Origin of the sequence: Nocardia sp. NBC_01503, from assembly GCF_036327755.1 — a bacterium.
Taxonomy (GTDB): domain Bacteria; phylum Actinomycetota; class Actinomycetes; order Mycobacteriales; family Mycobacteriaceae; genus Nocardia.
The window spans coordinates 5,037,566-5,093,793 of the sequence record NZ_CP109596.1 but is presented as its reverse complement, the minus strand read 5'-3'; the positions used below and the strand labels follow the sequence as shown (position 1 = coordinate 5,093,793).

The following is a 56,228-nucleotide window of genomic DNA, read 5'->3' as shown; positions in this document are numbered from 1 at the left end:
AGCGGTTCGACCGGACCGTATCCGTAGCGCCGACTACGCCGCCCACCCCGGGCACCGCCGGACTCGCGGAAATCCCCGTCGCCCGCACCGTTCGCCGCAGCCCCTCCATCTCCCCGCCGCCGAGAGCGGCGACCACGCCGCCCCTCACCCCGTTCACCGTTGTGGCTGTCCGAGGCCGTGTGCTCGGAATCAGCGGAATCACCCGCAGGGGTTGCCGACCTCTTCGACACTGCCGAGCGGCGGCGCACGCCGGACTCTTCGGTGGATTGAGAATCGTCATCCGTCGCAGGCTGTTCGCTCGGGAGAGGGCGGGTGAGGCGGGGTTGGCGGCGTTCCACCCAGAGTTGAGCGTCGGAATCGGTGGCGGATTCGGACCACCGGGAGGGTGAATCCGTGCTCGACTCCGACCATTTGGTGGAGTCGGAGTCCGCGCCCGAATTGGTCCAGCGGGTCGGGGCCGCCTTCGCACCGGAATCGTCCCAGGGGCTGGGGGTATCCCACACGCCGCCTTGGGAGCCGGACCTACCGGAACCGCCGCGCGAGCCGCCGAGCTTGGAAGCCGAACGGCTGCCGCGGGATTCGAGGGCGTCGAGTTGGCGGCGGAGGCGTTCCACCGCTTCGAGGCGGGAGTCCTCGGGCCCCGGCCGGGTGGGCCGGGGCTCGGGGGTGGACCTGTCGGTCATACGGATCAGAAGTCGGCGGGAGCCTCGGCGTCGGCTGCGGTGACATCCGCACCGATGCCGAGCTTCTCCTTGATCTTCTTCTCGATCTCGTCCCGCACATCGGTGTTCTCCAGCAGGAACTTGCGGGCATTCTCCTTGCCCTGGCCGAGCTGGTCGCCCTCGTAGGTGTACCAGGAGCCGGACTTGCGGATGAAGCCCTGCTCGACACCCATATCGATGATCGAGCCCTCCTTGGAGATGCCGACACCGTAGAGAATGTCGAACTCGGCCTGCTTGAACGGCGGGCTGACCTTGTTCTTGACGACCTTCACGCGGGTACGGTTACCGACCGCGTCGGAGCCGTCCTTCAGCGTTTCGATACGGCGCACATCCAGGCGGACCGAGGCGTAGAACTTCAGCGCCTTACCACCGGTGGTGGTTTCGGGAGAGCCGAACATGACACCGATCTTCTCGCGCAGCTGGTTGATGAAGATGGCGGTGGTACCCGAGTTGTTCAGCGCACCCGTCATCTTGCGCAGCGCCTGGCTCATCAGGCGGGCCTGCAGACCGACGTGGCTGTCACCCATTTCGCCTTCGATTTCCGCGCGCGGCACCAGGGCGGCGACGGAGTCGATGACGATGATGTCGATGGCACCGGAACGCACCAGCATGTCGGCGATTTCGAGCGCCTGCTCACCGGTGTCGGGCTGGGAGACCAGCAGCGCGTCGGTGTCGACACCGAGCTTGCGGGCGTACTCCGGATCGAGCGCGTGCTCGGCGTCGATGAAGGCGGCGACACCGCCGAGGGCCTGCGCGTTGGCGACCGCGTGCAGGGCGACGGTGGTCTTACCGGAGGATTCCGGACCGTAGATCTCGACGACGCGGCCGCGCGGCAGACCGCCGATACCGAGCGCGACATCGAGCGAGATGGAGCCGGTCGGGATCACCGAAATGGGCTGGCGCACCTCCTCGCCGAGGCGCATGACCGCGCCCTTGCCGAAGCCCTTCTCGATCTGGGCCAACGCCAGTTCGAGCGCCTTGTCGCGGTCAAAAGGCTGTGGTGCCATCCTTTGGTTCCCCTTTTCGACGGGTTATCTCGTGCTGTGGTTGGCGCTCACGTTAGAGGGAGCCACCGACAAGTTCCGACGCCGAGCTTAAACGAACAGGTGTTCGAGGCAAACACCACACCCGCCGACACGCGGGACGGAAATTTTCCGGACCGCGAACCGACCCGCCGCGGTAATACAGGTCAGCGGACCAGTGTGATCCGCCCGGCATCCATCAGCACCTGCGCCTGTTTGAACAGCCGCAGCGCGGGCGTCACCTCCACATCGGTGATCCCGTCCAGCGCACCCAGCCGCTCGGTGACGAAGCGGTACAGGTGTGCGGTGTCGTGGCAGACCAGCGCGGCCGTCATGGTGGTCGGCCCGGTGGTGGCCGCGACATAGGTGACCTCCGGATAGGTCGCCAGCGCCGCACCGACCGCCGCGAGATCGGCGGGCCGCACCCGCAACCAAATCGCCGCGCGCACAGTGACTCCCATGCGTTCGAGCGCGAAATCCAGATCGAAGTACAGCACCCCGGATTCGAGCAGTTCGGCCATGCGGCGCGCCACCCGCGGCGCACTCCAGCCCGTGGCCGCCGCGAGTTGCGAGTAGGGCGCGCGACCGTCCCGCGCCAGGATGGTCAGCATGGCCTCATCCTCGGGCGTCAGCGCGACGGGCGCGTCCAGTACCGCCGCGTCCCGCACCGGGCGGCCGGGGCCGAGCGCCCGCAGCTGTTCGGCGGTGAGCATTCGGCTGTAGCGCGGCCAGTCCTCGTCCAGCGGGAAATTGTGCATGACCTCGTGCGCGATCAATTCGGTCACCTGCGGCGTGCCTGGAATCAGTTTGAGCAACAAGGCATCTCGCCGCTCCGCGGTGCGCGCGCGGCTCACACACATGACCTCCGAACCGGTGGAGAGCAGTGCGACCCAGCTGAGTTCGGGCAGTCGCGCGAGCGCCTCCGCGAGCCGGAACGCCCCGCTGGGAGTCGAGCGAATGCGCAGAATCCACCGCGCGTGCCCGAGCGGGACCACATTGATCTGCCCGGAGATGTGCAGTATGCCGCGCTGCCGCATCGCACGATAGCGCCGCGCCACCGTCTGCTCCGAAACATCAAGAATGGCAGCGAGTTTCGCGAACGGGATGCGGGCATCCACGACCAGCCCGTGCACGATTCGCTTGTCGAGGTCATCGAGAATGGCGGATTCTCCAGGCAATTCGAGAGCCATAGGGGGAATCTAACGAAAACCTCGCTGCGAGTGTGCGGAAAGCGACGCAGGTCGCACGCTGAACGTCGAAATCGTTCACTCTCCTCGGAGGCTCCCCGTGCGGAAATGGCTCCCCTTGTTCGCCGCGTGCCTAGGCACGCTGATGCTCCTCATAGACGTCACCATCGTCAATGTCGCGCTGCCCGATATGGCCGCAGACCTCGGTGCCGGATTGTCCGGCCTGCAGTGGATCGTGGACGGCTATGCGCTCGCCCTGGCCGCGCTGCTGCTCGTACTCGGCTCACTCGCCGACCGGCTGGGTGCGAAGCCCGTGTACCTTGCCGGTCTCACCCTCTTCGCGATCTCCTCCCTGGTGTGCGGATCGGCCGCGGACACTTCGATTCTCATTGTGGCGCGGGTGTTCCAAGGCATCGGCGGCGCGGCCATGTTCGCGACCACACTCTCGCTACTGCACGCCACCTACACCGGCCGTGATCGCGGAATAGCCTTCGGCGCGTGGGGCGCGGTCGGCGGCGCGGCAGCCGCGCTCGGAGTGGTGCTGGGCGGCGTGCTCACCGATCTGCTGTCGTGGCGCTGGATCTTCCTGGTCAACCTGCCGATCGCCGCGCTCACCATCGCTCTCTCGATAAGCGTTTTCCCTGCCTCGCAACGGCGTTCGGGTCACCGCGTGGATCTACCCGGCATGCTGGCATTCACCGTCGCCGCGACCGGTGTCACCTTCGGCATCATTCGCGGCGGCGAACACGGCTGGGATGACGGCGGGGCGCTGGCTGCCCTATGCCTCGGTCTGGCCGCCGCCGCGCTCTTCGCGGTCATCGAATCCCGCGGTCCCGCACCGATGTTCCCACTGAGTCTGCTGCGCAACCGCACCTTCGCCGCGACACTGCTCGGCGCCTCCGGGCAGACTTTCTCGGCCTTCGCCGCTTCGCCGCTCATTTCCCTGTGGCTGCGGCAGCAGCTGCACATGAGCCCGCTGAGTACCGGGCTGGCATTGCTTCCCATGGCAGCGACCGCCTTCCTGGTAGCCGGTGCGACCGGGCGGTTCCTGCACGACGCGGCCGCGAAGTGGACGATCGGCGCGGGTCTGATCGTGATCGCCGTCGGCGCGGGCCTGCTCACCATGGTCGACACCGGATCCTCCTGGACCGCACTGATTCCCGGTCTCGTGGTGATCGGAGCGGGCGCGGGCGTCAATGCCCCCGCGCTGGTGTCGACGGCCATGGCCGCAGTCCCGGTACAGCAAAGCGGGACCGCGGCCGGAGCGGTGAATACCGCACGCCAACTGGGACTCGCGCTCGGAATCGCCATCCTGGGCACGGTATTCCGCGGGACCGCCGGCGATGGTCGACCAATTCCACTGACGCACTTCGTGGATGGAATCGACACCGCTTTCACGGTCGCCTGCGTGGTCGGTCTGATCTTCGGCGCGGTGTCCTTCGCCCTGTTCCACCGGGCACGGGCACAAGTCGCGCCGATATCCGCGCAACCCGCGCTGGTCGATTGAGCTGAACACGTCCGCTCCGGCCGCACCCGCGCTATCGGCACAGGTGTCAGCCGGAACGGTGGATCGGGGCGCTGCGGTCGGGGCAGGTGGTGCTGGCACCACCGCGAAGAGTGGTGCGGGCAGGCTGCCTCGCGGGGGCGAGATCGCCGAGTATTGGTGAGGCCGAGGCAATTCCGCTTCGGCACTCACCCGCCCCACTGGCCATCGCGGCACTGCCCGCCGCGATGGCCGAGCGGGACAGCGGCTTTCGATGCGCTGGGGCGGAATCCGCGGCCCGATCAGAGTTTTTCAGATGTGCCCCGCCACCGGGCAAGGGGCGCTGGCGACCGGGCCCGCGAGCTTCCGGTCGTGTCGCGCGGGGCTGCGACGGCCCGAACTCCAGGTGCCTGCGGCTCATTCGAGGGGCAGGTCCCAGTCGTCGTCTTCCGGGCCGCGGGTTCCGAAGATGCGGCGCTGGGATTCTTCGATGCGGGTGTCGTTGATGCTGGCTTCGCGGCGGGACATCAGGCCCTCGGGGCTGAATTCCCAGAGTTCATTGCCGTAGCTGCGCCACCACTGTCCGGACTCGTCGTGCCATTCGTATTGGAAGCGGACCGCGATGTAGTTGTCGTGGAAGCTCCAGAGTTGTTTGCGGAGGGCGTAGCCGTTCTCGGTGGACCATTTGCGCTTCAGGAAGTCGACGATCGCGGCGCGGCCGGTCAGGAATTCGTCGCGGTTGCGCCAGACCGAATCCTCGGTGTAGGCCTGCGCCACCTTCTCGGGATCGCGGGTGTTCCAGGCATTTTCGGCGGCGCGGACCTTGAGCTTGGCCGTTTCCAGATCGAAGGGGGGTAGTGGGGGTCGCATGAGAAGCCTTTCAGGGGTTGACCGGTGAGAGTTCGGGGGCGCTCCAGCGCAGTGGGGTCGCGCCGGAGATGTGCACCACCTCGGTGATGGTGAAGTCGATGGCGCATTGTGCGCCGGTGGTGAAGACCGCCTCGTCCCAGGTGATTTCGGCGGTGCCGGTGAGTTGCAGGGTCGCACCGGTACGCCAGTCGGGGATGAGTATTCCGCAGCGCGGGTCGGCGGCGATATTGCCCAGGGTCATGAACATGGAGTTGCCCCGATAGTCCGGCCAGCGCAGGTGGGTCGGGGAAAGCACCTGCAGGAAGCCGGGATTGCCGCCGCGATGGGAGGCGTCGGCATTGCCGTTCGGGTCGGCGGAGGCGACGAAGAAGGCATCCGCCGCCGAAATGGCTTGTCGCTGAGCGGGATCGAGGGATTCGGCCTTGCGCACCGACACCGCGGCAGCCTCCGACCAGGCTTCGATACCGCGGCGGGAGATGTACTTCGGGCAGTTGGAGTACACCTGATCGGCGGCGATGCGGATACCCGTCGCGGTCGGCTCGGCACGGCCGTTGACTCGCATCCGGCGACGCGATTGCGGTTGCAGTGCGATGAGACCGATATGCCCTGGACCACGCAGTGCTTCGGCCAGCGGGTCACCGGGGACCGGGAGCGCGTCCACGGCTATCGAACGGTCGTCGGTCGCCCGCGCGAAACCGGGCGGACCCACCAGTGGACTCGCCCAGAGCGCGCCCGCGGCATCGGCGGCGGCCACCACGACGATCGGCTGTGCGGCCAGGAATTCCGCTGCGGGCGCGGGGATTTCAGGGCGGATCATGCGGCCTACCCGCTGCGCGATATCGGCCTGGCCCAGCCGTTCCTGAACGGCCAGTTCACCGGGGTGATAGGCGATGGTCATGGTGTGCTCCTGTCGGCGGGCCTGTGCTCTCGACCCGATCTACCGAATTTCGCCGCGGTCCCGAATATTCCGGGTCAGAAGAATCCGCAGGTGGGGGCGGCTCCGCTCGGGGCGGGGGCGTTTTCGGCACCGGTGGGCGCGTACACCTCGAGGCGGATCCCGTCCGGGTCCGCGAAGAAGATGCCGCCCGAGGCCGCGCCCTCTCCATGGGCGACCACGCCGTCGTGGGCGAAGGCCACCCGGAGCTCCTGCAGTACCGATTCGACCGCGCGGACCTGGTCGATGGTGTCGACCTGAAAGGAGAGGTGGTGCAGGCCGGGGGTTTTCGCCGAGAATTCGCCGTCGCTCTGCTGCCATAGCGTCACCTGGAGCTTGCCTTCGGCGCCGAGGAAGGCGAAGCGGTGGTCGCCCTCGCCGCCCGCGCCGAGCTGTTCGAAGCCGAGTGCGCGGCGATAGAAGTCGATCGAACGGTCGAGGTCGGTGACATTGAGGCCGATATGGCCGGTGGCGAGCGCGGGTGCGGTCATGAGGAACCCTCCGGAAGATCTAACTGTTGTTTGTTGTTTGACTAGTTAGAAACTAGGGCCATGGCAATTCACTGTCAACCCTCATAATGATTAATACCGGTTAGACAGGAGGCGTTCCGGTGATGACAGACCCCGGGCGGTTACCCTCAGGCGTGCCCGCTCCACGCCCCCACCTCGGTGAACCACTCGCGCTGGACCTGCTCAATACCCGCTGGATCGACGCGGACGGACCGCAGGATCTCCTCGCGGACACCAGAGGACTGCGGCAGTGGCTCGCCGAGAACGACCTCGCGGTCCAGGCGAGCGAGCCGATGTTGCACGCCGTCCGCACGGCTCGCGAGGCGATTCTGCATGCGGTCCGGGGCGAATCCGCCGACGAGTTGAACAAGGTCCTCGAGCACGGCCGGATCCGCCGCACCCTCACCCCCGCGGGGCCCGTCGCCGAACCCGATATCCGGCAGGCCGAATGGCTTCCGGCCTGGCTGGCGGCCGACGATCTGCTGAATCTGCTGGCCGCGGCCCCCGACCGGATCAAACAGTGCGCGCACCCCAACTGCGTGCTCTGGTTCCACGACACCTCGAAGAACGGTGCCCGCCGCTGGCATTCGATGGCGACCTGCGGCAATCGCGCCAAGGCCACCAGGCACTACGCGAAGAAAACCCACCCGGACGAGTAGGTCGTCACCACCGCGTCTTCGGCACATCGAACTCCGAGCACAGCGCCCGCCACACATCGCGCGGATCGATTCCCGCGTCGATGGCCTGCGCCCCCGTCTTTCCGATCCGCGGCAGCACATGATCGGTGAGCAGCGCATCACCGCGCGCGGTACCGAATTCGGTATGCAACAGCTCCTGGAACTCCGTCAATCGCACGGCCGCGAGCCTACGCCACGGCCCAACCCGGCGCGCACCCCTCCACTCTGCGCGAACACTCCCATCCGAGGGTGACCGCGCGATCTCGGCGGAAGCCGCGGCAGCCCGGACGGTGTGGATCCCGGCCAAAAAAACATGCCGGGATGACGGGGTGCGATGACGCGCCGGGGTAGGCGTGGCGGTTGTGCGCTCTATGCGTGGGCGGCGTCGCGGATGTCGTGGCAGATTTGGACCGGGTCGGAGACGACCGCGGCTCCGGCCGCGGCGGACTTGGCGGCGGCGGTGTAGGCCGGATCGTCGAGGATCTGTTTCACCGCGTCGCGCACCGCTTCGGGGGTGAGGGGGCGGACCAGGATCGAGCTGCCTTGGCGGACCGCGCGATTGGCGAGCTCCCACTGATCGCCGCCGCCGGGGATGGTGACGACCGGGACGCCTGCCAGGAGGGATTTGGCGAGCAGACCGTGGCCGCCACCGCCGATAACCACCGCCGACTGACCGAGCAGTTCGTCTTGGCGACCCAAACCGGCCGTGGCCCAGGAGGGTAGCGATGCGGGTGGGGTGTCGAGGGTGGAGACCGCGACTCGGACGCCGGCGCCTTCGAGTCCGGCCAGAACGGTTTCGACCATGTCGGCGATACCGGTGTGCGCGGTCGAGGGGGCGACCATGACCAACGGTTCGTCGCCGGGAGGCAGGTCAAGAATCTGTTCGGTCGGTTCCCAGAGCAGCGGTCCGACCAGATGCGCGTTCTCCGGCCAATCCGGGCGCGGCACCTCGAGCGCGGGCAGGGTGGCGATCAAGCGCGCGTCCGGACCCGGATCCTCTTCCGGCAGACCGATACTCGCGCGCGCCGCAGCACGCTGGGATTCACCGCGCCGAATATCGCGGGCGGTGAACGTGCGCAGCACCGAATCCCGGGCGCGCCCGCGCACACCCTCCCCCGGCGCGAGTCCACTTCCGATGGGCGGCAAGCCCTTCGACGGCAGGTACAGCGGATGCGGGGACAACTCCACCCACGGCAATCCGAGCCGCTCGGCCGCCATGCCGCCACCCGCGGTGAGCACATCCGACACCACCAGCTCGGGCAGCATCGCACTCAACTCGGGCATGATCTCGGTCGAAATGAATGCCGCGCGTTGATGAATGCGCGCGCCCGCGTCGGCGTCGTCGTCGTCGGCGCGCGGTGCCAGCCCCTTCAACCGCCGCACCCCGATGCCCGCATCGCGCGCGGCGTCGAACCAGCGCGGACTGGTGAACAGCACCGGCTCATCCCCGGCCGCCAGCATTCGCAGGCACAGGGCGATCGCCGGAAACGCATGTCCCGGATCAGGCCCGGCCACCACCGCTACTCGCACACGCGTAGCTTCGCACACCGCCCCGCCGAGCCTTGCACCTCGGCCCACCAAAACCGGCGGGTATCGTCCACTCCCCGCCCGGCAGCGGAGCCCTCGCCATCCCGGCGCGGACCCCTCCGTCATCCCGCACGGCCCCGTCATCCCGCACGGCCCCGTCATCCCGCACGGCCCCGTCATCCCGCACGGCCCCGTCATCCCGCACGGCCCCGTCATCCCGCACGGCCCCGTCATCCCGCACGGCCCCGTCATCCCGCACGGCCCCGTCATCCCGGCGCGTTTTGGCCGGGATCCACGAAACCGGATGGACACGGCCGGTGTGGATCCCGGCCAAAAGCATGCCGGGATGACGGGGACGGGGCGGGGAGCTAGCCGAAGTTGTAGAGCTCGAAGGAGAGGGCCCGGGTGGCGGGGAAGCCTTCCTTGGGGCCTGCGGTCATATCGATTACCGCTCGGGCCTGGTCCGCTACCGGGGTGTCGCTGAGGGCGGCGAGGTAGCGGTGGTGGGCGGTGAGGGATTCGACGGCGACTTCGATGGTGTCGGTGACATCGACCGCGTGACTGCCGTCGGCCACGCCGTAGACGGCGGCCCAGCGCGGGGAGTGGGCGGGCAGGTCCAGATCGGTGTGGATCCACTCGTTGCCAGCGTCGGAGACGGCGTCGAGAGCCGCACGGCCTACGGCGCGGTGATCGGCGCTGTTGGCGTAGCCGCGCGCCCAGACATCACCGAAGTTGAAGAGCACCACCATCTCCGGTCGATGGCGGCGGATGGCCCCGGCGATATCGCGGCGCAATGCGAGGGTCTCCTCGATGCGTCCGTCCGGGTAGCCGAGGAATTCGACCTGGCTGACGCCGACGATCTTGGCGCTGGCCCGCTCCTCATCCTCGCGGAGCGGTCCGGCTTCGGCGGGCGGCAGTCCCGCGATACCCGCCTCACCGCTGGTGACCAGGACATAGCGAATGTCCTTGCCCTGTCGTGTCCATCGCGCGACCGCGGCGGCGGCACCGTACTCGATGTCATCGGGGTGCGCGACGATCACGATGCCGCGCTGCCAGTCCTCGGGAAGCTGCTCCATGACTGAATTCAACACCACCCCGAGCCCGCTCCGCATCGGTCACCCGACCTCCGCCGCCGACCCGGTGCACGCGACAGGTGACCCGCCTCTACAGCGCGGCCAGGACTCCGTCGAACGCGGCTTCGGCGGCCCCGAGGAGTTTCAGATCCGCGCCCAGGCGGGACTTTTCGACGCGGACGCCGCCGAGGGCGCGGCTGACCATGCTGCGGCGACGGACCTCTTCGCCGACCTTGGCGACCGTCGCATCGGGGAGGGCGGTGAACAGATCGCCCAGCACCACCAGTTCGGGGCCGAGAATGTTCACCACATTGACCAGGCCCAGGATGAGCCAGTTGAGGTATTCGGCGAGCCGGGTATCGCAATCGCCCCGCAGGGCACGGAGTTCGGCGACGATCGCACCGCGCGGACTGTGTTCGGGGAGGCCGAGGGCGCGGCAGAGCGCCGCCTCGCCGACCTCGGTCTCCCAGCAGCCCTCGTTGCCGCAGTGGCAGGGGCGGCCGCCGGGCCGCACGATCATATGGCCGATCTCGCCGAGGTAGCCCGCCGATCCCCGCAACAGTGCGCCCTGAGCGATCAGGCCGCCGCCGACTCCGACATCCGCGGAGACGAAGACCGCATCGCTCGCTCCCTTGCCCGCACCGCGCACATGCTCCGCGAGCGCACCGAATTCGGCGTCATTGCCGATCACGACCGGTAACTCCAGCACCGCGCCCAGTCGCTGGCCGAGTGCCACCTCGGTCCAGCGCAGGTTCTCCGAGGTGCGCACCAGGCCGTCCGCGCGGCGCACCACCCCGGGCACCGAAACCCCGGCGGAGAGCGGGCGCAGTCCGAGATCGTCGGCGAGCAGGGCCGCGGATTCGGCGACGTGCGTGATCACCTCATCCGGTTCCCGTTGCCGCCCATGCAGATTCCAGCTGTTGCGCCCGAGCACCTGTCCGCCGAATCCGACCAGCGCGATACCGGCGTGCTCGGCGCGCACATCCACCGCCAGCACCACCGCCGCCTGCGGCTGCGGCAGCACCAGCAGTGACGGTCGCCCGGCTCCGCTGGCCAGGCGGGGGACTCGCTCCTCCACCAGGCCGGCCTCGGCCAAGCCGTCGACCAGCATTTTTATGGTGGATCGGTTGAGCCCCAACGCGATGGCGAGTGCCGCCCGGGTGGTGGGGCCTCCGGTATGCAGCATCCGCAGGAGGCTGGACCGGTTGAAGCGGCGCACCTCGTCCGGGCGGGCGACGGTCATGGACTTAGCAATACCATTGCCGCACCGGGTGACCTTCCTGCGGAGTGCGTGTTCGGGTCACCGGCGCGTGTGTTCGGCCAATTCATCGCTGCACCACCGCCGCTCGGCGCCGGGACAGCGCGTCGACGGTCGCCGCGAGCAGCAGCACCAGACCGGTGACGATGGAGACCACGGCCGCCGGTTGCTGGAGCAGGCCGAGACCGTTGGAGACGACCGCCAGGACCGCACCGCCGATGACGGCGTCGGCCACCCGGCCCCTGCCGCCGAACAGCGAGGTGCCGCCGATGACCGCGGCGCCCACCGCGAACAGCAGGGTGTTGAGTCCGCCCGCCTGCGGGTCGACCGAACCGACCTTGGAGGAGTAGACGATCGCGCCGACCGCCGCACAGGAGGAGCAGATGACGAAAACGCTTGCGCGCAACTGGGTTACGTTGATGCCGGCGCGGCGAGCGGCTTCCGCGTTACCGCCGACGGCATATATGTGCCGGCCGTACCGCGTGCGATTGAGTACGAATGTCCCAGCTACCAACAGTGCCAGCACAATTGGCACCACATACGGGATGCCCGAGATGACGATCAGCTTGCTGGGTGACCGATTGACGGTGAGGCACGCGGTCACCACCGCGGCGAAGATGGTGAGCGCCAATACCTTTGCCACCACCAGCGGCGTCGGCTGGGTGACCAGACCACGCCTGCGACGCAAGGCATGCCCGCCCAATGTGACCGCCGCATAACCTCCGGCCGCCACCACGAACAGCACCCAACTGCCCACCGTGGACAGATTCCCGTTCGCCACCTGATCGAGCACATGCGATGAGCTGATGCCCAGCACCCCGCCCTCACCGATGAGCTGCAGAATCACGCCCTGCCACGCCAGGAACAGCGCCAACGTCACCACGAACGACGGCATCCCGATCTTGGCGATCAGGAATCCGGTGATACAACCGATGGCCGCGCCCACACAGACCGCGAGCAGCATCTCCACCCACGGATTGGCCTTGAACCCGATCACGGTGATCAGCACACCCAGCAGTGACATGGCCACACCCGGCCAAATCCGCAGCAGCGCGGCCAATACCGCCGCCAGCACCAATAACCCGTTGAACAGGAAGAACACCGTCGACCCCATCCCGGTCAACAGATTCCCGTCGTGCACGTAGTGCATGGCCAGCACCGCACCCGCCACTCCGGACGCGGTGCCCGCCGACAGGTCGATCTCCCCGATCAACAGCACATAGACGATGCCGATGGCGATGATCGTCTGCCCCGCACCCTGTGCGAGCAGATTGGCGATGTTGTTGAGCGAGAAGAACACATCCGACATCACCGAGAACAACACCACCAGCGCGACCAGCCCCAGTAGCGCGGGGAGGGAACCGATCTCGCCTCCCCTCAATCGGGCGAGATACTCCCCCACCGCTTCTCGGGTGGATCGTGTGGTGGTGTCGATCCCGAAATCGGTGATCGCGGCGGTGTCGGACTGCTCCGAAACCTTGCTCATATCAATGGCTTTCTCGCTCACAACACCGCTGCTTCCGGACGGGCCAGGCCGAGGTCACCCGAGCGCCCGGCGGTGATCAACTCCACCACCTGGCTGTGCGTGACATCGGCGGTGCGCACCTGGGCGACCATGCGGCCCAGGTAGAGCACGGCGATGCGGTCGGCGACCTCGAAGACATCGGCCAGGTTATGGCTGATCAGTACGACGCCGAGGCCCTGTTCGGCCAGGCGGCGCACCAGATCCAGCACCTGCCGGGTCTGTGCCACGCCGAGCGCCGCGGTGGGTTCGTCCAGTAGAACGAGATTGCTGTTCCACAGCACGGCTTTGGCGATGGCGACGGTCTGACGTTGTCCGCCCGAGAGCGAAGCGACCGGTGTGCGAACGGATTTCACCGTTCGCACCCCCAGCGAGGCGAGTGTCGAGCGCGCCGCCTCCTCCATACTCGCCTCGTCCAGCAGCCAGGGCTTACCGCGTTCGCGGCCGAGGAACATATTGGCCACGATATCGAGATTGTCGGCCAGGGCCAGGTCCTGGTAGACGACCTCGATGCCGAGCGCCGCCGCGTCCTTGGGGCCGTGCAGATGCACGGTCTCACCCCGGAATTTCACTTCTCCGGAGTCCGAAGGATGAATTCCGGCAACGCATTTCACCAATGTGGTCTTACCCGCGCCGTTATCGCCGACCAGCGCGGTGACCTCGCCGGCGGGCACGGTCAGATCCACATCGTGCAGTACGTGCACCGGGCCGAAACTCTTGTTCAGACCGGTGATTTGGAGCAGCGGCTCACTCATCACAACACTTTCTGGCTCGCTACAGCACCGTCAGGAGATGCCGAGTTCGGTGCAGGCGGCCTTGAGATCGCCGCCGCAGATATCGGATGCCTTGACGAAGCCCGCGTCGGTCACCTGCTTGACGTCGGCGCGGGTGATCGTCTGCGGGGTCAGCAGTACGGATTTCACGTCACGCTTTCCCTTGGGATCCTGGCTCACGCCCTGCGCCAGCGCATCCGCTGCGGCGGTATCGCCCTTGGCAAGCGCCGCGGCGAGTTTCGCGGCGGATTCGGCCTCGTCCTTGATGGGCTTGAAGACCGTCATGTACTGATCGCCGCGCAGAACGTTCTTCAGGCCGTCGGCGGTGGCGTCCTGGCCGGTCACCGGCACCTTGCCGTTGAGCCCGTTCTTCTTCAGCACGGTGATGACCGCGCCCGCGAGTCCGTCATTGGCGGCGACCACGCCGTCGACCTTGCCGCCGTTGCCGGTGAGGATCTGCTCGAAGGTGCTGCCGCCCTTCTGATTATCCCAACCGTCGATGGCCTGGCTGCGCACCAGCTTCAGCGCGCCCGAATCATAAAGCGGCTGAAGCGCTTTGAGCTGACCCTGATGGAACAGGGTGGCATTGTTATCGGTCGGCGCGCCCTCGATCTCGATGACCTGCGCGGCGGGCTTGTCCTTGAGCGCGGTGATCAGCGCCTGACCCTGGAGTTCACCGACGCGGACATTGTCGAACGAGACGTAGTAGTCCGAGGATCCGCCGAGATTGAGCCGGTCGTAGTCGATGGTCGGAATACCGGCCCTCTTGGCCTTGGCGGCGACCGCGCTGCCGACCTCGCTGTTGATCGAGGCGACGATGAGCACCTTGACGCCCTTGGCGATCATGCCGTCGGCGAGGGTGGTGAACTTCTGGACATCACCCTGCGCGTTCTGCACATCGGCGTCGAATCCCTGTGCGCGCAGGGCCTGTTGGAGCATGGGTTTGTCGAAGGATTCCCAGCGGGCCGAGGTGGCGGTCTCGGGGAGAATGACCCCGACCGTGCCATTGCCGCCGCCACCCGAGGGCGCGGAGGACGATTCGGTGGTGCTGGTGGAGTTGGATCCGCACGCGGTGAACGTCAGCAGACCCGATAGTGCCACCGCGACAGCGATTGTCCCGGACCGCAGGCGGCGGGAGTGCTGGGGTGTCAGCGTGTTCTTCGTCCTCATCAGGGTGACCCTTTCCAGTGGCGGCCACCGGATTGCGGCCGCCCGGGGATATGTTGTGGGCAACAACATATGCCAAGCGGGTCACCCCGAAGGGACATTTCGCCGAAATCAGGGCAGTAGAACAACCTTTCCACCCGGATGGCCCGCAATCACGGACTCATGCGCCGCCCGGCCTCGCCGAGCGGGTAGGTCGCGGCGATGGCGAGGTCCAACTTTCCGGAAGCGACCAAGGGCAGGAGCTCACGCCATGCCGCATTGCGAATCTCGGTGCCGGGATCGGCGCCGGGACCACCACCGAGCACCTGGAAGCCCTCCTGGAAACCGCGCGCGAAGGCGGCGATGGTGGCAATACGCTGCCGGTCCGCGACCAGCGCGAGCGAAACATCCACGGCCTCATCGGATCCGATGGTGTCTATCGCCACGTCCACGCCCGTGCGATATCGATGGGCCCGAAAGCGTGGCCCGAAAATGGCTGTGGGCCATTCGGAATCATCTCCGAATGGCCCACGAGCGAGGTTCCGATACCGCTACAGCTTGCTCATCGGGGACTTGTTCGAACCCGACACCGCCTTGTACACCAGGTACAGGCCGAAAACCACCAAGCTGATCATGAGGATCGGGAACAGCCCTTTGATCAGCGCGCCGATAATGGCGAGCGCGATCCAGACAACCGCGACTATGCCGATGATCTTCCAAAGCATTCCGTGCCTCCCGTAGTTCCCGAACCGCGATCAGCGCGATCCGTTACTTCGATTCTGCGGGTTCGAGGCCAGAAAATCACCAGGTCAGCGCCGATATCGGGGAAAGTTCAGGGTTGTCCCCGAGGGCGCTATCCGGGCAGGATCACCGTCTTGCCACGCGAACGCGCGGTCCGCAGCTTCGATGCGCGGGCGGCGACCTCGGACAATGGGATCGCCGCGTCGATGCGCACCTTCAGCATACCGGCGGCGGCCATGGCGACCAGGGTGGTGAGGAGTTCATTGCTCGACTTGTTCTGGAAGTTCACCCCGAGCACACCCATCGCCGCGAGCGCGTCCTTGTCGAGGCCGCCGACGGTGCTGACGAGAGTGCCGCCGGTATCGAGCAATCGCGCGACGCGCAGTGCGTCGGCGGGCCCGCTCACCAGATCCAGGACGGCGTCCAGACCCTCCGGGTGTGCGGCGCGGACCTGATCGACGGTATCGCCGAGGGCGCGGTCGACGAGCTCGGTCGCACCGAGCTCACCGAGGTAGTCCGCCATATCCGGACCGGCCGTGGCGATTACGCGGAGCCCGCGCCGCGCGGCGAACTGGACGGCGAACTGGCCGACGCCGCCGGTCGCGCCGTTGATCAGGATCGTCCGGTCATCGGCTCCGCAGGCGGCATCGATGGCGTTGTAGGCCGACATTCCGGCGGTCGGCAGCGCGGCGGCGATATCGAACGGCAGGTCCGCCGGGAGGACGACCGCATAGCTCTTCCCGGAGATGACCGCGTACTCGGCGCAGGCGCCGCGCCCGTGGCGCACGCTCATGAACTGCCCGCACACCCGATCGCCCGGGCGGAAACGGACCACATCCGCACCCACCCGCTCGACGACCCCGGCGGCGTCATTGCCGAGAACCAACGGAAACTGATGCGGCACAAAGTCTTTCAATGCCCCATCGACGACTTTCCAGTCGAAGGGGTTGACCGCCGCCGCCTCGACCCGAACCAGCACCTCATCGGGCCCGGGCTCGGGCATCGGCAGCTCGACCAACTCGGGCTCGGCACCGAAATCGGAGATAGTCACCGCGCGCATGCTGTCCATTGGACCAACGCTAGACGGCAACGCCCGCCAGGGGTCGTGAGGGTCGACGCGACGGCGAAGCTCTCGGCCGAATCGCTCAGGGGTTGGCGCGGAAGCGTTCGTCGGCCAATTCGGTGAGCGCCTGCGCCCAGCCGTCCAGGCGGTCGGCGGCATCGCGCAGATTCACCATGGCCCAGCCGAGATCATCGGCGACGGCGGCACTCTCCGGGACGGCCAGCACGCGCGCGGCGGCCGCGACCATACCCTCGAATTCGACGACGCCACCATCGAGGCGCACCGAAACGGCCCGAACATGCTCTGTCAGTGGCGAATTCTGCGGTCCGAGCACGCCCGCCGCCTGCTCCATCGCGACCACATCGGCGGCCAGCGCATGCAGCGCGGCCGCGCCCGAGGAGGCCGTCTCCAACGTATCGCTCAGGTCCTCGACAGGCAGCCGCCCCGACCGCGCGATCTGCGCACCGAGCCCGTGCAGGGCCCGCTCCGCCCGGACCAGCCGGGCAATCGACGCCCGAGCGGCCGACCGCAACGGCGGCAACTTCCGAGGTGTGAACGCCGCCTGCGGCAGCGGCTCCTTCCGCAACTGCAAATACTTCTTCGCCGTGACCGCGGTGCCGGTCACCAGCGCCACGGCACCGCCACCGACCACGATCACCGCCCAGGCGGGGGCCGAAATGAGCACCAGCCCGACAGTTCCCGCAGTGGTCAACCCACCGGCGGTCCCAAGCCGCAAACTCCGCCGCCGAGCCCGTCGCCGCTTGCGCAGCTCCCGCTCCCGCGGATCAGCCCACTTGCGCACGGCAACCAATGCCTGCTCCCCCACCCCTCGCAAGGTGTCCGGCAGCCGCTGCGCCAACTCCTCCGGCCCAACCCCCGTGGGCGCCAACATCTCCCGAGCCACCCGAGCGGCCCGCCCCCGCTTCGCCCGCCCAGCCGAACTCTCGTTCACCCGCGGCGGCTCCTGAGACCCCTTCGCACCGGCAGCGGCCGACCCGGAAGCGGCTGCGCCATAACCATGTTCGAAGCCCGGCTGCGGATCACGCGCCGCCGCACCACCACGCGTCCGCGGATTCGGTCCGGCCTGGGCGGGCGGCACCCACGCCTCCCGCGGAGTCGACGGCCCGAACTGCGGCGAAGTCGCCTCGGAAGGGCTGGAAGCATGTGCACCGTAGCTGTCGTCCTGCCGATGCGGCGGTGTCGATTCACTGGTGGGAGCCGGGCCGAAGGGAGAAGGGAGGCCGGGAATCGGGGCCGTCTGTTCGGGGCGCGAGCGGCGCAGAAAACGGGCAGGGGAGGTCGCGGGGGTGTTTTGCGCCCGCGATCTCCCCATCGTCGTAATGCCTTTCGCTACCGCTGATCTACTGCTGGGCCGCCTGACCCTTGTTGGTGTTGATCTGCGGCGCGGCCGCGGGGTTCGGGACGGCCTGCTGGTTGTTGCCACCGGCGGGCAGCGCGTCACCGCGCATGGAGGCGCGGATCTGCTCGAGGCGGCTGTGCCCGGCCATCTGGACGCTGGCCTGCTGGACCTCCATCATGCGACCCTGCACCGTGTTCTGGGCCAGCTCGGCAGCGCCGAGGGCATTGGCGTAGCGACGCTCGATCTTCTCGCGCACCGCGTCCAGGCTGGGGGTGGTACCGGGGGCGGACAGGGTGGAGTCCATCTGCTGCAGCGAGGCCGAAACCTGCTCCTGCATCTTGGCCTGCTCCAGCTGGGACAGCAGCTTGGTGCGCTCGGCGACCTTCTGCTGCAGCAGCATGGCGTTCTGCTCGACCGCTTTCTTGGCCTGAGCTGCGGCCTGCAACGACTGGTCGTGCAACACCTTCAGATCCTCCACCGCCTGCTCGGCGGTGACCAGCTGCGCGGCGAAAGCCTCAGCGGCGTTGGTGTATTGGATCGCCTTCTCGGTATCGCCCGCACCGGCGGCCTGATCGGCGAGCATGACCGCCTGGCGCGCATTGGCATTGAGCTTCTCGACCTCGTCGAGCTGACGGTTCAGCTTCATCTCCAGCTGACGCTGGTTGCCGATCACCGACGCCGCCTGCTGCGACAGCGCCTGGTGCTGCCGCTGGGCCTCCTCGATGGCCTGCTGGATCTGCACCTTCGGATCCGCATGCTCCTCGATCTTGGAATCGAAGAGGGCCATCATGTACTTCCAGGCCTTCACGAACGGATTAGCCATCGATTGATCCCGCCTCCATCTGACGTGCCGCGCGCCTTCGCGCGACATAGTGCGCGACCGTCACGCACCCGGTTGTCCCTATCCTCCACTGCGCGGCGACGGACCGGAAAACCCGCACCTGCACGGCGCCTCCGGCACGAAGCCTACAGAGAATTTATCCCTTTCGGCTGCCGCGCACCGTAATCACGTGCGGTACGCACAACCATCACTTGGCCGCGACCAGAACCAAGCGATCCGATTTGGGGGCCGGAATGACGATGCGCGGCCCGAAACCGGCATCCCCGGCTCGCGGCACATCGCCGTCCCCGCCCCGCGGCCGTACCCCGGCACCGGCGGCGGCCAGTGGGGGATTCGCCGTGGCCACAGCCTTTTTGGCGGCGGCCCGATCAGCATCGGCCATGGTCGCGCTGACATCGACGAGCACCTGCGCCAGCGGCACGTCCAGGGCCTGGCAGATGGCGGCCAGCAGCTCGCTCGATGCCTCCTTGCGCCCCCGCTCGACCTCCGACAGGTACCCCAGGCTCACTCGCGCCGAGGTCGAGACCTCACGCAGCGTCCGGCTCTGGGCGACGCGAGCGCGCCGCAGACTCTCCCCGATCGCTTCCCGCAGCAGCGTCATCCCGTTCTCCTCACACTCGTCTCGCCGGACCCAGCGTTTGACTGGACAACGTCCGGCGTCGGCCGCGCGTTCCCGGCCACTTCACCCGCCTCGAATACTCCGGACGAGTTCGGCGACCGCGGCGCGGACCGAGCCCACCCTGATCGTCCACCGGTCGCCCGACAGTTTCAACCGGATGACCTCCGTGCCCTCCGCACCGGCGATGCCGAGGAACACCGTTCCGACCTCGCAGCCGTCCTGCGGATCGGGTCCGGCGACACCGGTGAGCCCGATTCCCCAGTCCGCTCCGCAGGTGGTTCTGGCACCTACCGCCAGCTGTTCGGCGGTGCTCGCGGCGACCGGCCCTTCGATGGCGAGGGTGTCCGCGCTCACACCGGCCAAATCATGCTTGAGCTCGGTGGCGTAAACGATCAGTCCACCCCGCAACACCGCGCTGGCGCCCGGAATTCCCGCGATGGTGGCGGCGAGCAGGCCCGCGGTCAGCGATTCCGCGGTCGCGACGGTTTGACCGGCGGACTTCAGGGCGGCGACCAACTCCCCGGCGGGGACGAGGGCGGTCAGTGGATCGGACACAGCTGTCTCGGAAACGGGCGCGGCCGAGTCGAGATCAGGCGGCACGGCTGCCGCCGGGGGAACCGAACCAGAGCCTGGCCGCCTGCACCACGTAATCCAGACCGGTCACCACCGTGAGCACCACGGCGACATACATCAAGGCCATTCCGGCGCTGGCGAATCCGCCGGAAAGCGGGAGCAAAAGCACAGCAATCGCGACCGATTGCACCAGCGTCTTGAGCTTGCCGCCGCGTCCGGCCGGGATCACACCGCGGCGGACCACCGCCAGGCGCAGCAGGGTCACACCGAGTTCGCGGGCCACGATCACGATCGTCATCCACCAGGGCAGATCGCCCAGCATGGACAGACCGATCAGCGCGGCGCCGATCAGCGCCTTGTCCGCGATCGGATCGGCGAGTTTGCCGAAGTCGGTGACCAGGCCGTATTTCCGGGCCAGCTGACCATCGATGCGATCGGTGATGGCGGCGATACCGAACAGTGCCGCCGCACCCCAGCGCCACTGCGGATCATGGCCGTCGGCGGCGAAGAGCGCGGCCAGGAACAGCGGGACGATCGCGATGCGCAGCACCGTCAGCACATTCGCGATATTCATCAACGGCACCGCCGCGGGCTCGACCGCTGCGGGGGCGGCGGGAGCGAATCCGGGTCGCGGCGGGCCCGCATCACCCCAGCGACCTTCCACCTCATCACGCTGCACGGTCACCAGCGCCCCCACCGGCCGTGAAACCGGCCATGGTTTCCGGACCATTCCGGTATGCGGGGAGGCTGGATGTACGACACACCCCAAGCCTATCGGTACCGGGGCCGACTACTGTGCACCCCATGACAACACGGGCACCCCACAGCGGTTCGGTAGACGGTATGACGGCCACGGCGCCGATCATCCGTCGTGCCCGAACCACTGACGTGCCCCGAATCAAACGCCTCATCGACTTCTACGCCGGCAAGATCCTGCTGGAGAAGAACCTGGTGACGCTGTACGAGGCGATTCAGGAATTCTGGGTCGCCGAGCGCGACGGGGAACTCGTCGGCTGCGGGGCGCTGCATGTGCTGTGGGCGGACCTCGGTGAGATTCGCACGGTCGCCGTACACCCGGATATCAAGGGCACCGGGGCCGGGCATCTGCTGGTGCAGCAGTTGATCAGCGTGGCGCGGGAGTTGTCGCTGAGCCGGGTCTTCGTGCTGACCTTCGAGGTCGAGTTCTTCGCCCGGCACGGATTCGTGGAGATCGAGGGCACGCCCGTCACCGCCGAGGTGTACGCCGAGATGTGCCGCTCCTACGACACCGGTGTCGCCGAATTCCTCGACCTGAGCTACGTGAAGCCCAATACCCTCGGCAATACCCGAATGCTGTTGACACTCTGATCCATTCGAACCGTGAGAAAGCGATAACCGTGCCGATCTTCGCCGTCCACTACACCTACTCCGACGCCACCGTCCCCGGCCGCGACGAGATCCGCCCCGTGCACCGGGAGTACCTGGCCGGGCTCGCCACCGAAGGCACCCTGCTGGCCCGCGGACCGTACCCCGACGGCTCCGGCGCGCTGCTGATCTTCGATGCCGCCGATGCCGACACGGTGGGCAAACTGCTGGCCGCCGATCCGTTCCAGGCGGCGAATCTGGTCGACGAGACCCGCGTGGTGGAGTGGCTGCCGACCGACGGGTTCCCGTCCAAGTAGCCCCTCGGCGCTACCGATCGGCGGGTGCGGGTGTTCGCACCCGCCGACCTGTCTCCGCGACCGCGAGGTCCGCGAACATGCGCTCCGGGGCGCGCGCAATCCGTTCATCCGAATGCTGCCGGGTCCGTGACGCTCGTCGGAGATGATCTCCAAATCGCCTGCGGTGCCGTACATTTCGATTCGAGCGGCCAGCAGGGACGCGCAATCTGCGAATCGTCCTCGACGGCTCGGCAATCGCGCGCTGATCAGTCGGAGACGGCCCGCCAGGTATCGGCCACGATCTCGCCGAGGCCGGAATGCCTCGGCGCCCAACCTAGTTCGGCCAACGCCTTGCCCGGATCACCGATCAACAGGGCGGGCTCGGGAGCCGCGGGGCCGTGGACCCGGCGCACCGGACGCCCGGTCACTCGCTCGACCGCTGTCACCACATCGAGAATGCTTGTCCCGCAACCACTCCCGATAATATACCGAGCACTCGCACCGGGGGCCGGACACCGCTCCACGCACGCGACGAACGCCGCCGCCGCATCGCTGACGTGCAGGTAGTCCCGTACGGCGGTCCCGTCCCCATTGATATGCAATACCGACTCCCCCATCGCGGCCGCGAGCACCCGCGGAATCAATCGTGTCGGCTCCGGATCGGCTCCCCCGGCGACATTCATCAACCGCACCACCACGGCACCGACCAACCCCGCCCGCGCCTGCGCGTCGACCGCGAACTCCGCCGCGAGCTTGCTGCTCGCATACGGATGCGGCGGCGCGTCGGGCGTTTCCTCATCCATCGGCTGCCGCGGCGGCGAGCCGTAAATCGCTCCGGTGGAGGCGAATACGATCCGCGAAACACCCGCGGCCGCCATCGCCTGCAAAACCGCCACCGTCCCACCGACATTCACCCGGAAGAACGGCAGCGGCTCCAGCACCGATTCCCTGGCCCGCCCCAGCCCGGCCAGATGACAGACGACGTCCACACCGGACACCGCGGCGCGCAGCCCCTCCGCATCCGCGATATCGGCCACCCGGACCTCACACGCGCCATCGATCAGGTCGCCCGGCGCGGCACCGGGGCGCACCATCGCGATCGGCTCGTGCCCGGCCGTCCGCAGCGCCCGCACCACGGCCCGCCCCACATAGCCCGCCGCCCCGGTAACCAGCACCTGCATATCCACACTCTCCCAATCGATTGTCGGTGGCGGTGACTAGGGTCCCGGCCATGGAAGCCGCCACGGCCGCTGTCGCCGAGATCGTGCGAGACCTGACCCCGGGTGATGACCTCGAGCGCGAGCACATCGACCGGACCCTGCGCTGGCTCGCCGAATCCGATGACATCTTCCGCAGAATCAAACCAGCCACGCCGCCACGGCATCTGGTCAGCTATGTGGTGCTGGTCGATCCGGACGAGCGCGCGGTACTGCTCGGCCTGCACCGCAAGGCGGGGCTGTGGCTGCCGACCGGCGGGCATGTGGATCCCGGGGAGCATCCGCTGGCGACCGCGCGCCGGGAGACGCTCGAGGAGATCGGCATCGAGGCGGACTTCGGCGTGATCGGTACGGATCCGCTGTTCTTGACCATCACCACCACGATCGGGATCGATGGCGGACATGAGGATGTCTCGCTCTGGTACGTCATCCGAGGCGACCGGCACCGCGAATACACCCTCGATCCAGGCGAATTCACCGATCACCGATGGTTCGCACTGAGCGCTGCCGCGCTACCCGCCACCGATCCGCACTTCGAACGCTTCCGCACCAAAATCACCGCGGCCCTGGTGAGCGCCGATCGGTAGGCGGATCAGCGGGGCGAGATCATCGGGGACAGGCCGAGATCGGATAGCTCGGCGGCGGCTCGGGCGGCGTGGTCGCCGCCCGCCAGGATTCGGCTGCGGGCGGACTGGTAGCGACAGCCCGCGCCCTCGAAGGCGTCCGCGGTGGCGAGCACGCGGTCCGGGTCTCGGGCGCGCAGGGCTTCGGCCCGTTCGACCATGACGGCCGCGATGGGGTTGCCCCGCACGATCGTTCGGGCCTCTGAGATGCGATCCGCGGCGTCCGGAAGGCGTTCGAGGGCGAAGGCTTCGGCACGGAGAGCGAGATACCAGTGCAGCCAGATCGACGGCGCGCCCCGCCATAGCTCGGCGGGAGCGGGGATTACCTGTTCGTAAGCCTCGTCGGTGCGGCCCCGGTGCAGCAGCAGAAGGGTTTCGAAGACGGTCCGATAACCGTGGCAGTGACCCGGCGGGGTGCCGAGGCGGTCGAGTACCGCATGCCATTCGGCGCGGGCGGTTTCGTCGTCGCGCAGGCCGTGGATCATCTCGACTCCGGCCGCCGCCGCACTCAGGTCGGGGGCGGTGGGATTGCCGTCGCGCTGCCAGGCTTCCAGGAAGCGGACGCTGCGGGTCAGGACGTCTTCGACATTGCCCGCCAAGGCATCCGCGACCAGGAGTCGGCCGGTGGCGCGGTGGCCGACTTCGGCGAGCATGGGGTGGTCGGCGAGTCGGCGGGCCCAGCGACGAGCGCCGCGCAGGTCTCCTGCGGCCAGACCGGCTTCGGCGGCTTGGCCCAGGGCTTCGATCAGTTCATGGGTGCCGTCGGGTGCGCCGGGGACGGAGCCCAGGAGTGTGATCCGGCGGCGAGCGGTGGCCGCCGCGGCCACGGCATCGCCGATGCTGCGCTGCGCACCTGTGAGCGCGTCGAGGGCGGCGGATTCGGCGAGTTCGTCGCCGGTGCGGTGAGCCAACTCCACCGCTCGCTCAGCGCACCGAACCACCTCGGGGACAACGGCATTGGCTGCGGAATCCGATTCGGCTGCCGCATCACCGACGCCGCCACTGCCGAAGTCATCGCCGAGCAGTGCATCCGGCGCGCCGAAGGGGTTGGTCAGGGCGGCTGATTCGGCCAGGGCTATCGCAGCTTGGGCCGCGGGGTTGTTCGCGGCGAGCAGGCGCGCCTCGGCGATGAGTCCGATCAATTCCTCCCGGGGCGGGAGGTGTTCGAAGGTGGTCCAGAAGCGGTAGGCCGTGGTGGCGGCGGTGGCCAGGTCGGTGGCCGCGGCCGCGGTGTCTCCGGCTCGGCGGGCGGCTTCGGCGGCGGCGCGGTACAGACGGAACATATTGTCGCCGCTGAGTTGGCAGCCCGCGGCGGCGGCCGCCTGGCGCAGCAGGGTCGCCGATTCGCTCGGATCTACCGCGAGGGCGGCGGCTTGCTCATGGCGCCATTGCGATTCGCCGGTCAGGTGGCGGGTAAAGGTCAGGTCGGCGAAGTAGCGGGCGAGATGATAGGCGTCGGTGCGCCGGTCGGGTTGGTCGCAGACCCAGGCCAGGGCCACTCGCAGGTCGTCGGCCACGGCGTCGAATCGGGGTCGCCAATCCGAACCCGCCGGTGCCCGGTTCGACCCGATCGGTGTCGTATCGGGGGTTCGGAGTCGCCGGTCGAGGGGAGTCAGATCGGCGGCTTCGGTCAGGCACCAGACCAGGTGACGGGAGCGGGCGTCGGCGAGTTCGCCAGCGGCGATGAGCTGTTCCATTCCGTACTGGCGGATGGTCTCCAGAGCACGGTATTCGGTGCCGGTGGGGGTGGGGGTCACGACCAAAAGGCTCTGCTCGACCAGGCGGGCCAAGCCGGTGGCGACCACGCCCTTTTCGGCACCGGTCACCTGCGCGGCGGCTGCGGCGCTGAAGGATTTCATGAAGACCGATACGCGCCGGAGCAGGGCGCGATCCTCGGGGTCGAGCAGGGCATGGCTCCAGTCCAGCGCGGCGCGGACCGAACGGTGCCGGTCATCGGCGCGAGCGCCACCGGCGAGCATGCGGAGTTGGTCGGACAGCCCGGCGGTGAGACCGTCCAGGCCGAGAGTGGTCCAGCGGGCGGCGGCCAGTTCGATGGCCAGGGCCACACCGTCCAGGCGTCGCACGAAGTCGGAGACCTGTTCGCGTAGAGCCTGATTCGGGGGCCAGCCACTCGCGGCGGCGCGGTCCATGAACAGTTCCACGGCGTCGGATTCGCCCTCGCCCGCCAGGGACATCGGCGGAACGGTGTAGACGCGTTCGAATGGCACCATGAGCCGGGCGCGGCTGGTGGCCAGCACCGTCACCCCGGGGCAACTGGCGAGTAATCGTTCGATGAAGGGCGCGACGCCATCTCGCACGTGTTCGCAATTGTCGAGCACCAGGAGCGCCCGACGATCGGCGAGCGCGGCGAGCACCGATTCGTCCATGCCCCGCCCGGGTTGTTCGCCGAGTCCCAGTGCGAGAGCGGCGGTTCCGGCGACCACGCAGATATCGGGGCTGGTGATGGGCACCAGGTCGACGAACCACACGCCGTCCGGGAATTGATCCGAGAGCTCCGCGGCGACGGTCGATGCGAGGCGGGTCTTGCCGACTCCGCCGGGGCCGACCGCGGTCACCTGGCGTTGCGACTTCAGCATTTCGGTGAGTTCGGCGCGCTCCTGTGCGCGGCCGATGAACGAGGTCAGCGGGGTGGGCAGCGCCGGTGCGGGCCGCGGCCGGTCCGGTTGGGCGGAACGGGAGGCGTGCTGGGCCAGCGCCCGCCGGTCCGCGACCTCGAGTTTGCGCAGTAGCGAGGAGACATGACTCTCGACCGTGCGTACCGAGATGAACAGTCGCGCACCGATTTCGGCATTGCTGAGGTGTTCTCCCACCAGGGCCAGTACCTCGGATTCGCGGACCGAGATATCGACTGTCGCCACCATGGCTCCATTCTGCCGCACCCCCGGCCGTCTCAAAACTGTTCGGTCGCTTCTACGGAGCGCGGGTACCGAGAGCACTCAGTGGTGGAATCCGTGGTGAGCACGGATGTGGGTCACCCCCGCCGGCGGCGAAGCTGTAAGCACACCGGGTTCGACCGGGAAACGAAATGAAAAACCACAGATCAGGAGCGGCAATGACCACCACCCAGGGCATTCGGACGGTACTGCACCCGGTCTCGGATCTGGCCACCGCCAAGGCTGTCTACACCGCCCTGCTCGGGGTCGAGCCGCAGACCGACTCCCCCTACTACGTCGGCTTCGAGTCCGAAGGCCAGCACATCGGGCTGGTCCCGGCCGACGGCAAGCAGCAGATGACCGCACCGGTCGCCTACTGGCACGTACCGGATATCGAGGCGAAGGTCGCCGAGATGACCGCCGCCGGAGCCAGCGTGCGGGAAGCCGCCAAGAATGTCGGCGGGGGACGCCTGGTCGCCACGCTCACCGATACCGACGGCAATCTCCTCGGACTCATCCAGGATCGCTGACCTCCGCCTGTCCCCCGCCAACTCTCACGAAAAGGACACTCACATGACCGCCACCAAATCCTCCGTCTCCTTCTCCGCCGAAGAGCGGGCCGCGATGAAAGACCATGCCAAGGAATTGAAGACGACCGCGCGCCGCAACCCCCGCAACGCCAAGGCGGACGGTGAGCAGGACGTGCTGGCCAAGATCGCCGAAATGGCGGAATCCGACCGGATTCTGGGCGAGCGGATCCACGCCATCGTGAAGGCCAATGCACCGGAGCTGACCGCCAAACTCTGGTACGGAATGCCCGCCTACGCCCGCGACGGCAAGATCGTGGTGCACTTCCAGTGCGCCGCGAAGTTCAAATCCCGTTATGCCACACTCGGTTTCAGCGATCCGGCGCAGCTGGACGACGGGACCGTGTGGCCGGTGGCGTTCGCACTGACCTCCCTCACCGCCGAGGATGAGGCGCGCATCGGCGAGTTGGTCAAGAAAGCCGCGGGCTGAGCAGCCGCGGGCCGAGTTCTCACCCCCGGCCGATCCCCACGCACAGCGCAGTGCGCTGATCTGCCAGCCTCTTTGTGACCAGCGAGGCCGCGAAATCCCTGACCATCCCGCATCCCTGAGCGATCATCCGGTCATCGCGAGCGGTCGGCCGCACCGCGGCGGCAGCCGCCGATCGACCGTGCGATTCAATGGGCCTATGCTCCCCACCGACCAGCTGGCCCAGGCAGACCGTCGCCCCGCCGTGATCGACACACCCCTCGGCACCGTCGGATTCGCCGTCACGCTCGGCTCGGACGTGCTACCGGCCGCACCGAATACGGTGTGGCGCTTGGCAAACGGGTCACATCTGCATCGGTGGCAGCATCCGGGTGCGACGGTCGATCTGTTGATCGGCAGCATCGAGGTGCCCGCATGGGACGACGGCGCACCGGTTCCGATGTGGGCGGGTATCTGGCAGGTGCAGGCCCGACGCGGTGTGCCGGGAATGGTCATAGCGGCCGAAATGACCGATCTGCCCGCGGATGCGTACGGCGGGCAGGACTCGGGTGAATGCCTCGCGGCGATCAGCGTCGAGAACGAGCACTTCACCGTATCGATCGGCGGACCGGACTCGGAGCTGCTGGCCCTGCAGGCCGCGGATGCCCGGCTGATGCCCTACAGCTGGGCGCACCAGTTGCCCGCCGATGAAGGCGAAGCCTCGGAATACGGTGTGCGATACGCGGATCCGGCCCGAATCGCCTGGCACCTGCCCGGACTGGCCAGCACCGAAGTGGCACGGCTCTGCATCGCGACCGCCTGGTGCCCCCGCGACGACGATCGTCCGGCCGCCTGGTTCGCGGTCGATATCCCCCTGGACACCGCCTACCACCACCTGACCACCGAACGTGCGGTGGAGCACGAGCGGTAGACCTCCGCAGTGAGTCCTCATAATGAATGGATCATGTTTCAGGACAATACTTTTTGGAGAAAGTGGACCAGATTCCACGCAATACCGCGTTGCCGTCCGGTTGTGGGTATGGTGAGCACGGACCACTGATTCCGGGCGATTGCAATGTCGCCCAATCGATTCAGGGCGGCACATCATGGCACAGCCAGTCTTCAGCATTCTCTCCGCGGCCCATCTGGCCGAACCGTATCTGGCGGAGATGATCGATTCGGTCATCGCGCAGACCACCCCGGACTGGGAGTTGATCGTCGTCGACAACGGGATGTCCGACGAAGTGGTGCGGATTGTCGAACGGTACGCCGATGATCCGCGAATCCGTTCGGCGCGCCGCGAGTTCGACGGACTCGGCGGCGGTGTCGATGCGGCGGCGGCGCTCGCGCACGGCCGGTACTACGCGGTGGTACACGGTGACGACATACTCCTGCCCACCTTCTGCGCGCACACCGGTGAACTGCTCGACGCCAATCCCGGCGTCGATGTCATCGGGGTCGAAGCCTTCGGATTCACCGACGATCATGTGCTGGCGCCGATCGGATACCGCGCGCTCGCCGGGGTGACGCAGGAGCCAGGTTTCGAGCACCGGGTGACCCTCGCCGAGGTCGCCGACGGCCACGTCCTCTACTACACGGCAGCCATACGCGCCCAGGCGTGGAAGATGGGCGGCGGCTACAGCTGCGACACACCGCAGGTCGAGGACCTCGCCATGTTCATCCGCATGCTGGCCGCCGACTGCGATATCCGAGTGCTGCCGGAACATCTCGCGGGATACCGGCTGCACGATCAGGCCCCCTCCCCCGCCGATCGGGAGGTCTACGAGGACAGCGTCGAGCGGGTGTACGAGCTGGCCGGAACCCTCTCGAATGCCCCCGAAGTGCAAGCCGCGGTGGACCGCACGCTGCGCAAGGTCAAATTCGAGCACGCCATGCGCCGAGCCCGCGAATCACTGTTGCGCTCGGACACCGCCACCGCCCGCGCCAATGCCCGACTAGCCCTGCGGCAACGCCGCGCGCTCCGCCCCGCCGTCATCTATGCCGGATTGACCATCGCGCCAGGGATATTGCGCCGCATACATCCGGCCAAGCAGCGCATCAGCGCACTCGTGGCCCGGGTGCGGCCTCAGCACTGACCACCGCCGAACTCGGGGCGCTGCGGAACACCGTTCGAAATAAATAGATAGCACCGCCGAGAACGGCGGTGCTACCGTCATGACAACGAACCGATACGGAAACAGGAAGGTGGAGAACATGTTCGGACGGCTGAACCAGCGGCAACGCTTGATCGTCGGTGCCCGTATGCCTCGCACCCTCCTTTCCGTATCGCTCCTCCGCCAGCGCATTCGCAGCGGTCCCTAGGTCTACCTCTAGACCCCACAGGGCCGCCCTGGCGAATACGCCACGGAGCGGCCCTTTTTCATTGCCAGCCAATCCCTCGTAGCCCAATTGGCAGAGGCGGCGTCCTCAGAAGGCGTCAGTTGTGAGTTCGAATCCCACCGAGGGAACCAACACCTACCAACCCCGCGCGCCTCAGTGCCGAGTGAATGTCGATGAGGACATTCGCGCGGGGACCATATGCCCGTAGCTCAGCAGGATAGAGCGCCTGCCTACGAAGCAGGAGGTCGCAGGTTCAATTCCTGCCGGGCATACCAACTGTCGATGAGACGTGGTGTAACGGAAGCATGGCGAGCTCTGACCTCGCCGGTCCAGGTTCGAATCCTGGCGTCTCAGCGCATGTGCCCGTAGCTCAATCGGAGAGAGCGCCTGCCTTCGAAGCAGGAGGTTGAGGGTTCGAATCCTTCCGGGCACACCACTTTTCGATGAGACGTGGTGTAACCGGCAGCACGGCGAACTTTGGTTTCGTCAGTTCAGGTTCGAACCCTGGCGTCTCAGCCCGGAGTACCGCCCTCGGGCTTCCCGCACGATGCCGAGGGCACGAACACAGGTGCGCCACAGGGTAGATCGTGGCGTTTCGGAGACGGGTCGCGGATCAGTGGATCGGACCTCTCAGTTGAGGACAATTTCTCGTCTTGGCACCGTCCACATCGTAGACATCCCCCGGGGTACACAGTTCGCGGCAGATGAGCGCGGAGGGGTCGACGCAAACCCGGATGCGCGGTCCGTTGTTCCCCTATCGTGGTTGGACAGGAATTCGGCATGGGGAGTTCGCTATGACCGCTGTCGGCAATCAGGAACTATGGTGTCCGGTGCAGCGGTCGGTACATCCGATGCTGGCGTCCATCGAGGCGGCAAGTTTGGCTTGGCTCGACGCATACGAGGTGATGGCGGCCGATCTGCGGGCCGAGTTCCGGGCGGGGTCGCCTGGCGCGTTGGGGTCGTATACCTATCCACGAGGGACGCTCGAGGGGACTCGGTTGGCGTCCGATTTCATCACTTGGCTGTTCGCCTTCGACGATCTTTACTGTGACGCGAACCGGATCGGGAGTGATCCGGTCGAGTTCAGCGCGATCATCGGCGAGATGATCGAGGTGCTCGAGGCACCGGGGGCGGCGGTCCCGGAGTTACCGATCGCGAGGGCGCTGCGAGATCTGCACCGACGGGTTCGGGAGATGGGATCGCCTGTCCAGCAACGACGCTGGACAGATGAGACCGAGAAGTATCTGCTGGCGAAGTTATGGGAGGCGGGGCGGCGGCGGGCCAAATCGCTTCCACCACTCGACTCTTACGTGCATATGCGCCGGCTCGGGGGCGCCAATGTCGCGTGTCTCATGCTGACCGATGTGAGTCTGGGATGTGAGGTTTCGGCCGAGGTGATGTGCGGTCGGGAGATGGCCGAGTTGGTCAAGGCCGCAGCGGATCTCGCCGATCTCGACAATGATCTGCTGTCCTACGCGCGGGAGAGCGGGCCGGGTGAGGAGTTTCCGATCAATGGGGTAGCAGCGGCGAGATTGCACGGGGCTCGAGATATCGCGACGGCCGTCGAATCGGTGTTGACGTACCGGGACGCGCGCATGCGGACACTGCTGGAGATGTCGGCGCACTTCGCGGAGTTGGTGGGCAGTCCAGCCGCCGACTTCAGCCGAGGGGTGTGCGATTGGGTAGGTGGGCATATCGAGTGGATTATGAAGTCCGGTCGGTACTCCCGGGCTTCGCTCGATCTTCGACCGACGGTCACCGAGTAGCGGGCGAAGCCGTGACACGCATACGGAGCCGCCGGGGTTGCAGGGTCGCGGAGCGAGCAGGGCGGGTGTCGGTGCCGGGGAGGATTCGCAGGCGTCGGCCGGCGACGATGGACGCGAGGGTCAGCACCAGCTCGGTCATGGCGAATTCCTCTCCGATGCATTTGCGGGCCCCGTCCGCGAAGGCCAGGAAACCTTCGCGGGCAAGAGGTTTCGTGGCCCAGCGGTCGGGTTCGAAGCGATCGGGTTCGGGATAAAGATCCGGGCGATGCTGAATTGTGAAGGCGCTGTAGAGCACCGTGGTGCCGGCGGTCAGCGGATAACCGCCGAGTTCGGTGTCCTCGCTGACGGTGCGGGTTACGAACCAGACCGGCGGGTAGAGGCGCAGGGTCTCGGTGATGACCCGTCTGGTCAAAGGCAGGTTGGGCAGATCTTCGAACCGAGCGGTCCGTCCGCGCAGGACCGGCTCGACCTCGGCGCGCAGCCGCGATGCGATGACGGGATGTTGATCGAGCAGGCTGAGTGCCCAACTCAGCGCGGTACCGGTGGTTTCGGTACCGGCGACGAAGAAGGTGATCACCTGGTCGCCGATTTCGAGATCGGTGAATCCCCGCCCGGCATCGTCGTGCGCCGCGATCAAGGCCGAGAGCAGATCCCCGTGATCGACACCTTCGCTACGACGAGCGGTGATTATCTCGGCCAGCACGGCGCGCAGGCGAGTGATCGACCGTTCGTAGGCGCGATTACCCGGCGTCGGCAACCTCAGTAGCGGCGCCGGGGTCACCGTACGCATCATCAAAGTCCGCACTACATGGTCCAGGTCGACCAGCAATGGAGTAAGAATCGCCTGCGGCACAGTATGACTGAACAGTGTCGCGGCCGTCACCGACGAGGTGAGCGCGTGCATCTGGGCCTTCACGTCGATCACCGCACCGACGCGCCATGATTGGGTGACCTCGCCGATTCGCCGACTCATCACCGCGGCGTAATCGGCGGTCCGACTCGGATGGAACGCGGGCTGCATCAATCGCCGATGCCGCCGGTGCAGCGCATGCGGGCACGTGACCAAGCCATCGCCGAGCAACTCCCGAACCCGTTCGAGCAGTGGCCCGCCCTTGTCGAACACCCGATCGCGCCGCAGCAACTCCTGTGTCAGATTCGGATCACAGACCGCTACCGCGGTCACCGGCCCCAACCCGATCCGCACGAGATTCCCATGCGCCGGAAGAGAACTCAGAAATCCGAGCGGGTCACGCAGCAACGGAATCATATGCCCCAGCAGTGGCATCCGATGCGGAGCGGCGGCGATCGGCGAGGGGAATGTCATGACAACTCCATGGCGGATTCGACGCACCGACGAAGCGGCATGCCACGTCATAGCCATTATCACGGCCGCCGCACCCGCAACCCACCGGTTCGTTCACAAGCGCCGACGACGGTTAGCATCGCGCGGGTGGGAGTAGCGCGGAAGTCCGGCAGGGGCACGGTACGAGGTGGGAGTCCCGGGGATATTCCGGTGGTGTCGCGCCTGTTGGAGCGGGCGCTGGCCGATGATCCATTGACTCGACGGTTATATCCGACGGAGAGCACACGGCGAGCCCGGCGCAGGTTCGAATCCCAGGCATGGCTGGCTTATTCGCTGAGTGATGGGATCGGAGTCGCGGAGAATGGGGCCGGGGTGGTCGCCGGGTGCGCGCTGTGGTTCGGATCGCATCAGAGTGCGAACTGGACCGTGAGTGACGTCGTGCGCAATTGGCGCTTGAACGGCTGGCGTAATGAGCAACCCACCGTGTACTCACAGATGCGGGCGGCGGCGCAGATCGCCGAACACCATTGGCATTTGAATGTGCTCGGCGTACGAGCCGATATGCGCGGTCGCGGATTCGGACGGGATCTCGTCGAGTCCGGGCTGGCACGGTGTCACGCCGATCGACTGCCCGCGCATCTCGAGACCACGGCGGCCGAGAACGTGCCGTTCTACGAGCAACTCGGGTTCGAGGTCACCAGCGTGCTCGATGAGCCGCTGATCGGCCCGCGGACCTGGCTGATGCGGTATCAGCCGTAGTCGCGCGGGGCCGCGACTCAGTAGTCGGGGTCTTCCGAACCTGAATCCGAAGAGTCCGGGGGTGCGCCCTCGCCGCCCCGAATGGTCCAGAGCAAACCGTCGAGTTCGTCAGGCTTGATGAGGACGTCTCGGGCCTTGGACCCCTCGGAGGGGCCGACCACACCGCGGGTCTCCATCAGGTCCATGAGGCGGCCCGCTTTGGCGAAGCCGACGCGGAGTTTGCGCTGCAGCATCGAGGTGGAACCGAATTGGGAGGTGACGACCAATTCGGTGGCCTGGAGCAGCAGATCGAGATCGTCGCCGATATCGGCGTCGATATCCTTCTTCTCGCCGGACTTGGCGGCCGTAATACCTTCCTGGTATTCGGGTTCGGCCTGGGTCTTGGCGAAATCGACGACGGCTTGGATCTCCTCGTCGGAGATGAACGCGCCCTGCAGACGAGTCGGCTTGCTCGCACCCATGGGCAGGAACAGGCCGTCGCCCATACCGATGAGCTTCTCCGCGCCGGGCTGATCGAGGATGACCCGGGAGTCGGTCAACGAGGAGGTGGCGAAGGCCAATCGGGAGGGAACATTCGTCTTGATCAGGCCGGTGACGACATCCACCGACGGGCGCTGGGTGGCCAGCACCAGGTGAATGCCCGCGGCACGGGCCTTCTGGGTGATGCGGACAATGGCGTCCTCCACATCGCGGGGCGCGGTCATCATGAGGTCGGCGAGCTCGTCGACGATGGCGAGGATGTACGGATACGGCCGGTAGACGCGTTCGCTGCCCAGCGGGGTGGTGATCTGCCCGGACTTGACCTTGCGGTTGAAATCGTCGATATGGCGAACCTTGTTGGCCTGCATATCCTGATACCGCTGCTCCATCTCCTCCACCAGCCAGGCCAGCGCGGCGGCGGCCTTCTTCGGCTGGGTGATGATGGGCGTGATCAGATGCGGAATGCCTTCGTAGGGCGTGAGTTCCACCATCTTGGGGTCGATGAGGATCATCCGGACCTCATCGGGCGTGGCACGGTGCAGCAGCGAAATCAGCATCGAGTTTACGAAACTCGACTTACCGGAGCCGGTGGAGCCCGCCACCAGCAGGTGCGGCATCTTCGCCAGATTCGCCGACAGATACTCACCCTCGATGTTCTTACCGAGGCCGATCACCAACGGATGGTGGTCATTTCGGGTCGACGGAGCCTTGAGCACATCGGCCAGTCGCACCAATTCCCGGTCGGCATTGGGTACCTCGATACCCACCGCCGACTTGCCCGGAATAGGCGCGAGCAGTCGCACATTCTCGGTCGCCACCGCGTACGCGATATTGCGGGCCAGCGCGGTGATCTTCTCGACCTTCACACCGGGGCCGAGCTCCACCTCGTAGCGGGTGACGGTCGGACCGCGCACGAAACCCGTCACGGCGGCATCGATTTTGAACTGGACCAGCACCTCGGTGATGGCCTCGATCATGGATTCGTTCGCGGCGCTGCGCTTCTTGGGCGGTTCGCCATCGGTGAGCAGCGACAGCGGCGGCAGGTTGTAATCGCCGTCCACCTCGCGCTCGGTGACGAACTCCAACTGCTGCGGCGGCGGAGGCGGCGGGGTCTGATCGACGACCTTGGGCGGAGCCTTGCGCGGCTTGGCCTTCGGCTTCTCCTCGACCGCGATCTCCTTGGCATCCTGCAACGGCGGCTCACCCATGACCTCGGTGACCGCGTCGGAGCCGCCGAACTCATCGGGCGGATAGTTCTCCGACGGACTGCGGCCGCGACGCCGCGACTTCACGCCCTCGTGGCGCGGGAAGCCGTCCTCGTCATAGTTGGCGGGATCGTAGAGGCCGGGTTCATCGGAGTAGCGCTCGTATTCGTCGCCGCGACTACCGGTGCCGAAGAGCTCACGCAGCGCGTCCGGCACCTCACGCACCGTGGTGCCGGTGAGCAGCAACAGCCCGAAGGCACTGGCCAGCAACAGCAGTGGAACCGCCAACCAGGCGCTCAAACCGTCACGCAGCGGACCGCCCATGACATAGCCGACGAAACCCGCGGCATGCGCGCGACCGTGCGCATCGGTCGGCGCACCCGCCGCCAGATGCCACAAGCCCAAAACCGGTAATCCGGTGAGCAGGCCGCCCAGCACCAGCCGCGGCCGAATCTCCGGATGCGCCTCGGTGCGCATGAGAATCACCGCGATACCGATGGTCACGAACGGCAGTGCCGCCGAAGCCGACCCGGAGATCGCGCGAATCGCGGTATCCACCGCGCGCCCGACCGGCCCGCCCGCGGACAACCACACCGCCGCCGCGATGACGATGCCGAAACCCACCAGCCCCAGCGCGATACCGTCGCGCCGATGTCCGTGCTCGATCTCCCCCGCCCGGCTCAGTGCCCGGGTGCTCGCGCCGAGGCCGCGCGCCAGCATGTTCCAGCCACTGCTCACACCCCGGGTGACCACCGCCAACGGCGCGGTATCGGACCTGCGGCGCGGAGCTGGCCGCCGGGCGGGCGCGGCTCGTTTCTGGCTTCGAACACGACCGGCGCTAGCGGTCCGACCGCCCGCGGCGGTACGCGGAGTACGCGCCCGGGACCGTGCAGGAGTCTGTCCCCGCGTCGATCCCGCTCGCGAACGTGACGTTGCGGCACCGCGGGACTTACCTGGCATGACCCCCAGGCTAGCCGTAAACGCCCCACCCGGACCATCCGCAACACTCGACCCACCCACAACAACCGTGTGGGATAGGCAACGTCAATCGCCGCTTCGGCCCCCGGCCAGCGCCCGCATCCCATGCTCCCGCACCCACAACCGGGAATCGCGAACATGCACTCCGGGCGGGAAGCTACGGCGTGTCGCCGCCCTGAGCGCACGCTCGCGAGGCGCCACTCGCGCGCACAAGGTTGCCGAGACATTGCCTACCACTGCATCACACCACGGGCTTCTGCCGATCACAGAAATTACCGTCCGGCGCGTGATCGTTTCATGATCAGCGGTCCCGTTGCCGCTCGGTCTGGGATCTCAGTCCCAGGTAGCGGGATTTCAGACGCTGCGATCGAGGGCGTACACGGCCTCCACATCGGCGGGTTCACCGGTCGCCTCCAGCCGCACGGCATTTCGGCCGAAGGCGTGAAAGAGCAGTTCGGACGGTTTCCCCGCCAGGACCACGGTGCGGTCGCCTTTTTGATGCGCAATGGTGCGCCGGCCGTCCGGCGTCGCGAGCGCGACGGTAACCGATGATTTGCGATATGCCATGCGCGCCAAGCCTGTCAGCACTTTCCAGAGCTTGTCCTCATCGGAGGCGGCGAGTTCGCGGGGCTCCCAACCGGGTTCGGCACGGCGCACGTCCTCGTGATGGACGTACATTTCGGTGAGGTTCATCAGCGAGTCGACCGGGCGCAGGAACCACGGCGGACCGCCCGCGATCTTGGCGAGCAGCTCCGGGAAGGGGCGGGCGGCCACCTTGTGCTGGACCCGCTCGAGGTAGGGGGCGAAGGGTTTCAGCATGATGCCGGGGGCGGCGTCCGGGCGAGATTCGCGAACTATCAAGTGCGCGGCCAGGTCTCGCACCGTCCACGTACCGCACAGGGTGGGCGCGTCCGGACCGGCGGCGGTCATGGTCCGCACCAGGGCCTGGCGTTCGCGTTGGGCCATACTCATACAGGCAACCCTAACCTGATATGCAACGCGATGCATCATGCCGATGCACAGGTCACAGGCTCCACGCCCGCGCGGCGTGCCCCCAATTCCGGGGGCTTCGGGATCACATGATCGTGTCGGTTCGATAGCGCCTCAATTGCTGCACGGCCCGGCCCGTTAAGCCAACCACCCGGTCTGCCATAAGGTCGCCCCTTGATCATGAACGCGGCAATGAGAGACGACCTCGGGCGCGGCGCCGGGATGCGCCGCCGCCGAGTCGGTTCCGGGTTGGCGTCGGCGAATCCGGGTCGGTAGCTTGATCACTCGATCCATAGGGGAATGGATCCTCCGCATAAGAAGGGCAACACCTTGAAAAAGATCGTCAGTGGCGCCGCCGTGATGGTCGCGGCCGTCGGCTCCCTGCTGGTGGGCACCGCGGCTCCGGCTGGGGCCTATACCGACAACTTCGGCGCGATCGCGCTGTCGCCGTCGACCGGCCGGATCGGCTACTCCTACGACTACTCCGATCGCGATTCCGCGAAGGACGGCGCGATGCAGTCGTGCACCTTCGATGACTGCCGGGTCGTGGCCAGCTTCGCGAACGGTTGCGGAGCGGTTGCCTACTCACGTCGCGCCGGGCTCTACACCTATGGTGCGGCCTACTCGCGCTCCACCGCGCGCACCCAGGCACTGAATCGGAACAGCTCCGACGCCACCATCATTCACTGGAATTGCACCACGGGCTACGAGCTCTAATTCCGTTCAGGGGAGAAAATTCGTTGAAGCACAGCATCTTCCGCGCCACCGCCGCCGTGGCGGTGGCCGCCGCCGCGTTCGGTCTGGTCGCCTGCAGCAGCAGTGAGACCAAGTCGGACAGCCCGGCCACCACCACCAGCGCGGCCGCGGCCGACAACAAGTTCCAGGGCACCACCGACGACACCAAGGAGACCGGAGCGCCGCCGTCCACCACTCCGGTGCCCGATCTGCCCAAGCCGACCGTCGCCGAGCTGAACGACAAGCTCACCAAGGCCTTCGACCCGTCCATCGACGCCAAGACCAAGATCGCCTGGATCGAGAACGCCGGCCAGGATCCGCAACTGGTCGCCAAGCTGGTCGACGCCGCCAAGAAGAACGACGTCAAGGTCGAGATCACCAATGTCCCCGATCCGGTGGACGGCAAGGTCAAGGCCGACGCCAAGGTCACCATCGGCGGCTCCCCCGTGGACAAGGCCACCGTCTCCTTCGTCGCCGACGGCACCGAATGGAAGGTCGACCACGCCTTCGCATGCAGCATCGTCAAGGCCGCCAAGCTCGATTCGGCCGCCTGCCAGGACAATTAGTAGCGGTTCGCGGTTCCGCCCCGACAGCTGGACTGTCGGGGCGGTTTTGTTCGTAGCGCGAGGATTGCCGTAGCCCGGATCGCCGACATGTCCGAATTCAATGTTTAAATGCGCATATTTCAATGTAGGTATGTGAGGCTGGCACGAAAAAGAACCCGGCAGCTCCTGCTACCGGGTTCTCTTACGTTGTGGCGCTTACCTTTTCGGCTCAGACACCCATGACCGTCGGGACGATCATCGGACGGCGGCGGTACTTGTCCGCCACCCACTTGCCGACCACGCGGCGCACGCTCTGCGCAATGCGATGGGTGTCGGTGACACCCTCGCTGGCCAGTCGGCGCAGCTCCGCCTCGACGAGTTCGTGCGCGTCGACGAGCGCGTCCGGATCATCGGAGAAGCCACGACCGGTGACCTCCGGTGCGCTGACCGCCTTTCCGGTGGTGGAGTCGACGGCGACGGTGATGGAGATGAAGCCACCCTCCCCCAGCACCAGACGATCCGACAGCGTCGATTCGCCGACATCGCCGACCGAGAGACCGTCGACATACACCTGACCGACCGGAACCCGTCCGGTGATGGTGGCGATACCGTCGACCAGATCCACCACGACACCGTTCTCGGCGAGCATGACGCGCTCCTCCGGGACACCGGTGGCCACCGCGAGCGCGGCATTGGCGCGCAGATGCCGCCATTCACCGTGCACCGGCATCGCATTGGTGGGCCGCACCGCGTTGTACAGGTACAGCAGCTCACCGGCCGAAGCATGTCCGGAGACATGGACCTTGGCGTTCTGCTGGGTGATGACGGTCGCGCCGATCCGGGTCAGCCCGTTCACGACGGTGAACACGGCGTTCTCATTACCCGGAATCAGCGAGGAGGCCAGCACCACGAGATCGTCGGGGCGGATATTGATCTGCCGGTGATCGCCGCGCGCCATCCGGGACAGCGCCGAGAGCGGCTCACCCTGCGAACCGGTCGAAATCAGCACCAGCTTGTGCACCGGCAGATTCGCCGCCTGATCGATATCGACGACCAGACCGTCCGGCACCTCCAGGTAGCCGAGATCCTGCGCGATCTGCATATTGCGAACCATCGAGCGGCCGACGAAGCAGATGCGGCGGTCATAGCGCTGGGCCACCTCCACCACCTGCTGGATGCGGTGCACGTGAGAGGCGAAGGAGGCCACGATGACTCGGCCCTTGGCCTTGCCGATCACATTGTCCAGCACCGGGCCGATCTCACGCTCGGGCGTGACGAAGCCGGGGACCTCGGCATTGGTGGAGTCCACCAGGAATAGGTCCACACCCTCGTCACCGAGGCGGGAGAAGCCCGCGAGGTCGGTGAGGCGACCGTCCAGGGGCAGCTGATCCAGCTTGATATCGCCGGTGTGCAACACCATTCCGGCGGGCGTGCGCACCGCCACGGCGAGGGCGTCCGGAATCGAGTGGTTGACCGCGAAGTATTCGCAGTCGAACGAACCGTGCTGGGTGCGCTGGCCCTCGGTGACCTCGATCAGCTTGGGCTGCAAGCGGTGTTCACGGCACTTGGCCGCCACCAGCGCGAGGGTGAACTTCGCGCTGATCACCGGAATGTCGCGGCGCAGGCGCAGCAGGAACGGCACCGCACCGATGTGATCCTCATGCCCGTGCGTGAGGATGACGGCCTCGACATCCTCGATGCGGTCCTCGATGGGGCCGAAATCGGGCAGGATCAGGTCGACGCCGGGCTGCTGGTCCTCGGGGAACAGCACACCGCAGTCGATGATGAGCAACTTGCCGTTGTACTCGAAAACGGTCATGTTGCGGCCGATTTCGCCGATGCCGCCGAGCGCGAATACGCGTAGGCCGCCCTTGGCGAGCTTCGGCGGCGGGTTCAGCTTCTGCCGCTCGACCCGCGGCTGCGCGGTGGTCTCGGAGCGGTCGTTGCGGCCGCCACCCTGACGCGAACGCCCGCCGGGCTTGCGATTGCGCTCACCCTGGCGCGAACGCGGGGCGGACTCGTCCTGCCGGGCCCGAGCGGGCGCGGCGGATTCGGTCTGCACCGGTGCGGTCTCGGCCTTGGCCGGTGCGGCCTCGGCGGCGCCATTGCGCGCACCGCGCGCAGTGCCATTGCGGCCCCGCGCGCGAGTCTCCTGCGGCGCGGCGCTTTCGGCGGCACGCACCGCCGGAGCGGCACTCGGCTCGGCGGCCTTGGGCGCGGCCTTCGGCTGTGCGGCAACGGTTTCCGGCACCGGGGCCGGGGCTCCCGCCGCGCGGGAGGCGGTACGACGCGGGCGACGTCCCTCGGGGCTGCTCATGCAAGCACCCCCGCGGCTCGCAGATCAACCGCGAGTTCCGCGAGCTGCTCGCTGGTGGGCATGATTTGTGGCAAACGTGGCTCCCCTGTTTCGACCCCGAGCAGCCGCAGGGCGCCCTTGGTCATGGCGACGCCGCCCAATCGGGACATGGCCCGGTTGAGCGGAATCATGCTGACATTGATTTCACGAGCCCGCCGCACGTCACCGGCCGCATAAGCGGTGGCGAGCGCGCGCAGACGATCGGGCACCAGATGCCCGATGACGCTGATGAATCCGGTGGCACCGACGGACAACCAGGGCAGGTTGAGGCCGTCGTCGCCGGAGTAGAAGGACAGGCCGGTCTCGGCGATCAGCTCAGCGCCCGCGTTCAGGTCGCCCTTGGCGTCCTTCACCGCGACGATGCGCGGGTGCTCGGCGAGCCGTCGAATGGTGTCCGATGCGATGGCCACGACCGAGCGCGGCGGAATGTCGTACAGCGTCACGGGCAGATCGGTGCTGTCCGCGACGGCGGTGAAGTGCGCGATCAGCCCGTCCTGGGTGGGACGCGAGTAGTACGGGGTGACGACGAGTAGCCCGTGCGCGCCCGCGCGTTGCGCGTTGCGTGCCAGCTCGATGCTGTGGGCGGTGTCGTAGGTGCCCGCGCCCGCGATGACGGTGGCGCGATCACCGACGGCGTCGACGACGGCGTGCAGCAGATCGAACTTCTCGGACTCGGTGGTGGTGGGCGATTCGCCGGTGGTTCCGGAGATCGCGAGCAGGTCGACACCGCCGTCGACCAGACGGGCGGCGAGGGCCACCCCGGCATCGACATCGAGCTTGCCTTCGGCGGTAAAGGGGGTCACCATCGCGACACCGACTGTGCCGGACGCGCGCAGCTCGATTCGCGTTGATTCACCGTTCGTCATAGCCAGAAGGCTACCCGGTCATCGAAACACCTTTTGCATCGTTATACCTGAACCGGCCCGGCGGCGACGGTGATTCGCGTCGCCCACCCTTGCGTGACGTCAAAAGTTTCCTTGCGTGACACCATTTGTGACAGCACACTGGTGTCATGAATCTCGATAAGTACACCGCTCAGCTGCGCGAGAACCTCATCGCGGCCGCCGCGCTCGGCGATGAGAAGACACAGTCCACCGCCGCCGCGTTGGCGGCGGCCACCGAGAGTTCGGCCCGCCTCGTTCTGCTCGCGGCGCTCTCGGAGTTGGCGGGTGAGGTGAGCGCGGCGGTCGGCGATCGCACCGTGCGCGTCTCGGTCGACGGCACCGACGCGCATGTCGACGTCCGCAAAGCCGCGACCGCGGAAGAAGAGGAGCATCAGCCCACCTTCGAGGAGATGACCGGCGATATCAGCCGCGTCACCCTGCGCCTGGTCGAACAGATCAAGTCCCGGGCCGAGGAGGCCGCGGCGCAGAGCGGCCAATCGCTGAACTCGTGGATGGCCACCGCCGTGCAGGGCGCACTGCGCGATCAGATGAAGAAGGGCGGCCCGGGCCGCTGGGATATGCCGCCGCGCGAGCCGAAGAACCCCGAGAGCTGAGCCCACCCCCGTCGCCCCAGCGCGAGCCACTTACCCCGTCACCCCGGCGCGAGCCCCCACCCCGTCATCCCGGCGTGCTCTTGGCCGGGATCCACGTCCTCAGTCGGTGACGCTGACTTTCCCGTCGGTATCTATCTCGGTGCGGCGGTCGTGATCGGGGGCGTAGGCGAGGACCGTGGCGAGCACGCTGCGGCCCAGGGGGAGGACTCGCACGGTCACCGACCCGGCATTGGCGGCGTCCAATTCCCTTGTGGCCGCGTCGATCACCCGTCTGCGCACCCATTCGGGAACCCCGGCGAAACCGCCGTCGTCCAGGAGAACAACCTCCACGCCGCGCGTGCGCGCGCCCCGTGCGGCACCACTGAGCTCATCGGTGACCAGCTGCGGTGCGCGTAATCCGTCGCGGAGTTCGGCCTCGAGCAGGCGGCACTCTTCCCGTTCCGCGGCAGTCAGTTCCGCGCCATCGGCGATGCGCTCCAGTATCGGCCGCGCCACCCGATCCAATCGGGAGAGCTGGCGAGTGCGCTCGCTGTCGGCGGCGGCCATGGTGGCTTCGGCGGCGGCGCGAATCATGGCGTCCTCGCGCAGGAGTAACAGTGAACGCTGCATTGGCCGCATGACCGCGGCGAATACCGAGATCGCCGCCACGGTGCCGATCGGTACGAGAGTGCCTACGACGGTGCGTGATTCGAGTTGCGCACCGAGCCCGGCCAGCAGGATCACGACCGCGACCGCGACCACACCCGCCCACGCCAGTCGCGCGCGCCCACGTAAAACCAAGACGGTCAATACATATGAGGCCGCGAACGCCGACCACACCGATTGATGCCCGCGATCCGACGACGGCATCATGATGGTCAGCGCGGTGGCCAGTGGTCCGGACGCGGCGGCGTAGAGCGCGACCGGCAAGGGCAGCGGATCCACCGGCATGACGATGACCAGCGCACCCGCGCTGAGAATCACCACCATGCCGAGAAGTGCTGCCCACTGCGGTGATTCACCGAAATTGCGCAGCATGTACAGCCCGATGGTGGCTTCCAGGATGAGCAGGAACAGCCATGCCGTGCGCCCGCGCAGGCCGAGCAGATCGCGAAGTCCGAAGCGCGCGTCCAATTCGGCCACGTGGTAGTCAGCGGGAACCATCGCCACCCCACACCAGTGTCACGGTGGTGCCCTCCCCCGGCTGCGACTCCACGAAGGCCGAGCCGCCGGCCAGTTGGCGCATGCGTCCGAGAATGCTCATCGAGATGCCGAGGCGGTCGGCGGAGACCCTGGCGAGGTCGAAACCCGCTCCGTCATCGGTGAATACGATGCGGATACTGCCCGCGCTGACGGTCGCGGTGACAATGCGCCGCACCTCGCGCCCGGGCATCTGGGCGTGGCGCAGGCTATTGCGCACCGCCTCGGTGAGCGCGGCGGCAATGGTGCTGGCGGAGTGCACCGGCATGCGCAGATCGTCGTAGCCGGGCCAGGTGCGGGTGGCGAAGCGGATACCCGGATTCACCTCGTGCACGGCGGAGCGCAGGAACAGCACCGCCGATCGAGCGTCGAGCAGATCGGGATCGCGGTCGCCGCCTCGGCATTCGTCGAGTTGTTCCAGGGTTCGTTCGGCTTGTCGGCGGAGCACGGAGGACTGGGTCCCCGCGCGTGAGGCCTCCAAAAGCGTGGAGAGCACGGCATCGTGGATGAGCGCGGCGAAGCGCGCGCGTTCGCGGTCCCGGCCCTGTGCGGCGGCAGCGGCGGCCGCACGGCGACTGGCGATGGCGGATTCGCGGTCCACTCGGGCCGCGGCACCGGTGGCCGCGGTGCCGCACCAGACGAACAGCGCCGCCAATCCCGCTGCGCGCAGGAAGTTTTCGACCACGCCCAGGGAGGTGACGGTGCTGACCGTATATACCGAGGCCAGCGCCGCCGAGGTGGAGGCGATGAGCAGATAGGTGACGGCCCAGCGCGCGGGCCAGGCCAGGACGCCCGCTGTCACCGCCAATGCAGTGACCCGGTACGGCCATACCGTGCTGGCATCCACCGAATGCACATCCAGCGCGAAGGGAATGGTGGCGAACGCGCCGAGGAAACTCAGTGCGGCACAACCGGACACAATGCGAATCGCACGCGGTCCCGCCAGCGCCGAGACCACCGCGAGCACCGGATACCAGCCGAAGGCCAGCACCACGGCGGTGATCGTCCACCAGGTCGCGGCGACCCGCCCCTGTTCGGCGATCTCGGGCAGCTCCATACCGCCGACAATGATTCCGGCGACACCGACGGAGATACCGAGCCGCCGCATGATCCGGTCGTACGCGGCGGTGGCCGGATCCTCCTGCGCCACGGTCAGCCCGCCCCGCACCCGCTGTATGAAACCGGTGAGCGCGGACATCGAAGGCGTCGCGGGCGGAGAATCCAGCGTGCCCGACGCGGTCATGCGCGCGGGTGCCGCTCGGGAACGGGTAGCCAGCCGTCCTCGACGGCCCGCTTGTAGAGATCGGTTTTGGTCGGAGCCGGACGGCCGGCATCGGCATACTTCTGCCGAATGCGGCCCAGATAGTCATTGACGGTCTGTTCGGACAGCCCGGTCATGCGCGCCACCCGGGAGGCCTTCTCACCGGATGCGTACAGCTGGAGAACCTGCTGCTGGCGCGGGCTCAATCCGACATTGGACAGCTGTGGATCACCGTCGATGGCGGCGGCCCAGTCGGTGGTCACCACCTGTTCGCCCTGGGCGGCGCGGCGCACCGCGGCCACCACGGTCGGCACATCCTCGGATTTGCGGACCACGCCCAGCACACCGGCGCGGGCGGCCTCGCGCACCAGGAACGGATTGTCGGCGCCGGTGAACACCAGCACCTCGGCCCCGTGGTCGCGCAGGGCTCGCACATTGTCATCCGGTGAGGATCCGTCGGCCAGCCGCAGATCCAATACCACCAAGTCCAAACGCGGGTTCGCCGACAACAACTCGGCCACCGTGCCCGCGGTGATCACCAACTCCAGATCGGCCTCCGGGGCGAGCATGGCAGCCAGCCCGATCGCCACCGATTCATGATCCTCGACCAGCCCGATACGGCGTATCCCCGATTCCTGCGCCTCCACGGCCGACCCTCACCTCTTCCCACAACCGAATATTCGTATGAAGTATGACGGCAACACCACCGGATTCGTCAGCCACCAGAATTCGGGGGGAAAACCCGTGCACCGCTTTGTAGGGTTCGAGTGAGAATCGCGAGCGCGTGAAGGGACCGGGGAGATGCCGAACGAAGTGCTGCTGGACGACTTCGAGGACACCGAAAAGTGGGAGCTGGCGGGGGCGGGTGCGAACAAAGCGCATGTGACGACGTTCGCCGAGGGTGCGCCGATCAAGGATCCGGGGGTTTACGCCGACGGTGCGCCGGGCGCGGATCGGCGGGCACTGGCCCTGCTGGTGCGTGGCGCCATCGAGGGGCATGAGATCGAGCTGGTCGTCAAGGCCGGGCAAGCGTTCACCCTCCCGGGTGAGATCTCCGGGGTGGATCTGTATGTGCGGTCGCCGCATGCCGCGATCTGGGTGTACGGGTTCATCGCCGGGGCCGGGCAGGACAGTGCCGAGGTATTGCTGGGCCGGGTCACCGCGAACGGTGAATGGCAGCGCATCGGAGCGGAATTGGCCGAGGTGCTGACCGGGGCGGAATTGCTCGGCTTGAAGATCCGGCTCGTCGAGGTGGTCAAGGAGGCGGGTGAGGTCATGATCTTGCTGGATGATTTGACCGTACGCTCATCGGTATGAGCGAGAGATCAGAACTATCGGGCTCCGGGCGGGGAACCGCGTGGGCACTGTCGGCATTACTATTCGGGGCGGCGACAATGCATTTCGCTACGCCGAAGTTCTACGACGCCTTGATTCCGCCGCAATTGCCGGGCTCCGCGCGGGCATACACGCTGGGATCGGGCGTCGCCGAGTACGCGGTGGCCGCGGCTGTCGCGGTACCACGAACTCGACGGCTCGGCGGACTGCTGGCCATGCTGTTGTTCATCGCAGTTTTTCCCGGCAACCTGAAGATGGCCCAGGATTGGGTGCGCAGCAATAAGTCGATGCCCTTGAAGGCAGGGGCCATTCTTCGTCTGCCGCTGCAGATTCCGGTCATTCTGCTGGCACGGAAGGTCTATCGACAGGCGGTGTGAGCCTGCGGTCAGCGACGGGTGATCGCCTCGAATACCTTGGGGTCGACCAGGGTCGAGGTGTCACCCAGTTCGCGGCCCTCGGCCACATCGCGCAGCAGGCGGCGCATGATCTTGCCCGAACGAGTTTTGGGGAGTTCGGGAACGATATGAATTTCGCGGGGCCGGGCGATGGGTGAGATCTCCCGGGAGACTTCGGCTTTCAGATCCTTGATGAGAGTGTCGCCGGTGTTGTCCCCGTCGCCGGTGAGGATCACGAAGGCGACAATGCCCTGGCCGGTGGTCTCATCCGAGGCGCCGACCACCGCGGCTTCGGCGACACCGGAGTGCCCGACCAGCGCGGACTCGACCTCGGCGGTGGAGATGCGGTGGCCCGAGACGTTCATGACGTCATCGACCCGGCCCAGCACCCACAGGTCGCCCTCGGTGTCGAGTTTGGCGCCGTCACCGGCGAAGTACCAGCCCTGCTCGGCGTACCGAGCCCAATAGGTTTCCCGATACCGGTCGCTGTCACCCCAGATACCACGCAGCATCGAAGGCCACGGCTGATCCAACACCAGATACCCGTTGGCCTCGGTCTCCCCGAGCACGACGGGCTTGCCTTCCTCGTCCACGACCGTGGCCGAGATCCCCGGCAGCGGGGTCATCGCCGCACCCGGCTTGGCCGCGGTCACACCCGGGAGCGGGGAGATCATGATCGAGCCGGTCTCGGTCTGCCACCAGGTATCCACGATCGGAGTCCTGTTCGCCCCGATCGTTTCCCGATACCAGCGCCACGCCTCGGGATTGATCGGCTCACCCACACTGCCCAGCAGGCGCAGGCTCGACAAATCGTGAGCCTGGGGAATCTCCTTGCCCCACTTCATGAATGTGCGCACCAGCGTCGGGGCGGTGTAGTAGATGCTCACCCCGTACTTCTCGATGATCTGCCAATGCCGGTGCTCGTCAGGGAAATTCGGGGTGCCCTCGTACACGACCTGGGTCGCGCGGTTCGACAGCGGCCCGTACACGATGTACGAATGCCCGGTCACCCAGCCGATATCGGCGGTGCACCAGTACACATCGGTCCCGGGCTTGTGGTCGAACACGTAATTGTGGGTGTACGAGGTCTGAGTCAGATAGCCACCCGAGGTATGCAGAATGCCCTTGGGCTTACCCGTGGTGCCGGAGGTGTACAGGATGAACAGCGGATGCTCGGCATCGAACGCCTCGGCTTCATGCTCGGGCGAGGCGTTCGCCACCGTCTCATGCCACCAGAGGTCACGCCCTTCCCGCATGGACGTCTCGACACCCGTGCGATTCACCACGAGCACATGTTCGACACTCGAATCCGGCTGCCCCGCAAGCGCTTCGTCCACGGCCTCCTTCAGCGGTGCCGCACTCCCCCGCCGCCACTGCCCATCGGTGGTCACCACCAGCCGCGCCCGGGCGTCCTCGATCCGCTGCCCCAATGCCCCCGCCGAGAATCCGGCGAACACCACCGAGTGCACCAGTCCGAGCCGTGCGCACGCCAGCATGGTGACAATCGCCTCGGGCACCATCGGCATGTAGATGGCGACCCGGTCGCCGGCGCGAAGCCCCAGAGCGGTGAATTGATTTGCCGCTCTGGAGACTTCGGCCAGCAGGTCGGCATAGGTGATAGCGCGGGTATCACCCGGTTCGCCGACCCAATGAATGGCGACCTGGTCGCCGTGGCCGTCAAGGACGTGCCGATCGACGCAGTTGTAGGCGACATTCAGCTTGCCGCCGACGAACCATTTCGCGAAAGGCGCGTCCTCCCAGTCGAGTACGCGCGTCCACGGCTGCGCCCAGTGCAGCCGCCGCGCCTGTTCTGCCCAGAAACCCTCGCGGTCCGCCGCCGCCCGATCGTAGAGGGACGCAGTGGCATTGGCGTTCGCCGCGAACTCCGGGCTGGGCGGGTAGCTCAGCTGGTCGATGGGGTCGCGATCGATCGTGCTCGTCATTGCGATGTTCTCCAGTCGAAAGGGGCGGTTGGGGTTTACCAGGCAGGTGCGCTCAGTGCGCGATGGCCTTCTCGGCTCCGACGCCGGTGAGGGCGCGCACCTCCATCTCGGCGGCCTTGGCCGGATCCTCGTTATCACGGCCCAGGTAGGTGCCGACAATGCCGAGGACGAAGGCCAGCGGAATGGAGACGATGCCCGGATTGGACAGCGGGAACCAGGCGAAGTCCCGACTCGGGATCATGGCGGTCTTCGAGCCGGAGACGGCCGGGGAGAGGACGATCAGCACAATCGTGGAGATCAGGCCGCCGTACATGCTGAACAGCGCCCCGGTGGTATTGAAGCGCTTCCAGAACAGCGAGTAGATGATGGTCGGCAGATTCGCCGCGGCGGCCACCGCGAAGGCCAGCGCCACCAGGAACGCGATGTTCTGGCCATTGGCGAGAATGCCGAGGCCGATGGCGAGCAGGCCGATCACCACGGCGGTGATCCGGGAGACCCGAACCTGTTCCGCCTCACCGGCTTTGCCGCGCTTGATCACTCCGGCATAGATGTCGTGCGCGAACGATGCCGATGCGGTGATGGTCAGACCCGCCACCACGGCCAGAATGGTCGCGAACGCCACCGCCGAGATAATGCCGAGCAGCAGCACACCACCGAGTTCGAAGGCCAGCAGCGGAGCCGCCGAATTCTGGCCACCGGCGGCGGCGAGAATCCTGTCCGGTCCGACGATCGCGGCGGCGCCGTAGCCCAGAATCAGGGTGAAGACGTAGAACGCGCCGATCAGGCCGATGGCCCAAACCACCGAGCGCCGAGCCTCTTTGGCGGTGGGCACGGTGTAGAAGCGCATGAGCACATGCGGCAGACCGGCGGTGCCGAGCACCAGGGCCAGGCCGAGCGAGACGAAGTTCAGTTTGGAGGTCGCACTGCCGCCGTACTGTGCGCCGGGAGCCAGCACATCGCGGTGCGCCACGGCCTTATTGGCGGATTCGGAGACATGCTGCTGCGCCGAGCCGAGGATCTCGGACAGGTTGAAGCCGAATTTGCCCAGCACCATCACGGTCATGACCGCGGCGCCGGTGATCAGCAGGACGGCCTTGATGATCTGCACCCAGGTGGTGCCCTTCATACCGCCGATGAGTACGTACACGATCATGAGCAGGCCGACGACCGCGATGACCACGGATTGCCCGGCGCGACTGTCGATATCGAGCAGCAGCGCGACCAGGCCGCCCGCGCCCGCCATCTGCGCGAGCAGGTAGAACAGCGAGACGGTCAGTGTGGACAGTGCCGCCGCGGTACGCACCGGGCCCTGCCTGAGCCGGAAGCTCAGCACATCGGCCATGGTGAATTTTCCGGTGTTCCTGAGCATTTCGGCGACCAGCAGCAGTGCGACCAGCCATGCCACCAGGAAGCCGATGGAGTACAGGAAGCCGTCGTAGCCGTAGACGGCGATGGCGCCCGCGATACCGAGGAAGCTGGCGGCCGAGAGATAGTCGCCCGCGATGGCGATGCCGTTCTGCGGGCCGGAGAAACCGCGACCGCCGGTGAAGAAGTCCGAGGCGCTGGAAGTATTGCGGCTGGCGCGGATGACCACCACCATGGTGACCGCGACGAACACCGCGAAGATGGCGATATTGGCGGCCGGATTACCGACCGTGGTGGCGCTGGCGAGGAGGTTCACGCCTGTCCCCCTTCCAGTTCGGCGCGCAGTGCGGCGGCCCGGGGATCGAGTTCGCGCCCGGCGAAGCGCACGTACAGCGCGGTGATCACGAAGGTGGAGACGAACTGCCCCGCGCCCAGGATCAATCCGACATTGATATTGCCGATCACCTTGTGCGCCATGAAGTCGTGCGCGTACGCACCGAGCAGCACGTAGACCACATACCAGGCCAGGAAGAGCGCGGTCATGGGGAAGACGAAGCGGCGCAGCCGATTACGCAGTTCTTGGAATTGCGGACTGGCTTGTGCGGCGACGAAGTCCGCGGCGGTCGGCGTGCGCGGGGGCGCGTCCAGACCGAATTCGGTACTGCTCATCGGATTCCTAGCGTGTGATGTGGCTAACTGTCACGACGCTAACGAGATCGGGACCCGGGCAGAATGGTGTGGGCTGGGTCACTCGGTGAAGGTGCCCGGTTCTGCGGTGAACGGTCGATCGGATGCGACGAACGGTCACCCCGAGCGCAGGCCGCGTTCGCGATCCGCGCCCATACCGAGAGGTTCGGGGGCGTGCATGCGGACGAAGATATTCGCGATCTCGGCGGCGGATTGGCGGCGGGTCAGGCGGCTCACCAGGATCATCGCCGCGAAGGCGATGGGCACGCTGACGGCGGCCGGATAGCTGAGCAGAGCCGAGAGCCAGCCCGCGGCGAGTGCCTGCGAGACGCCGCCGGAGACCGAGACGGCGGTGGCGGCGCCGGACAGCAGGCCGCCGACGATCAGGCCGACTGCCGCACCGGCGGCGGTGAGTCCGCGCCACCAGATGCCGAGCACCAGCAGGGGACACATTGTCGAGGCGGCCACCGCGAAGGCCAGGCCCACGGCGCGCGAAAGATCAAGGGAGACAACGGTCAATGCCAGCAGCAGCGGGACAGCGCCGGCGACGATCGCGGCCAGCCGGAAGTCGCGAATCCGGCCCCGCAGCAGATCGGTGCCGACCACGCCCGCGATGCTGACCAGCAGGCCCGACGAGGTGGACAGGAATGCGGCCACCGCACCCGCGGCGACCAGGGCGGCGAGCAGCTGGCCGGGCAGCCCCGACAGCACCGCGCCGGGCAGCAGCAGCACCGCCGCGTCCGAGGCCCCTTCGTCCGGTAGCCGCGCGGCATACAACCTGGCCAGCACGCCGATCAGCACCGGGAACAGATAGAAGAATCCGACCATCGCGATCACGGAAAGCGCTGTGCTGCGGGCTTTCCGGCCATCGGGATTGGTGTAGAAGCGCACCAGCACATGCGGTAGGCCCAGGGTGCCCAGGAAGGTCGCGATAATCAGCGAATACACCTGGTACATCGGATGCGGGCCGCCGAGTCCGCCGCCCGGGAGCAGCCAGTCGGCATCGGTGGCGGCGGTCAGCCGCGGGGCTCCCGAATCGCCCTCGTGGCGCAGGAAATACGCGAGCAGCACCAGTCCCGGAATCGCGATGGCGGTGAGCTTGAGCCAATACTGGAACGCCTGTACGAAGGTGATCGACCGCATGCCGCCGCCCGCCACCGTGCCGATCACTATGAGGCCCACCGCGACCGCGCCCACCCAGTCCGGAACACCGAGCAGGATTCGCAGGGTGAGGCCCGCGCCCTGAAATTGCGGAATCATGTACACCCCGCAAATCACCACTACGACAAGGGCTGTCAGTTTGCGCACCCCGCGCGAGCCCAATCGGAACTCCACGAAATCGGGCATGGTGTACGCGCCCGAACGGCGCAGTGGCGCGGCCACGAACAGCAGCAGGCCGAGGTATCCGGCGGTGAATCCGACCGGATACCAGAGCGCATCGGCTCCGTACTTGGCGATGAGTCCGGCGACACCGAGATATGAAGCGGCGGAGAGATATTCACCCGAGACCGCGGCGGCATTCCAGCGCGGGCCGACCGATCGCGAGGCCACCAGGAAGTCCGAGGTGGTGCGCGCCAATCGTACCCCGTAGCTGCCGATGGCGACGCTGGCGCAGGCCGCGAGCAGCAGCGCCGCCACCGTAATCCACGATCCCGGCTGCGAATCCACCTCAGTCCCCGGTCAATTCGCCGAAGTCCTGTTCATTGCGCTCGGCCAGCCGTACGTAGACCAGCCCGGCCGCGAACAGCAATGGATATACCGCCACACCCAGCAACGCCCAGGACACCCGCACCCCCAGCAGCTCGGCGGACCCCAGCGGACCCAGTGCGAAGAGCAGGGGCAGCGCACCCAGCACGCCCACGACCACGAGCCCCACCCGCACCGCCAGCCCGAACTGCGCTCGAATCAGCCCGCCGATCATGGCCGCACCCACCTCGGTCTGCTCGGCCACTTCCACCCGAGTGCGCACCAGCCGCGCACCCCGCCGCTCCGCCAGCACCACGCGCTCCCGGCTCGGCCGCTGCGGGTTGGTCATCGCGCGGTCCGATGCTGACGCGGAGTGTGAATCAGCCGCTGCTTCAGATCGCGCACCTGACGGCGGCTCACCGGCAGCTCCACCGCCGCGGCACTGCCCTCGGCGCGCAGGCAGACGACCGTGCCGGTGCCGACCGTCCGCAGCCCGGTCACCAGGCGCAGCGCCACCAGATACGACCGGTGCACCCTGACGAATCCCGCCTCCTCCCAGCGCGATTCCAGCTCCGACAGTGGAATGCGCACCAGATGCGAGCCGGAATCGGTGTGCAGGCGCGAATAGTCCCCGTCCGCTTCGACCCAACTCACCGAGGCCCGATTCACCAGCGTCGTCGCCCCGCCCAGCTCGACCGGTATCACCTCGTGCGGATCGATCTCCAGCACCGGCCGCGGCTGCGCCTTCCCCGCGGCGATGCGCCGCACCGCCTCGGCCAGCCGGGCCTCCCGCAACGGCTTGAGCAGATAGTCCACCGCCCCGAGATCGAATGCGGAGACCGCGCGATCGTCATGCGCGGTCACGAAAACCACCGCGGGCGGCCGCGCGAACTCGGAGAGAATCCCCGCCAATTCGAGGCCGTCCAAGCCGGGCATATTGATATCCAGGAAGACCGCGTCCACCGCATGTGCCCGCAGCAGCCGCAATGCGCTGGTGGCATCCCCGGCCGAATGAATCTCACCGATACCGGGCTGTGCCCGCAGCAGAAAGACGAGCTCGTCCAGGGCGGGCCGCTCATCGTCCACGGCGAGCACGCGGAGCGCGGCGTCGGCCGAGTCAGTGGTCCTGGTCACAGTCGGAACATCCTAATCCCGACATATTCACCTCGTGTGGGCGGTGGCGAGAAGCAGCCTTACCTCTCGTTCTTCCCCTCCAACGCGAGAACGAGAAGTACCGGGCGCTCGCCACCGTCACTCATCTATTCCTTCGGCCCACCTCTTACCTGTTGTCGGTCGAAAGCTTTTCTCGCACAGTAAGTTCCATGACCGTCCGGTTTCTACCGTTTTCCTGCCCAATCACGGTCGTTTCCCGCCTCTTACGGCAGCCTGCGCCCGGGCCCGGCTACTTGTAATCTTCCGGCGGTGCGTGACATGGGCCGTGAGATCGACGCGGAATACCTGACCGAGACCTTCTCGACCGACGAGGACGATCCCGCCGCATCGTGGCATGAGTACCTGCATCAGCGGCAGGGATCGGTTCGACTCGGTTTCGGCGCGGACTTCCGCTCGGACGCCTATGCCCGGAACGTCGGCCGATTCCAGGTCGTCAGGTTCACTTCCGGCACACTCGACTACCGGCGCGCACCGCGCGATGTGCGCAGCGACGGGGACAACAGCTACCGCCTGCTGATCCCGCTGCGCGGCCGATTCCGGTTCGAACAGGGCGATTCCAGGGAAATCGCCGGCCCGGGCAACGCCTGCTTCTTCCATTGGGGACGCCCATTTTGGATGACGCATACAGACACGATCAGCGCAATAATCATGACCGTTCCCGAGAAGTCGATCGATTCCGCCCGCGCGGCGAATGCCTCGCTCATCCTGGATGACAAGCGCCCCCTGATACGCGCCCTGGAGGCACAGGTCCGCATGCTCGTCGAGGCCGAGGGCTGGACGGCAGCGGATTTCAGCGTCGCGTACTCCAGCGCGCTCACCCTGCTCGACGGTGCGCTGAATCCGGCCCCCGCCATCGGATCCGGCAGTCGCGCGCTGGATGTCGAGCGCGCACGCCGCCTGATCGAGCAGCACGCGCACGATCCCCGGGTGACACCGGCGGCCATCGCCGCGATGCTGGGCATCGGCGAGCGAACGTTGTACAAGGTTCTGAAAAGCGCCGGAGACCCCTCGCCGGGCGTACTACTGCGCACGATTCGCGTCGAGCGCGCCCACCGGCGATTGTCCGTCGCACTGCCCGTCGATATGGACAGAATCGCCTTCGAAGAGGGATTCCCCAGTACCCGCCGGTTCCGCGAAGCCTATCGAGAACACTACGGGCGGACCCCGGCCCAAATGCGCGAACACCTATTGGGTCAGGCCCCGAGGCGATGCCGGTCCACGGACCACCCGGCGCGATGACCCGGCGATGTCACGCGCGCACGCCCGGGCGGAATTTGGGGACGCGCATACTGACCTTGGTGCCCGCGCCGGGGGCGGTCTCCACGACGAGACCGTAGTCGTTGCCGAAGGCCGCACGCAGGCGGTCATCCACATTGGCCATCCCCACGTGGGCGGATTCTGCTGTGCCGGTGGTGGTTTCGATGGCGTCGAGGGCTCCGGAGCGCAGAATTCCGGGATCCATGCCGACGCCGTCGTCTTCGACGCTGATGACACAGTCCGCGCCCGCGTCCACGGCGATGATGCTGACGGTGCCGAGGCCGGGTTGGCCGGCCAGGCCGTGCCGAACCGCGTTCTCCACCAACGGTTGCAGAGCCAGGAAAGGGAGAACGACGGTGAGCACCTCGGGGGCGATTTGCAGGCGCACCCGCAGCGCGTCACCGAAGCGGGCGCGCTCCAGGGCGAGGTACCGATCGATATTGCTCAATTCGTCTGCCAGCGAGGTGAATTCACCGGCGGTGCGAAACGAGTAGCGAGTGAAGTCGGCGAAATCCAGGATCAGTTCCCGCGCCCGATCCGGATCGGTGCGCACGAACGACCCGATGGTATTGAGCGCGTTGTAGATGAAATGCGGACTGATCTGCGCCCGCAAGGCCCGCACCTCGGCCCGATCCAATCGCGCTCGCGAGGCATCCAGCTCCGCCAATTCGATATGGCCGCACGCGTATCGGGCGACCTCGGCGACCGCGCCGAGCATTCCCGGACCGGGCTTCCCGCGCGTCACCGCACCGAAGGCCCCGACCATCCCGCTGTGCTCGCTCGTCAGCGGTTGCGCCAGCAGTGTGTACCCGTCCGCGCAGGAGACCAGCACCGACCGCTCCCCAGCGATCGCGCGATTCGCGGCCTCCCCGAATGCTTCGGCGAGTTCGGCGTGCGCACCGTCCCAGGCCAGCAGCGCGCCCTCGGCATCGGCGATCCCGAGCGCCTCGGCACCCATGAGCGCACGCAGATAGGGTGCGGCCTGTTCGGCGGATTCCTCGGTGAGCCCGCGCCGCAACGGTTTCGCCGCCAGCGCCGCCGTCTGCAAAGCCGCGTGCACGGCCCGTTCCGCGGGTGTGGTCACCGACCGCCGCGTGCGCGGCCAGGCGAACAGCGCCCCCGCGATGAGCGCCCCGGCGATCACCACGGCGACCGCGGTGGCACTCACGGCATGAGCTGCGCGGCCAGCGTCGCGCCCAATTCCCAGCAGCGCTCCACGTCCTGCTTGCTCGGCGGCCCCGAAACGATCACGGCCGCACCGGCTTTCTCCCACCCGAGCCCGGTGGCAATACCCTCCACCCCGCGCTCGGCCCCCTCGGTCCCCTGATTGCCGTGCATATACATCGCGTACGGCCGCCCCCGCGTCGAGTCCAGACATGGGTAGTAGAAGGTGTCGAACGCATGCTTCAAAGCCCCGGACATGTACCCGAGATTCGCGGGCGTCCCGAGCAGATACCCATCCGCCTCGAGCACATCACTCGCGGTCACCGCGAGCGCCGCCCGCCGCACCAACTCCACACCCTGAATCTCGGGATCGGTCGCCCCGGCCACCACCGCCTCGAACATCTCCTGCATATGCGGTGACGGCGTGTGATGAATCAGCAGCAGCTTCGGCACAGTTGCGAGCCTAGTGGCGTGCCCGGTCCTGGACCGGGAGGGATCCGGCGACCACGCCGATCACCAGGATGAAGGCGATCAGCGCGCAGCCGGTTCGGGTGAAATGGA

Annotated in this window: 57 protein-coding genes and 5 tRNA genes (2 of these 62 running past the window's edge); 22 read left to right on the top strand and 40 right to left on the bottom strand. The window is 67.1% G+C overall.

Going from position 1 to position 56,228, the window contains the following annotated elements; translation table 11 throughout:
- The 3 genes from recX to OHB26_RS22930 all read right to left on the bottom strand — a co-directional run.
- Positions 1-683, bottom strand: partial view of a recombination regulator RecX gene (gene recX / locus OHB26_RS39740; protein WP_442942705.1) — the 5' portion only. It extends 1,063 nt beyond the left edge of the window; only the first 683 of its 1,746 coding nucleotides appear in the window; its start codon is at positions 681-683; its stop codon lies off the left edge, out of view.
- Positions 684-688: 5 nt separating this feature from the next.
- A complete protein-coding gene (gene recA, locus OHB26_RS22935) occupies positions 689-1,729 on the bottom strand; it encodes a recombinase RecA (protein WP_330179319.1) in 1,041 nt (346 codons plus the stop codon).
- A 182-nt stretch (positions 1,730-1,911) separates the two neighbouring features.
- Complete coding sequence (locus tag OHB26_RS22930) at positions 1,912-2,934, bottom strand: Lrp/AsnC family transcriptional regulator (protein ID WP_330179318.1); 1,023 nt, start codon at positions 2,932-2,934, stop codon at positions 1,912-1,914.
- A 97-nt stretch (positions 2,935-3,031) separates the two neighbouring features.
- On the opposite strand from OHB26_RS22930, the gene OHB26_RS22925 reads away from it, so the two are divergent.
- Positions 3,032-4,438: an MFS transporter gene (locus OHB26_RS22925; protein ID WP_330179317.1), complete on the top strand. Its 1,407-nt coding sequence runs from the start codon at positions 3,032-3,034 to the stop codon at positions 4,436-4,438.
- 393 nt (positions 4,439-4,831) lie between these two features.
- On the opposite strand, the gene OHB26_RS22920 is transcribed toward OHB26_RS22925, so the two are convergent.
- The 3 genes from OHB26_RS22920 to OHB26_RS22910 form a co-directional block, all read right to left on the bottom strand.
- Positions 4,832-5,284: a nuclear transport factor 2 family protein gene (locus OHB26_RS22920; protein WP_330179316.1), complete on the bottom strand. Its 453-nt coding sequence runs from the start codon at positions 5,282-5,284 to the stop codon at positions 4,832-4,834.
- A gap of 10 nt (positions 5,285-5,294) precedes the next feature.
- The gene (locus OHB26_RS22915) at positions 5,295-6,176 is read right to left on the bottom strand and encodes a pyridoxamine 5'-phosphate oxidase family protein (protein ID WP_330185753.1); all 882 of its coding nucleotides are present in this window, start codon (positions 6,174-6,176) and stop codon (positions 5,295-5,297) included.
- A gap of 80 nt (positions 6,177-6,256) precedes the next feature.
- The gene (locus OHB26_RS22910) at positions 6,257-6,709 is read right to left on the bottom strand and encodes a VOC family protein (RefSeq protein ID WP_330179315.1); all 453 of its coding nucleotides are present in this window, start codon (positions 6,707-6,709) and stop codon (positions 6,257-6,259) included.
- 152 nt (positions 6,710-6,861) lie between these two features.
- Between OHB26_RS22910 and OHB26_RS22905 the strand changes: the two genes are divergently transcribed.
- Entirely contained in the window at positions 6,862-7,386 is a 525-nt protein-coding gene (locus OHB26_RS22905; RefSeq protein WP_330179314.1) for a CGNR zinc finger domain-containing protein, read from the top strand.
- Between the two features lie 4 nt (positions 7,387-7,390).
- Here the strand turns inward: OHB26_RS22905 and OHB26_RS22900 are convergent, their stop codons facing one another.
- The 15 genes from OHB26_RS22900 to pgsA form a co-directional block, all read right to left on the bottom strand.
- Entirely contained in the window at positions 7,391-7,582 is a 192-nt protein-coding gene (locus OHB26_RS22900) for a DUF3046 domain-containing protein (protein WP_330179313.1), read from the bottom strand.
- Between the two features lie 191 nt (positions 7,583-7,773).
- Entirely contained in the window at positions 7,774-8,934 is a 1,161-nt protein-coding gene (locus OHB26_RS22895) for a glycosyltransferase (protein ID WP_330179312.1), read from the bottom strand.
- Between the two features lie 365 nt (positions 8,935-9,299).
- On the bottom strand, positions 9,300-10,007 hold the full coding sequence (locus OHB26_RS22890) for a PIG-L deacetylase family protein (RefSeq protein WP_330179311.1): 708 nt from the start codon (positions 10,005-10,007) through the stop codon (positions 9,300-9,302).
- A gap of 88 nt (positions 10,008-10,095) precedes the next feature.
- On the bottom strand, positions 10,096-11,247 hold the full coding sequence (locus tag OHB26_RS22885; protein WP_330179310.1) for an ROK family transcriptional regulator: 1,152 nt from the start codon (positions 11,245-11,247) through the stop codon (positions 10,096-10,098).
- An 82-nt stretch (positions 11,248-11,329) separates the two neighbouring features.
- Positions 11,330-12,769 (bottom strand): sugar ABC transporter permease, encoded by a 1,440-nt coding sequence (locus tag OHB26_RS22880; protein ID WP_330179309.1) that lies wholly within the window; start codon positions 12,767-12,769, stop codon positions 11,330-11,332.
- A complete protein-coding gene (locus OHB26_RS22875; protein ID WP_330179308.1) occupies positions 12,766-13,539 on the bottom strand; it encodes an ATP-binding cassette domain-containing protein in 774 nt (257 codons plus the stop codon). The genes OHB26_RS22880 and OHB26_RS22875 overlap by 4 nt, the downstream gene beginning before the upstream one ends.
- 30 nt (positions 13,540-13,569) lie before the next feature.
- Positions 13,570-14,727 (bottom strand): sugar ABC transporter substrate-binding protein, encoded by a 1,158-nt coding sequence (locus OHB26_RS22870; RefSeq protein WP_330179307.1) that lies wholly within the window; start codon positions 14,725-14,727, stop codon positions 13,570-13,572.
- 149 nt (positions 14,728-14,876) lie between these two features.
- On the bottom strand, positions 14,877-15,155 hold the full coding sequence (locus tag OHB26_RS22865) for a zinc-binding dehydrogenase (RefSeq protein ID WP_330179306.1): 279 nt from the start codon (positions 15,153-15,155) through the stop codon (positions 14,877-14,879).
- A gap of 99 nt (positions 15,156-15,254) precedes the next feature.
- Positions 15,255-15,428 (bottom strand): hypothetical protein, encoded by a 174-nt coding sequence (locus OHB26_RS22860; protein WP_169812638.1) that lies wholly within the window; start codon positions 15,426-15,428, stop codon positions 15,255-15,257.
- 128 nt (positions 15,429-15,556) lie between these two features.
- The gene (locus OHB26_RS22855) at positions 15,557-16,513 is read right to left on the bottom strand and encodes an NADP-dependent oxidoreductase (protein ID WP_330179305.1); all 957 of its coding nucleotides are present in this window, start codon (positions 16,511-16,513) and stop codon (positions 15,557-15,559) included.
- Between the two features lie 76 nt (positions 16,514-16,589).
- Complete coding sequence (gene pspM, locus OHB26_RS22850) at positions 16,590-17,399, bottom strand: phage shock envelope stress response protein PspM (protein WP_330179304.1); 810 nt, start codon at positions 17,397-17,399, stop codon at positions 16,590-16,592.
- A 469-nt stretch (positions 17,400-17,868) separates the two neighbouring features.
- A complete protein-coding gene (locus OHB26_RS22845; RefSeq protein WP_330179303.1) occupies positions 17,869-18,690 on the bottom strand; it encodes a PspA/IM30 family protein in 822 nt (273 codons plus the stop codon).
- A 205-nt stretch (positions 18,691-18,895) separates the two neighbouring features.
- Entirely contained in the window at positions 18,896-19,309 is a 414-nt protein-coding gene (locus tag OHB26_RS22840) for a helix-turn-helix domain-containing protein (protein WP_330179302.1), read from the bottom strand.
- 81 nt (positions 19,310-19,390) lie between these two features.
- Positions 19,391-19,882, bottom strand: coding sequence for a CinA family protein (locus OHB26_RS22835; RefSeq protein ID WP_330179301.1), 492 nt, complete (start codon positions 19,880-19,882; stop codon positions 19,391-19,393).
- 34 nt (positions 19,883-19,916) lie between these two features.
- Positions 19,917-20,585, bottom strand: coding sequence for a CDP-diacylglycerol--glycerol-3-phosphate 3-phosphatidyltransferase (gene pgsA, locus OHB26_RS22830; RefSeq protein WP_442942704.1), 669 nt, complete (start codon positions 20,583-20,585; stop codon positions 19,917-19,919).
- A gap of 119 nt (positions 20,586-20,704) precedes the next feature.
- Here pgsA and OHB26_RS22825 point away from each other — a divergent pair, with 119 nt between their 5' ends.
- Together OHB26_RS22825 and OHB26_RS22820 are read left to right on the top strand one after the other, a co-directional pair.
- A complete protein-coding gene (locus OHB26_RS22825; RefSeq protein WP_330179300.1) occupies positions 20,705-21,247 on the top strand; it encodes an amino-acid N-acetyltransferase in 543 nt (180 codons plus the stop codon).
- Between the two features lie 29 nt (positions 21,248-21,276).
- A complete protein-coding gene (locus OHB26_RS22820) occupies positions 21,277-21,561 on the top strand; it encodes a YciI family protein (protein ID WP_330179299.1) in 285 nt (94 codons plus the stop codon).
- A gap of 245 nt (positions 21,562-21,806) precedes the next feature.
- Here the strand turns inward: OHB26_RS22820 and OHB26_RS22815 are convergent, their stop codons facing one another.
- Positions 21,807-22,721, bottom strand: a complete 915-nt coding sequence (locus tag OHB26_RS22815) for an NAD-dependent epimerase/dehydratase family protein (protein ID WP_330179298.1) — start codon at positions 22,719-22,721, stop codon at positions 21,807-21,809.
- Positions 22,722-22,771: 50 nt separating this feature from the next.
- Here OHB26_RS22815 and OHB26_RS22810 point away from each other — a divergent pair, with 50 nt between their 5' ends.
- Positions 22,772-23,344 (top strand): NUDIX hydrolase, encoded by a 573-nt coding sequence (locus OHB26_RS22810; protein ID WP_330179297.1) that lies wholly within the window; start codon positions 22,772-22,774, stop codon positions 23,342-23,344.
- A gap of 5 nt (positions 23,345-23,349) precedes the next feature.
- On the opposite strand, the gene OHB26_RS22805 is transcribed toward OHB26_RS22810, so the two are convergent.
- The gene (locus OHB26_RS22805; RefSeq protein ID WP_330179296.1) at positions 23,350-26,262 is read right to left on the bottom strand and encodes an ATP-binding protein; all 2,913 of its coding nucleotides are present in this window, start codon (positions 26,260-26,262) and stop codon (positions 23,350-23,352) included.
- Positions 26,263-26,453: 191 nt separating this feature from the next.
- Here OHB26_RS22805 and OHB26_RS22800 point away from each other — a divergent pair, with 191 nt between their 5' ends.
- From OHB26_RS22800 to OHB26_RS22755, 10 genes are all read left to right on the top strand, one after another.
- Positions 26,454-26,804 carry a VOC family protein gene (locus tag OHB26_RS22800; protein WP_330179295.1) on the top strand — a complete coding sequence of 117 codons (351 nt, stop codon included), beginning with the start codon at positions 26,454-26,456 and terminating at the stop codon, positions 26,802-26,804.
- Positions 26,805-26,847: 43 nt separating this feature from the next.
- Positions 26,848-27,291, top strand: coding sequence for an iron chaperone (locus OHB26_RS22795; RefSeq protein ID WP_330179294.1), 444 nt, complete (start codon positions 26,848-26,850; stop codon positions 27,289-27,291).
- 196 nt (positions 27,292-27,487) lie between these two features.
- Complete coding sequence (locus tag OHB26_RS22790) at positions 27,488-28,198, top strand: hypothetical protein (protein WP_330179293.1); 711 nt, start codon at positions 27,488-27,490, stop codon at positions 28,196-28,198.
- Between the two features lie 175 nt (positions 28,199-28,373).
- Complete coding sequence (locus tag OHB26_RS22785; RefSeq protein WP_330179292.1) at positions 28,374-29,363, top strand: glycosyltransferase family A protein; 990 nt, start codon at positions 28,374-28,376, stop codon at positions 29,361-29,363.
- A 298-nt stretch (positions 29,364-29,661) separates the two neighbouring features.
- Positions 29,662-29,738: transfer RNA gene (locus tag OHB26_RS22780), tRNA-Leu, on the top strand.
- A gap of 67 nt (positions 29,739-29,805) precedes the next feature.
- A tRNA-Arg gene (locus OHB26_RS22775) sits at positions 29,806-29,882 on the top strand.
- A gap of 8 nt (positions 29,883-29,890) precedes the next feature.
- Positions 29,891-29,961, top strand: a tRNA-Gln gene (locus OHB26_RS22770).
- Positions 29,962-29,966: 5 nt separating this feature from the next.
- Positions 29,967-30,043, top strand: a tRNA-Arg gene (locus OHB26_RS22765).
- Between the two features lie 8 nt (positions 30,044-30,051).
- A tRNA-Gln gene (locus OHB26_RS22760) sits at positions 30,052-30,123 on the top strand.
- 278 nt (positions 30,124-30,401) lie between these two features.
- Complete coding sequence (locus OHB26_RS22755) at positions 30,402-31,373, top strand: terpene synthase family protein (RefSeq protein WP_330179291.1); 972 nt, start codon at positions 30,402-30,404, stop codon at positions 31,371-31,373.
- Here OHB26_RS22755 and OHB26_RS22750 read toward each other — a convergent pair.
- Positions 31,363-32,697 carry a cytochrome P450 gene (locus tag OHB26_RS22750; protein WP_330179290.1) on the bottom strand — a complete coding sequence of 445 codons (1,335 nt, stop codon included), beginning with the start codon at positions 32,695-32,697 and terminating at the stop codon, positions 31,363-31,365. The genes OHB26_RS22755 and OHB26_RS22750 overlap by 11 nt on opposite strands.
- Between OHB26_RS22750 and OHB26_RS22745 the strand changes: the two genes are divergently transcribed.
- Positions 32,587-33,435: a GNAT family N-acetyltransferase gene (locus OHB26_RS22745; RefSeq protein WP_330179289.1), complete on the top strand. Its 849-nt coding sequence runs from the start codon at positions 32,587-32,589 to the stop codon at positions 33,433-33,435. The two genes, OHB26_RS22750 and OHB26_RS22745, sit on opposite strands and share 111 nt — an antisense overlap.
- Positions 33,436-33,452: 17 nt before the next feature.
- On the opposite strand, the gene OHB26_RS22740 is transcribed toward OHB26_RS22745, so the two are convergent.
- Both OHB26_RS22740 and OHB26_RS22735 read right to left on the bottom strand, forming a co-directional pair.
- A complete protein-coding gene (locus OHB26_RS22740) occupies positions 33,453-36,080 on the bottom strand; it encodes a DNA translocase FtsK (protein ID WP_330179288.1) in 2,628 nt (875 codons plus the stop codon).
- A 372-nt stretch (positions 36,081-36,452) separates the two neighbouring features.
- Positions 36,453-37,070 carry a TIGR03085 family metal-binding protein gene (locus tag OHB26_RS22735; RefSeq protein ID WP_330179287.1) on the bottom strand — a complete coding sequence of 206 codons (618 nt, stop codon included), beginning with the start codon at positions 37,068-37,070 and terminating at the stop codon, positions 36,453-36,455.
- Positions 37,071-37,388: 318 nt separating this feature from the next.
- On the opposite strand from OHB26_RS22735, the gene OHB26_RS22730 reads away from it, so the two are divergent.
- Together OHB26_RS22730 and OHB26_RS22725 are read left to right on the top strand one after the other, a co-directional pair.
- A complete protein-coding gene (locus tag OHB26_RS22730) occupies positions 37,389-37,805 on the top strand; it encodes a DUF4189 domain-containing protein (RefSeq protein WP_330179286.1) in 417 nt (138 codons plus the stop codon).
- A 23-nt stretch (positions 37,806-37,828) separates the two neighbouring features.
- Positions 37,829-38,389, top strand: coding sequence for a hypothetical protein (locus tag OHB26_RS22725; RefSeq protein ID WP_330179285.1), 561 nt, complete (start codon positions 37,829-37,831; stop codon positions 38,387-38,389).
- Between the two features lie 208 nt (positions 38,390-38,597).
- Here OHB26_RS22725 and OHB26_RS22720 read toward each other — a convergent pair whose 3' ends face one another.
- Positions 38,598-40,685, bottom strand: a complete 2,088-nt coding sequence (locus OHB26_RS22720; protein ID WP_330179284.1) for a ribonuclease J — start codon at positions 40,683-40,685, stop codon at positions 38,598-38,600.
- Positions 40,682-41,590, bottom strand: a complete 909-nt coding sequence (gene dapA / locus OHB26_RS22715; protein ID WP_330179283.1) for a 4-hydroxy-tetrahydrodipicolinate synthase — start codon at positions 41,588-41,590, stop codon at positions 40,682-40,684. The genes OHB26_RS22720 and dapA overlap by 4 nt, the downstream gene beginning before the upstream one ends.
- 146 nt (positions 41,591-41,736) lie before the next feature.
- On the opposite strand from dapA, the gene OHB26_RS22710 reads away from it, so the two are divergent.
- Positions 41,737-42,222 (top strand): hypothetical protein, encoded by a 486-nt coding sequence (locus tag OHB26_RS22710; protein WP_330179282.1) that lies wholly within the window; start codon positions 41,737-41,739, stop codon positions 42,220-42,222.
- A gap of 99 nt (positions 42,223-42,321) precedes the next feature.
- Here the strand turns inward: OHB26_RS22710 and OHB26_RS22705 are convergent, their stop codons facing one another.
- Genes OHB26_RS22705 through OHB26_RS22695 form a run of 3 tightly spaced genes read right to left on the bottom strand, consistent with a single transcriptional unit; the run spans position 42,322 to position 45,309 of the window.
- A complete protein-coding gene (locus OHB26_RS22705) occupies positions 42,322-43,365 on the bottom strand; it encodes a hypothetical protein (protein ID WP_330179281.1) in 1,044 nt (347 codons plus the stop codon).
- Entirely contained in the window at positions 43,352-44,644 is a 1,293-nt protein-coding gene (locus OHB26_RS22700) for a sensor histidine kinase (protein ID WP_330179280.1), read from the bottom strand. Before OHB26_RS22700 ends, OHB26_RS22705 begins: the two co-directional genes overlap by 14 nt.
- The gene (locus OHB26_RS22695; RefSeq protein ID WP_330179279.1) at positions 44,641-45,309 is read right to left on the bottom strand and encodes a response regulator transcription factor; all 669 of its coding nucleotides are present in this window, start codon (positions 45,307-45,309) and stop codon (positions 44,641-44,643) included. Before OHB26_RS22695 ends, OHB26_RS22700 begins: the two co-directional genes overlap by 4 nt.
- A gap of 154 nt (positions 45,310-45,463) precedes the next feature.
- On the opposite strand from OHB26_RS22695, the gene OHB26_RS22690 reads away from it, so the two are divergent.
- Both OHB26_RS22690 and OHB26_RS22685 read left to right on the top strand, forming a co-directional pair.
- Positions 45,464-45,979 (top strand): hypothetical protein, encoded by a 516-nt coding sequence (locus OHB26_RS22690; protein ID WP_330179278.1) that lies wholly within the window; start codon positions 45,464-45,466, stop codon positions 45,977-45,979.
- Positions 45,976-46,374, top strand: a complete 399-nt coding sequence (locus OHB26_RS22685; protein ID WP_330179277.1) for a DoxX family protein — start codon at positions 45,976-45,978, stop codon at positions 46,372-46,374. Before OHB26_RS22690 ends, OHB26_RS22685 begins: the two co-directional genes overlap by 4 nt.
- An 8-nt stretch (positions 46,375-46,382) precedes the next feature.
- Here OHB26_RS22685 and acs read toward each other — a convergent pair whose 3' ends face one another.
- From acs to OHB26_RS22655, 6 genes are all read right to left on the bottom strand, one after another.
- A complete protein-coding gene (acs, locus tag OHB26_RS22680) occupies positions 46,383-48,335 on the bottom strand; it encodes an acetate--CoA ligase (RefSeq protein ID WP_330179276.1) in 1,953 nt (650 codons plus the stop codon).
- Positions 48,336-48,387: 52 nt separating this feature from the next.
- On the bottom strand, positions 48,388-50,016 hold the full coding sequence (locus OHB26_RS22675; protein ID WP_330179275.1) for a solute symporter family protein: 1,629 nt from the start codon (positions 50,014-50,016) through the stop codon (positions 48,388-48,390).
- Positions 50,013-50,369 carry a DUF485 domain-containing protein gene (locus OHB26_RS22670; RefSeq protein WP_330179274.1) on the bottom strand — a complete coding sequence of 119 codons (357 nt, stop codon included), beginning with the start codon at positions 50,367-50,369 and terminating at the stop codon, positions 50,013-50,015. Before OHB26_RS22670 ends, OHB26_RS22675 begins: the two co-directional genes overlap by 4 nt.
- Positions 50,370-50,504: 135 nt before the next feature.
- The gene (locus tag OHB26_RS22665) at positions 50,505-52,055 is read right to left on the bottom strand and encodes a sodium/solute symporter (RefSeq protein ID WP_330179273.1); all 1,551 of its coding nucleotides are present in this window, start codon (positions 52,053-52,055) and stop codon (positions 50,505-50,507) included.
- Position 52,056: 1 nt separating this feature from the next.
- A complete protein-coding gene (locus OHB26_RS22660) occupies positions 52,057-52,422 on the bottom strand; it encodes a hypothetical protein (RefSeq protein WP_330179272.1) in 366 nt (121 codons plus the stop codon).
- Entirely contained in the window at positions 52,419-53,207 is a 789-nt protein-coding gene (locus OHB26_RS22655; protein WP_330179271.1) for a LytR/AlgR family response regulator transcription factor, read from the bottom strand. Before OHB26_RS22655 ends, OHB26_RS22660 begins: the two co-directional genes overlap by 4 nt.
- A gap of 297 nt (positions 53,208-53,504) precedes the next feature.
- Here OHB26_RS22655 and OHB26_RS22650 point away from each other — a divergent pair, with 297 nt between their 5' ends.
- Positions 53,505-54,485 carry a helix-turn-helix transcriptional regulator gene (locus tag OHB26_RS22650; protein ID WP_330185751.1) on the top strand — a complete coding sequence of 327 codons (981 nt, stop codon included), beginning with the start codon at positions 53,505-53,507 and terminating at the stop codon, positions 54,483-54,485.
- 10 nt (positions 54,486-54,495) lie between these two features.
- Here the strand turns inward: OHB26_RS22650 and OHB26_RS22645 are convergent, their stop codons facing one another.
- The 3 genes in view from OHB26_RS22645 to OHB26_RS22635 are tightly spaced (at most 10 nt apart) and all read right to left on the bottom strand, a layout consistent with a single transcriptional unit that may run on beyond the window.
- Complete coding sequence (locus OHB26_RS22645) at positions 54,496-55,671, bottom strand: sensor histidine kinase (protein ID WP_442942703.1); 1,176 nt, start codon at positions 55,669-55,671, stop codon at positions 54,496-54,498.
- The gene (locus tag OHB26_RS22640; protein WP_330179270.1) at positions 55,668-56,120 is read right to left on the bottom strand and encodes a flavodoxin family protein; all 453 of its coding nucleotides are present in this window, start codon (positions 56,118-56,120) and stop codon (positions 55,668-55,670) included. Before OHB26_RS22640 ends, OHB26_RS22645 begins: the two co-directional genes overlap by 4 nt.
- A gap of 10 nt (positions 56,121-56,130) precedes the next feature.
- Positions 56,131-56,228, bottom strand: the final stretch of a protein-coding gene (locus OHB26_RS22635; RefSeq protein ID WP_330179269.1) for a DUF1772 domain-containing protein. 382 nt of this gene lie beyond the right edge of the window; the window shows 98 of its 480 coding nt (coding positions 383-480); the start codon falls outside the window, past its right edge — the gene reads right to left on this strand; the stop codon is at positions 56,131-56,133.

Excerpts from the sequence above, each read along its gene's own strand:
- recA (WP_330179319.1), bottom strand. The coding sequence starts at position 1,729 with ATGGCACCACAGCCTTTTGACCGCGACAAGGCGCTCGAACTGGCGTTG.
- OHB26_RS22860 (WP_169812638.1), bottom strand. The coding sequence starts at position 15,428 with ATGCTTTGGAAGATCATCGGCATAGTCGCGGTTGTCTGGATCGCGCTC.
- dapA (WP_330179283.1), bottom strand. The coding sequence starts at position 41,590 with ATGACGAACGGTGAATCAACGCGAATCGAGCTGCGCGCGTCCGGCACA.
- OHB26_RS22745 (WP_330179289.1), top strand. The coding sequence starts at position 32,587 with ATGCGCCGGAAGAGAACTCAGAAATCCGAGCGGGTCACGCAGCAACGG.
- OHB26_RS22800 (WP_330179295.1), top strand. The coding sequence starts at position 26,454 with ATGACCACCACCCAGGGCATTCGGACGGTACTGCACCCGGTCTCGGAT.
- OHB26_RS22795 (WP_330179294.1), top strand. The coding sequence starts at position 26,848 with ATGACCGCCACCAAATCCTCCGTCTCCTTCTCCGCCGAAGAGCGGGCC.
- OHB26_RS22660 (WP_330179272.1), bottom strand. The coding sequence starts at position 52,422 with ATGACCAACCCGCAGCGGCCGAGCCGGGAGCGCGTGGTGCTGGCGGAG.
- OHB26_RS22910 (WP_330179315.1), bottom strand. The coding sequence starts at position 6,709 with ATGACCGCACCCGCGCTCGCCACCGGCCATATCGGCCTCAATGTCACC.
- OHB26_RS22700 (WP_330179280.1), bottom strand. The coding sequence starts at position 44,644 with ATGACCGCGTCGGGCACGCTGGATTCTCCGCCCGCGACGCCTTCGATG.
- OHB26_RS22805 (WP_330179296.1), bottom strand. The coding sequence starts at position 26,262 with ATGGTGGCGACAGTCGATATCTCGGTCCGCGAATCCGAGGTACTGGCC.
- OHB26_RS22790 (WP_330179293.1), top strand. The coding sequence starts at position 27,488 with ATGCTCCCCACCGACCAGCTGGCCCAGGCAGACCGTCGCCCCGCCGTG.
- OHB26_RS22825 (WP_330179300.1), top strand. The coding sequence starts at position 20,705 with ATGACAACACGGGCACCCCACAGCGGTTCGGTAGACGGTATGACGGCC.
- OHB26_RS22855 (WP_330179305.1), bottom strand. The coding sequence starts at position 16,513 with ATGGACAGCATGCGCGCGGTGACTATCTCCGATTTCGGTGCCGAGCCC.
- acs (WP_330179276.1), bottom strand. The coding sequence starts at position 48,335 with ATGACGAGCACGATCGATCGCGACCCCATCGACCAGCTGAGCTACCCG.
- OHB26_RS22840 (WP_330179302.1), bottom strand. The coding sequence starts at position 19,309 with ATGACGCTGCTGCGGGAAGCGATCGGGGAGAGTCTGCGGCGCGCTCGC.
- OHB26_RS22930 (WP_330179318.1), bottom strand. The coding sequence starts at position 2,934 with ATGGCTCTCGAATTGCCTGGAGAATCCGCCATTCTCGATGACCTCGAC.
- OHB26_RS22870 (WP_330179307.1), bottom strand. The coding sequence starts at position 14,727 with ATGAGGACGAAGAACACGCTGACACCCCAGCACTCCCGCCGCCTGCGG.
- OHB26_RS22685 (WP_330179277.1), top strand. The coding sequence starts at position 45,976 with ATGAGCGAGAGATCAGAACTATCGGGCTCCGGGCGGGGAACCGCGTGG.
- OHB26_RS22705 (WP_330179281.1), bottom strand. The coding sequence starts at position 43,365 with ATGGTTCCCGCTGACTACCACGTGGCCGAATTGGACGCGCGCTTCGGA.
- OHB26_RS22710 (WP_330179282.1), top strand. The coding sequence starts at position 41,737 with ATGAATCTCGATAAGTACACCGCTCAGCTGCGCGAGAACCTCATCGCG.
- OHB26_RS22845 (WP_330179303.1), bottom strand. The coding sequence starts at position 18,690 with ATGGCTAATCCGTTCGTGAAGGCCTGGAAGTACATGATGGCCCTCTTC.
- OHB26_RS22720 (WP_330179284.1), bottom strand. The coding sequence starts at position 40,685 with ATGAGCAGCCCCGAGGGACGTCGCCCGCGTCGTACCGCCTCCCGCGCG.
- OHB26_RS22885 (WP_330179310.1), bottom strand. The coding sequence starts at position 11,247 with ATGACCGTCGCCCGCCCGGACGAGGTGCGCCGCTTCAACCGGTCCAGC.
- OHB26_RS22740 (WP_330179288.1), bottom strand. The coding sequence starts at position 36,080 with ATGCCAGGTAAGTCCCGCGGTGCCGCAACGTCACGTTCGCGAGCGGGA.
- OHB26_RS22730 (WP_330179286.1), top strand. The coding sequence starts at position 37,389 with ATGGATCCTCCGCATAAGAAGGGCAACACCTTGAAAAAGATCGTCAGT.
- OHB26_RS22735 (WP_330179287.1), bottom strand. The coding sequence starts at position 37,070 with ATGAGTATGGCCCAACGCGAACGCCAGGCCCTGGTGCGGACCATGACC.
- OHB26_RS22750 (WP_330179290.1), bottom strand. The coding sequence starts at position 32,697 with ATGACATTCCCCTCGCCGATCGCCGCCGCTCCGCATCGGATGCCACTG.
- OHB26_RS22690 (WP_330179278.1), top strand. The coding sequence starts at position 45,464 with ATGCCGAACGAAGTGCTGCTGGACGACTTCGAGGACACCGAAAAGTGG.
- OHB26_RS22810 (WP_330179297.1), top strand. The coding sequence starts at position 22,772 with ATGGAAGCCGCCACGGCCGCTGTCGCCGAGATCGTGCGAGACCTGACC.
- OHB26_RS22785 (WP_330179292.1), top strand. The coding sequence starts at position 28,374 with ATGGCACAGCCAGTCTTCAGCATTCTCTCCGCGGCCCATCTGGCCGAA.
- OHB26_RS22920 (WP_330179316.1), bottom strand. The coding sequence starts at position 5,284 with ATGCGACCCCCACTACCCCCCTTCGATCTGGAAACGGCCAAGCTCAAG.
- OHB26_RS22890 (WP_330179311.1), bottom strand. The coding sequence starts at position 10,007 with ATGGAGCAGCTTCCCGAGGACTGGCAGCGCGGCATCGTGATCGTCGCG.
- OHB26_RS22875 (WP_330179308.1), bottom strand. The coding sequence starts at position 13,539 with ATGAGTGAGCCGCTGCTCCAAATCACCGGTCTGAACAAGAGTTTCGGC.
- OHB26_RS22755 (WP_330179291.1), top strand. The coding sequence starts at position 30,402 with ATGACCGCTGTCGGCAATCAGGAACTATGGTGTCCGGTGCAGCGGTCG.
- OHB26_RS22650 (WP_330185751.1), top strand. The coding sequence starts at position 53,505 with ATGGGCCGTGAGATCGACGCGGAATACCTGACCGAGACCTTCTCGACC.
- pspM (WP_330179304.1), bottom strand. The coding sequence starts at position 17,399 with ATGTTGGCGCCCACGGGGGTTGGGCCGGAGGAGTTGGCGCAGCGGCTG.
- OHB26_RS22815 (WP_330179298.1), bottom strand. The coding sequence starts at position 22,721 with ATGCAGGTGCTGGTTACCGGGGCGGCGGGCTATGTGGGGCGGGCCGTG.
- OHB26_RS22670 (WP_330179274.1), bottom strand. The coding sequence starts at position 50,369 with ATGAGCAGTACCGAATTCGGTCTGGACGCGCCCCCGCGCACGCCGACC.